Raw genomic sequence first — 57,671 nt, forward strand, 5'->3', positions numbered from 1 at the left:
GGAGCCAGCCGCCGAAGGTGGGATAGATGATTGGGGTGAAGTCGTAACAAGGTAGCCGTATCGGAAGGTGCGGCTGGATCACCTCCTTTCTATGGAGAATCGTTTCCCGTAGCGGAAACATTCAAATAAGCAGTTTAGCTGCAAACTTACTCACTCGTTGCTCAGTTTTGAGAGCTCAAACTCTCAAACGTTTGGTGGCGATAGCGAAGGGGTTCCACACGTTCCCATCCCGAACACGACCGTTAAGCCCTTCAGCGTCGATGGTACTTGGACCGCAGGGTCCTGGGAGAGTAGAACGCCGCCAAGCGTAAACCCTATTGGGTTTCAATATTAATATACGGGCCCTTAGCTCAGTTGGTTAGAGCGCACCTCTGATAAGGGTGAGGTCGGTGGTTCGAGTCCACCAGGGCCCACCATTTACACTTTCATAATTTGATATGGGGCCATAGCTCAGCTGGGAGAGCGCCTGCCTTGCAAGCAGGAGGTCAGCGGTTCGATCCCGCTTGGCTCCACCAACAAGATTTCAAACTTGTTCTTTGAAAACTAGATATCGAAACGAAAATTGCGAATTAGAACATTCCTTTTAGCTGAACTTGTGTTAAAACAAGTTTCAAATATTAGTGATACTGTATGAGCGAGTGATCGAATGGAACGACTTTTGGATTTGCGCAAGCAAACCAAGGGAAGAGACAGCTCGAACACGAGCGAATTGGTTAAGCTACTAAGAGCACACGGAGGATGCCTAGGCGCTAGGAGCCGATGAAGGACGTGGCGAACAACGATACTGCCTCGGGGAGCTGTAAGCAAGCTTTGATCCGGGGATGTCCGAATGGGGAAACCCAGCTGGGGTAATATCCAGTTACTCATAACTGAATACATAGGTTATGTAGAGGCATACCAGGGGAACTGAAACATCTAAGTACCTTGAGGAAGAGAAAACAATAGTGATTCCGTCAGTAGCGGCGAGCGAACGCGGAACAGCCCAAACCAGAGAGCTTGCTCTCTGGGGTTGTGGGACGTCTCACATGGAGTTACAAAGGAACCGGTTAAATGAAGAGGTCTGGAAAGGCCCGCCAAAGAAGGTAAAAGCCCTGTAATTGAAAGCCTGTTCCCTCCGAGACGGATCCCGAGTAGTGCGGGGCACGTGAAACCCCGTATGAATCCGGCAGGACCATCTGCCAAGGCTAAATACTTCCTAGCGACCGATAGTGAAGCAGTACCGTGAGGGAAAGGTGAAAAGCACCCCGGAAGGGGAGTGAAATAGAACCTGAAACCGTGTGCTTACAAGAAGTCAGAGCCCATTTTAGGGGTGATGGCGTGCCTTTTGTAGAATGAACCGGCGAGTTACGTTCCCGTGCAAGGTTAAGGTGAAGAGCCGGAGCCGCAGCGAAAGCGAGTCTGAATAGGGCGACATAGTACGTGGACGTAGACCCGAAACCGGGTGATCTACCCCTGTCCAGGGTGAAGGTGCGGTAACACGCACTGGAGGCCCGAACCCACCGCACGTTGAAAAGTGCGGGGATGAGGTGGGGGTAGCGGAGAAATTCCAATCGAACTCGGAGATAGCTGGTTCTCCCCGAAATAGCTTTAGGGCTAGCCTCGGAAAACAGAGTCGTGGAGGTAGAGCACTGATTGGGTGCGGGGCCCGCAAGGGTTACCAAGCTCAGTCAAACTCCGAATGCCATAGACTTACTTCCGGGAGTCAGACAGTGAGTGCTAAGATCCATTGTCAAAAGGGAAACAGCCCAGACCATCAGCTAAGGTCCCCAAGTGTGTGTTAAGTGGGAAAGGATGTGGAGTTGCACAGACAACCAGGATGTTGGCTTAGAAGCAGCCACCATTGAAAGAGTGCGTAATAGCTCACTGGTCGAGTGACTCTGCGCCGAAAATGTAACGGGGCTAAACACACCACCGAAGCTATGGCTTGATGCTTTGCATCAGGGGTAGGGGAGCGTTGTATAAGGGTTGAAGGTGTACCGTAAGGAGCGCTGGACATTATACAAGTGAGAATGCCGGTATGAGTAACGAAAAGATCAGTGAGAATCTGATCCGCCGAAAGCCTAAGGGTTCCTGAGGAAGGCTCGTCCGCTCAGGGTAAGTCGGGACCTAAGGCGAGGCCGAAAGGCGTAGTCGAAGGACAACAGGTCGAAATTCCTGTACCACCGTAAATCGTTACGAGCGATGGGGGGACGCAGTAGGGTAGTGACGCAGGCTGATGGATGCCTGTCCAAGCAGTAAGGCTGGTTAGTAGGCAAATCCGCTAACCGTAAGGCTGAGCTGTGATGGGGAGTGAAAATTACAGTAGCGAAGGTCATGATCTCACACTGCCAAGAAAAGCCTCTAGCCAGATGAAGGTGCCCGTACCGCAAACCGACACAGGTAGGCGAGAAGAGAATTCTAAGGCGCGCGGAAGAACTCTCGTTAAGGAACTCGGCAAAATGACCCCGTAACTTCGGGAGAAGGGGTGCCCCGGTAGTGTGAATAGCACGAGGGGGCCGCAGTGAAAAGGCCCAAGCGACTGTTTAGCAAAAACACAGGTCTGTGCGAAGCCGTAAGGCGAAGTATACGGGCTGACGCCTGCCCGGTGCTGGAAGGTTAAGGGGAGCGGTTAGGAGCAATCCGAAGCTGTGAACCGAAGCCCCAGTAAACGGCGGCCGTAACTATAACGGTCCTAAGGTAGCGAAATTCCTTGTCAGGTAAATTCTGACCCGCACGAATGGCGTAACGACTTGGGCGCTGTCTCAACGAGAGATCCGGTGAAATTTTAATACCTGTGAAGATGCAGGTTACCCGCGACAAGACGGAAAGACCCCATGGAGCTTTACTGCAGCTTGATATTGAATTTGGGTACGATCTGTACAGGATAGGTGGGAGCCTTTGAAGCATGAGCGCCAGCTTGTGTGGAGGCACCGTTGGGATACCACCCTGATCGTATCTAGGTTCTAACCTGGTGCCCTTAGCGGGTACGGGGACAGTGTCAGGTGGGCAGTTTGACTGGGGCGGTCGCCTCCTAAAGAGTAACGGAGGCGCCCAAAGGTTCCCTCAGAATGGTTGGAAATCATTCGAAGAGTGCAAAGGCATAAGGGAGCTTGACTGCGAGACCTACAAGTCGAGCAGGGACGAAAGTCGGGCTTAGTGATCCGGTGGTACCGCATGGAAGGGCCATCGCTCAACGGATAAAAGCTACCCTGGGGATAACAGGCTTATCTCCCCCAAGAGTCCACATCGACGGGGAGGTTTGGCACCTCGATGTCGGCTCATCGCATCCTGGGGCTGAAGTAGGTCCCAAGGGTTGGGCTGTTCGCCCATTAAAGCGGTACGCGAGCTGGGTTCAGAACGTCGTGAGACAGTTCGGTCCCTATCTGTCGTGGGCGTAGGAAATTTGAGAGGAGCTGTCCTTAGTACGAGAGGACCGGGATGGACGTACCGCTGGTGTACCAGTTGTTCCGCCAGGAGCACCGCTGGGTAGCTATGTACGGACGGGATAAGCGCTGAAAGCATCTAAGCGTGAAGCCCCCCTCAAGATGAGATTTCCCAGTATGTAAGACCCCTTGAAGACGACGAGGTAGATAGGCTGGGGGTGGAAGTGCAGTAATGCATGGAGCTGACCAGTACTAATCGGTCGAGGGCTTATCCAAATTGCAGGTTTTGATCGCACGTTTCGTTTCGGATCTAGTTTTCAGAGAATGATCTCTGAAATGAAAATCGGTACAACACTCCAATGTGTGTATAATTTTCAGTTCCACTTTTGATTTTAAGAAGCACATGCTTCGACAAATCACGTTTGGTGGCGATGGCGGAGGGGTTCCACACGTACCCATCCCGAACACGACCGTTAAGCCCTCTAGCGCCGATGGTACTTGGACCGAAGGGTCCTGGGAGAGTAGGACGCTGCCAAGCGAACTCTTTCATCTTACATAGAAAACAGGCTCTGCATGTTAGCGTTGTACGATGAATTGCATTTGCCCTGCAAATGCATATTATTCCCTGATAGCTCAGTTGGTAGAGCACTCGACTGTTAATCGAGTTGTCACAGGTTCGAGTCCTGTTCGGGGAGCCATTTGCTCTCATAGCTCAGTAGGTAGAGTGCATCCATGGTAAGGATGAGGTCACCGGTTCGATCCCGGTTGAGAGCTTTGGAAATGAGGCCCGTTGGTCAAGGGGTTAAGACACCTCCCTTTCACGGAGGTAACAGGGGTTCGAATCCCCTACGGGTCATAGGATGGAGGCTTAGCTCAGCTGGGAGAGCATCTGCCTTACAAGCAGAGGGTCGGGGGTTCGAGCCCCTCAGCCTCCACCATCTTGATTATTGGGGATTAGCCAAGCGGTAAGGCAACGGACTTTGACTCCGTCATGCATAGGTTCAAATCCTATATCCCCAGCCATTTATTAAGAGCCATTAGCTCAGTTGGTAGAGCACCTGACTTTTAATCAGGGTGTCGAAGGTTCGAGCCCTTCATGGCTCACTTGTTATATGCGCGTGTGGCGGAATTGGCAGACGCACTAGACTTAGGATCTAGCGTCTTTGACGTGGGGGTTCAAGTCCCTCCACGCGCATCCTTTATAAGCGGACGTGGCTCAGCGGTAGAGCATCGCCTTGCCAAGGCGAGGGTCGCGGGTTCGATTCCCGTCGTCCGCTCCAATTATTTTGCGCCCTTAGCTCAGCTGGATAGAGCGTTTGACTACGAATCAAAAGGCCGGGAGTTCGAATCTCTCAGGGCGCGCCATTATTATTTCATCAATATCGGGATGTAGCTCAGCTTGGTAGAGCACCTGGTTTGGGACCAGGGGGTCGCATGTTCAAATCGTGTCATCCCGATTTTATGATTACGCGGGTGTAGTTCAATGGTAGAACTTTAGCCTTCCAAGCTAATAGCGTGGGTTCGATTCCCATCACCCGCTTATATGATTTTAAGAGCAGTCTCTACATGATGTAGAGGCTGTTTTTTTCTATACAGCAACGTTTAGGGAAATATATAAAAAAACGTAAAAAGAAGCCAAGGCCTCCATGTGTAGAAGGTCTTGACTTCTTGTGCTATGCTCTGTGCATCACTTAATACATCCAACGAGACAGCCTTAAAGGGCTTCTAAACACTTTAGTTGCGTTTAGGGACCTTCGGATAGCTATTAACGTTCGTGACGGTCAGAAACTTTTCTACGCATACCTGCTAAGCCAAGAAGTCCGAGCAAACCGAGCCAGCCCCAGTCCATATCATTGTCTCGGTCAGTTGCAGCATTTGCACGAACATTGTTCGTACGGTAGTCACCCGTGTTGTAGTTTGTGCTGTTCATTTGTGTACCACGGTTTTGATCCATACCTTGGGTTGCAGAACCATTCGCCGCGGCAGGACCAGCCAATGCTGCCACTAGAAGTGTAGAAGCAATAAGTGTAGATACCTTTTTCTTCATCAGATGTCGCCTCCTTTTTGTTTGAACTATATCTAATCTGCCTTTTACTAAATGAAATTATGTAATTGTTCTTACGTTAAAATATCCCTCTGGCATAAGAGTCATGCTACATAAAAAAGCCACTAATATTAGTTAGCCAAGAATTCGATTTACCCTCAAACCTTTGGAAACCTGAATGAACTTTAATGAAGAATCATTTAAAACAGCTTAAAGAAACTATTTTGATCATTGAAACGCATTGAAGCACATAATCTGGCATCAATTCTGGCTTGGTTACATCACAAATCATCTTCGCTTATAGCCTCTAACTTGTCGTTTCCATAAGGGGAGGTAGCAAATGATAATAATTTTTAAATTGATACTTTAATTTATTACATCACTGTGGTAAAGTATACAAAAGCTTGCTTTGCCGGTCATGTTTTTGCCTGGAGATTGAACTGCTAAAATCATGGAAATGATATTGTACTCTTCTGTTTGAGTAAATTTAACGCTGCTGTATATTTATAAATTACAACGAATATGTATAAGGCATTTGTTTATATATAGCATGTGAAAAAGGTATCATGCGACAAGCTTTTGCTCATTAAATGAAGCAAATTAAGAAAATGAATAATAAAGTGCGTTTTTGTGCGGAAAATCGGGGATAATCCCCTTTTTTACTAATAGAAAAATAAAGATTTTCGTACCATTTTATTGTATGATGTTATGAAGGTGTCAAATTTACGTGTACGAATGTGAACGATCAGATGGGAGGATAAGCATGACTGAAACTATGGTAACCGCCAGCAAAAGCCAATCTAACAACCTGCTCCGGCGAGACGTGCGGTTCCTGGGCAATATACTCGGAGAAGTTCTTGTCCATCAAGGGGGCACGGAGCTTCTCGATATCGTTGAGAAAATTCGGGAAACGAGCAAATCGTTGCGTGCAGAATTTTTGCCTGAACTGTATACAGAGTTCAAAACGATGATCCAGGAATTAGATTCTGAAAATCGTCACCAGGTCATTCGAGCTTTTGCAATTTATTTTCAATTAGTTAATATTGCTGAACAAAACCATCGGATCCGGCGTAAACGGGATTATGAACGATCTGCAGGGGATGCAGTACAGCCTGGTTCGATCGAGAAGGCCGTACAGGATCTGAAGGAACGCGGATTGTCTCATACCGAAGTAGAGCAGATTCTGGACGAATTGTCGCTGGAACTGGTTATGACAGCTCACCCAACCGAGGCTATGCGCCGGGTTATTCTGGATATCCACAAACGGATATCTGAAGATGTCATGCTGCTTGATAATCCTACGCTGACGTTGCGTGAACGTGAACAATTGCGGGAAAAGCTGCTGAACGAAGTTATTACACTCTGGCAAACAGATGAACTTCGCGACCGCAAACCGACTGTACTCGATGAAGTACGGAACGGGATGTATTATTTTCACGAAACGTTGTTCCACGTACTTCCGGATGTATATCAGGAGCTTGAACGCTGTCTGAATAAATTTTATCCTGACCACGACTGGCATGTGCCGACGTATTTGCGCTTCGGTTCCTGGATCGGTGGAGACCGGGACGGAAATCCTTCGGTAACTTCAGATGTAACGTGGCAGACGCTGTTAATGCAGCGAAAGCTCGCTTTGCGTGAATATCAGCGGATTATGATTGAGCTCATGGGGCATCTCAGCTTCAGTACGAACATCATCCACGTGTCGGATGAACTGGCTCAATCCATTGAGCAAGACCGCAGCTGTGTCACTTTGAAAAAAGTAGACATTTGGCGCAATGAGAAAGAACCTTATCGGATCAAACTGGCATACATGATTGCCAAAATGAATAATGTACTTGATGAAAATAAAGTCGGACAGCCGGACCGTTATGACAGTGCTCAGGAATTGATCGATGATCTGATGGTTATTGACCGCAGCCTGCGCCATCATTTTGCAGATTATGTAGCGGATACGACGGTTCGCAAAATGATTCGCCAAGTGGAGCTTTTCGGATTCCACACCGCTGCGCTGGATGTACGTCAGCATAGTCAGGAACATGAGAATGCGATGGCCGAAATTTTGGCCAAGATGAACATTGTTGAAGATTATGCGCGTCTGACGGAGGACGGTAAAATTGATTTGCTGGCTCGCCTGCTCGAGGATCCACGTCCATTGACTTCTCCATATCACCAGTACAGTGAGGGAACGAAAGAATGTCTTGATGTATTCCGTACAATCAAACGTGCACAGAGCGAGTTTGGTACAGGATGTATTACAAGTTACCTGATCAGTATGACGCAGGGAGCAAGTGATCTGCTGGAAGTCATGGTATTTGCCAAGGAAGTAGGATTGTTCCGTAAAGGGCAGGGTGGAGAGATTATTTCGACACTTCAGGCTGTGCCGCTGTTTGAAACTATCGATGACCTTCATGCAGCTTCTGACATCATGCAAAAGCTCTTCAATCTTCCGGTATATCGCGCAAGTGTAGCTGCCCGGAATGAACTGCATGAAATCATGCTTGGTTATTCAGACAGCAACAAGGATGGCGGAGTGGTAACGGCTAACTGGGAGCTTCGGGTAGCCATGAACGCCATTACCGCTGTAGGTAATAAGCATGGCGTCAAGCTGAAGTTCTTCCATGGTCGTGGCGGTGCATTGGGACGTGGAGGCATGCCGCTTAACCGCAGTATTCTTGCACAACCACCTCATACCATTGGTGGGGGAATCAAGATTACCGAGCAGGGCGAAGTCATCTCATCCCGCTATTCCCTTCAAGGTATTGCTTACCGCAGTCTTGAACAAGCGACATCGGCATTGCTCACGGCTGCACTGAACGGAATGGAGCCGCAAGAATCAGTCTCTGAACAACACTGGGATAGCATCATTAAGGACATTTCCGAGGTATCCCTCACGAAGTATCAAGACTTGATCTTCCGTGATCCGGATTTCTTCAACTTCTTCAAGGAATCAACACCGCTGCCTGAGGTCGGAGAGCTCAACATTGGTTCAAGACCATCCAAACGGAAAAACAGTGATAAATTTGAAGACCTGAGAGCAATCCCATGGGTATTTGCCTGGACTCAGAGCCGCTATCTTCTCCCTGCATGGTATGCAGCTGGAACAGGATTGCAAAGCTATTATCAGAACAAAGAGGAAAATTTGGCTGTTCTCAAAAACATGTATGCCAACTTCCCATTCTTCCGTACACTTATTGATACGGTACAGATGGCTATTGCCAAGGCAGATCTTGTAATTGCCAAAGAATATTCTGCGATGGCCTCCAACAAGGAAGCGCGTGATCGTATCTATGGTCAGATTGAGTCTGAATTCAAGCTGACAAAAGAGCTGATTCTGAAAATTACCGGAGAAGCAGAAATTTTGGATGATGTACCGGTAATTCAGGAATCTATTCGTTTGCGTAATCCTTACGTTGATCCATTGTCCTATATGCAGGTGCAGCTGCTTAGCGAGCTGAGAGACATGCGTGAGCGTGGGGAAGATGATACCGAGTTGCTGCGTGAAGTGCTGCTGACCATTAACGGTATTGCTGCAGGACTCCGCAATACAGGCTGATGCAAAAGCTGATCTAAATGATTAATGTAGTAAACATTTAATGAAGTTAGATAATAAAATGAACGGCTCTCTCCTCGGTCTTGAGTGAGGGATGAAACGGGACTCCTGTAGGAGTTCCCGTTTTTACTGTTTTTGGTGGATATTTTCCGGCACAGTCTTGATTTTTGACCAAAGTTGATTTACGATTTGATTGGTGAATTACAAGTGTGGACGGGTATCAGAAGGCGGAAGACCCATCAGCATGTCTGGGGGAATAAAGGTGGACAATTTGGAGAACAGGCTGGTTAAGCTGGTCCTAAAGGGTGATCAGCGGGCCTTTGCAGAAATCGTAGAACTATACAAGGACAAGTTATTTCATTTGGCATACCGGATGCTGAACAATCGTCATGAAGCTGAAGACGTTGTACAGGAGACGTTTTTGCGTGTGTTTCGCAACATGGAGAAATATGATCCGAACCAGAAGTTTTCAACCTGGATTTACCGGATTGCAACCAACTTGTGTATCGACCGTTTACGGAGGAAGAAACCATCTTACTCTTTGGATGCCGAGTTGAACGATCAGGAAGGATCCGATGGTTATGCCATGCTTCCGAGTGATGATCGTACACCAGAGAGCGAAGCGCTATTGTCAGAAACACAGACCCTCATTCGTGAGGCTATTGACAGTCTGCCGGCCAAGTATAAGTCCGTCATGATTTTGAGATATTTACAGGACTTGTCGCTGCAGGAAATCAGTGATGTCACAGGCATGCCCGTAACAACGATCAAAACACGTGTGCACAGGGGCCGTGACTTTTTGCGTAAAAAACTGGAATATAAGCTGTAAATCGATTTCAATTTTTTTAGGCGAAATTATTTGAAACATATCTGAAACGGATGCGTATGTAATGTATGCAAGTCTTATGCGTGGTATTTGAAGATGCATGGACTAAGTGATCTAAGAAAGGATTGGCTCTCATATGGATTGCAACTCGGCCGTCTCTTTAATGCATGAATGTTTGGATGAGTCGTTGTCCCCGGCCCAGAAGGTAGAACTGAAAGGTCACCTTGTTACCTGTCCGGAGTGTCGCATGCGCTTTAAAGAGTTGGAACAGACGGAAATGCTGCTCTTTGCCATGAAACATTATTCACCGTCTGCCTCGGATGAGCTGACCAATCGTATTATGAATGCTCTGCCCCAGCCCAAGAGACAACAGGTATGGCTCAAATGGGTCAAAGGACATCCCGCGCTGACGGCGGCAGCCTTCTTTTTGGTCGTGATGCTCTTTAGCGCTTGGAGCTTCTGGGATCAGAATAACGAAATGGTCGTTAAGGGGAATAATCTGGACCAGATCGTCATTGAAGGAAACACGGTAATTGTTCCTCAAGGCAAGTCAATTGCGGGCGATCTTACGATAGAGAATGGTACCGCCCAGGTATATGGTGATGTAGATGGCAATCTGACGGTGATCGACGGACAACTGTATCAAGCTTCGACGGCGCATATTTCCGGTCAGGTGAAAAGCATTGATCAGGCGCTGGACTGGTTCTGGTACAAAGATAACCAATATGGTGAATGAAGTGGCTTACCGCTAGCACAGGGTGAATTCTTCAATGGTATATACCAAGCAGGGTACCTCCAGTTTGCATGGGGTACTCTTTTTTTATTGGCGACATTGTAATTTATGGTATTTGTGTTGTTTCTGCGCAGTTTGTGACTGCCGTAACTTGCAACCTGAACGTTATCGTTATAACCTAGATACTAAAGAGAACATACTACTACATATAGATAAGCATTTTGCATCTATCCAAAGACCGTCTTCCAAGCGGCAAGATATAGAATGAAATGGTTATATTCGTCTATACATTGTTGTACGGGGGAACACTCTTCCCCTCCAACTTATACGGCCGGAAGCTTGTCTGTGTCGGATGTGCAAAAGCTAAGACCAGGGATTATATAAAATCCTAATGGGTTAATATGAGATCAGGGTTTACTCATCAATGGGGATAGCGGGGGCTAGCTTATGAACTATTTTGCTGACTTAACGTGGAAAGAGTCCATTAAGGACGTTATCGATATATTGATTGTTACCTATATTATGTACAAACTGATTTTGCTTGTACGGGGTACACGTGCTGTGCAGCTGCTTAAGGGTATTCTGTTCCTTGTGGTGATCTGGGCACTAAGCACGTGGCTAAACCTGTATACGCTCAAATGGCTCATGAACCAGATGTTTACATTTGGTGTGGTAGCCGTCTTTATTATATTTCAACCGGAACTGCGCCGTGGTTTGGAGCAACTGGGACGTGGTAAATTGTTCGGACGCTCCACAGCAGCCAGCGATGAAGAATTAACGGTGTTAATTGGCGAGATTATTAAGTCTGTGAATTATTTGTCTCGTCGTAAAATTGGTGCGCTTGTTGTCTTCGAACGGGAAACGGGCCTGAACGATTACACGGAATCCGGGATTCAGATGCAATCGTTGGTTAGCTCGGAGCTGATGATCAATATCTTTATTCCAAATACACCGCTCCATGACGGGGCTGTTATTATCCAAGGCAAACAGATCTCTGCAGCGGCATGTTATTTGCCTTTATCCGAGAATCCGTTTATTAGCAAGGAACTTGGAACACGCCACCGTGCCGCAATTGGTATTACGGAGGTAGCCGATGCGATCTGTCTGGTTGTCTCGGAGGAGACTGGACAAGTATCGCTGGCGATGAATGGACAGGTCGTTCGTGACATTAAGGAAGAGTCGCTGATTGCCAAGTTATATGAAGAGCTTCGTCCAACATCCAATCTAAACAAAATGAATAACTGGACTTCTTTCTGGAAACGGAAGGGGGGAACGAAGTAATGGATAAATGGTTCAACAATAATAACTTTGCCAAGGTCCTTGCGCTTGCAGTCAGTTTGCTGCTCTGGTTTATGATTCATCTGGATGAAGTTCCTACCACTCCAACGATTGCTACTGGAACAACCAATAAGGTGGTAGAGCGTACCGTACCTGTCCAGCCTTATGGCCTTGACAGCAACTCGTATGTGCTCACTTCATTAAGTACGGATGAGGTGCGACTGGAGATCAAAGGACAGCGTTCCATGTTAACCTCCATATTTACAAATGATGATTATAAGGTACTCGTTGACCTGAGCCAGGTCAAAGATGGCTCCAATACGCTGCCGCTCGTTCCAGATCTGCCTTCTGGCGTCGAGGTGGTCAGCATGGAGCCTTCCATGGTTACAGTCAATGTTGAAAAATTGGGCACCAAATCCTTCAATGTGAATATTGTACCCGAAGGAGATCCATCCGCTGGTTACAGCCTTGGAACGCCTGTCGTTGAGCCAACAGGCCCGGTTAAGGTGACTCTGCCGGAAGGGCAGTTGGACGCTGTAGCGAAGGTACAGGGCAGTGTGAGTGTGAAGGATGCAAAGGATGATGTAACGCAGAAAAGGGTGAAACTGCAGGCATATGATGCAGAAGGCAAAGTACTTGAGAATGCAGTCATTACGCCACAGACCGTTGAAGTTCGCATTCCGGTTAATCAGCCCTATAAATCAGTACCCTTAAGAATCAAATATTCAGGACAGCTGCCGGAGGGATTGGTACTGTCCAGTGTGGAACCAAACGTGAAAGAAGTCTCGGTTTACGGTACGGATGAGGCGCTTGCGGGTATACAGGCCTACGACCAAGTTACCTTGGATCTGACACAATTTGAAGAGGCAGGTACATCGACAGTTAACGTGGACTTGACGCCGCCTCCGGGTTTTGAGAAAATCGAGCCTAGTTCGATTCAGATCAAGATTACTGTGTCACCTTATGATGAGACAGAGGAGACAACAAAGGTCTTTCCCAATGTCCCCATAACCATTACGGGTGTGGGGAACGGTTTGGAAGCTGCACTGGTCACGCCAAAGAGCGGCGGTGTAAATCTTACACTGAAGGGTTCTCTGAGTATGCTTGAAGGTCTGAGCGGCGAGGATATCAAGCTGACGGCAGATCTTCAGGGACTTGCCGCCGGGACACATGAAGTGAAGCTGGATGCTGAATTGCCCCGATTTGCTGAGCTGGATGGTACCTCTACTCCATTGAGCGCTACAGTCAAGATCAGTGAAAAAGCAGAGGATACGACAGTTCCCCCAAGTGAAGAGCCCACGGATGAAGGCAATGCCGGACCGGAGCCCTCGCCTGCAGAAGTGGAGAACGGAGAAACGGATCCTGCGCCTGATAAAGGGGAAACGACAGAATCGAATACGGATAATCAGGAGCAGCAAACCCAGCAAGGTAATGCAACGAATAAAGGGAACTCGGGTAACAGCAGTGGTAGCGGCGGCACCAATGGCTCAAATCCGTAATGGTTCAGATTGATTTGATAAAATAAATATTTGATGCTCTTATATGATGCGAATAAAAGGAGTTAGATCATGGGGAAATATTTTGGTACAGACGGTGTAAGAGGTGTTGCCAATAAAGAATTAACGGCGGAGCTGGCTTACAGCATCGGTCGATGTGGCGGTTACGTGCTTGCTGGCGGCGTAGAGAGACCCAAAGTGGTTATCGGGATGGATACCCGGATCTCGGGACTGATGCTGGAATCTGCGCTGGTTGCAGGTCTATTGTCCATCGGTGCAGATGTCATCCGTCTGGGCGTTGTATCCACTCCGGGAGTGGCCTATATTACTCGTTTGCTTAAAGCCGACGCAGGAGTCATGATTTCGGCTTCCCATAATCCGGTAGAAGATAATGGAATTAAGTTTTTTGGCGGGGACGGTTTCAAATTATCTGATGAGACGGAGAACCGGATCGAAGAACTGATGGATGCTGAAACGGATCAATTGCCACGTCCTGTTGGAGGCGCATTGGGAACTGTAACAGTGGATGAGCAATCGCGCTACAGTTATCTCGAATACCTGAAAACAACCGTAACCGAGTCGTTCTCTGGACTTAAAATTGTACTCGATTGTGCAAATGGAGCAGCTTATGAGCTGGCACCTAAACTGTTTACAGAGCTTGGGGCGGAAGTCATTGCGATTGGTGCTGAGCCCAACGGCCTGAATATCAATGAGCAATGTGGTTCCACACACCCGGAGCATCTGAAACAAGAAGTGCTTAAACATAAAGCGGATCTGGGTCTTGCTTTTGATGGAGATGCGGATCGTCTGATTGCCATTGATGAAACGGGCGCAGAGGTCGATGGAGACTTCATTCTGTGCATCTGTGGTGATGCGATGAATCGTGCGGGCAAGCTAAAAGACAGTACAGTGGTATCCACCGTCATGAGTAATATCGGATTTTATAAAGCGACGGAAAAGCTTGCACTGAAAACAGCTAAAACGGCTGTGGGCGACCGCTATGTGATGGAGGAGATGCGCCGCGGTGGGTATAATCTGGGTGGTGAGCAGTCCGGCCATGTTATTTTCCTGGATTACAATACAACCGGAGATGGCATGCTGACAGCTATTCAACTCGTGGATACCCTCAAGGCATCGGGCAAGAAGCTGAGTGATCTGAAATCACTAATGACTCAGTACCCACAGGTTCTGGTCAACGTCCGTGTGGAAGACAAGAGCAAATACGAAGGTAATGCTGCAATCGAGCAGGCTATTGCTACTGTAGAACAACAGCTTGGTGATAATGGACGTGTTCTTGTTCGTGCGTCTGGTACAGAATCTCTGATTCGTGTTATGGCGGAAGGACCAGATAAAGGTGAACTGGAGCAGTTTGTATCCCAGATCGCAGACGTGGTGCAAAAGGAACTAGTTTAACACCTTAGATATACATTTTGTGTACACATTCCCACTGTGGGATTGCCATCATAGAATGGTATAATAAAGGGTATATGCTTGAAGTAAGAACAAAAATCCCGCGTCCCGACTGGCAAGGCCTAAGGTCTGATAATCCGGTCGGGATTGTGGGTATATATGCTGATTTGGTCACAGGTACTTTGCTCCATTGCAAAATGAACCTGACGTGCATATAATGAGTGGAGTCGTCATTCAGACACAGAAAGTGAGGATCGTAAGGTATTAGTTACACAAGCGCCAGAGCTTGAAGTTGCGCGGGAAGGATTCTGAAGCGGTATGGATCTTGGAACTCGAGATTCACTGATCAGGATCGACGGCAATCAAGCTGACGAGGTGGAGGTGTTCGGATTGTTCGGCGGGGACCTCCCGGTGATGCACCATAGCCGTAAACCGGATTGCGGAAAATGGATGGGTGACTGTCCACACAACGCGCCGGTAGGTGCAATAGTAAACTAAAATTCAAATGAATGTGCGCGAAGAGCAAAATAGGTGTGCGGACGAAAAAATGATGTACATTCATGATTGCATTCATAACATCTTATGATGACAGAAGAGCGGCAAGAGGCCGGTCTGATCATTGATAATTGAATAGGTAACAGGTATTCATGATACATTTAGGCAATCATTCATTTTTTCGATATGCCGCGACAGCCTGTTTCTCTTCGTGACACAGTATTCATATACAAACGGAGGAACTAAACTATGTGCGGTATTGTTGGATATATTGGTAATAAGAACACTCAATCGGTATTGGTCGAAGGATTGAAAAAGCTCGAGTATCGTGGTTATGATTCTGCAGGTATCGCGGTATTCACACCGGAAGGTCTGCAAATCACGAAAGCTCTCGGTCGTCTTGCGAACCTTGAAGCCAAGCTGGATGGTGCACCACTGGTAGGTAATGCCGGAATCGGACACACACGTTGGGCAACTCATGGTAAACCATCGGATGAGAACTCCCATCCACATACTGATGGAAGCCAGAAATTCTCTGTGGTTCACAACGGTATCATCGAGAACTATCTCGAACTGAAGGATGAACTGATCGCTCAAGGTCATACGTTCACTTCCGAGACAGATACTGAAGTTATCTCTCACCTGATTGCACGTGAATACAATGGTGATATCGTTAAAACAGTGCAAAAAGTGATCACGTTGTTGCGTGGTGCATTCGCACTGGGTGTATTGACAGAGCATGAGCCGGAGAAACTCGTAGCTGTGCGTCAAGCAAGTCCATTGATTATTGGTATTGGTGAAGGCGAGAACTTCATTGGTTCCGACATCCCGGCAATTCTGGAACATACACGTAACGTGTACATTTTGAATGATGGTGAAATGGCTGTATTAACACATGATGCTGTCGAATTGATGACGATTGAAGGCAACTTTATTTCTCGGGAAATGATTCGTGTCGATTGGGATGCTGTAACTGCAGAAAAAGGCGGATTCGAGCACTTCATGTTGAAAGAAATCCATGAGCAACCAAAAGCATACCGTGATACCATGCTGGGTCGCATCGATAATGAAAGCAAAAAGGTTCAGCTTCCTGAGTTGAAAATGACGGAAGAACAAATCAAAAATATTCGTAACGTTCAAATCATTGCATGTGGTACTGCGTACCATGCAGGTCTCGTTGGACGTACAGTAATTGAGCAATTGGTACGTATTCCGGTTGAAACGGATGTTGCTTCCGAGTACCGCTATCGTTCCCCAATCGTGGGCAAAGATACACTCGTTATCGTTGTAAGCCAATCTGGTGAAACTGCGGATACGCTTGCTGCACTGCGCGAAGCACAATCCAATGGTGCACATGTACTGGCCATTACTAACGTAGTGGGCAGCTCCATTGCACGTGATGCAGACGATGTGATTGCAACACTGGCAGGACCGGAAATCGCGGTTGCTTCCACCAAAGCATATACATCACAGTTGATCGCTTTTAACTTGCTTGGTCTGTACCTTGCACAAGTGCGCGGTACACAAACAGCCGAAGAGATTGCACATACCCTGGCAGCAATGCAGGCATTGCCAGAGCAAGTGGAGTCCATGCTGGAGCAAGCGGATGCGATCAAAGGATACGCAGAGCAAATCTCCAAACATCAACATCTCTTCTTCATTGGCCGTGGTCTCGATTATGCGGTAGCTCAAGAAGGATCGTTGAAACTGAAAGAGATCTCTTACATCCACTCTGAGGCATACGCTGCAGGTGAGTTGAAACACGGTACACTGGCATTGATCGAAGACGGTATTCCTGTTATTGCCTTGGCAACACAAGAGAACGTACTCGAGAAAACAGTGAGTAACATCAAGGAAGTAAAAGCACGTGGCGCGGATGTACTGGCAATTACGTACGAAGAGCACGTAGCAAGCTTGCTGAAATCCGTAGACCAAGCGTTTGCGATTCCTAAGACACTGCCACTGCTCAGCCCGGCGTTGTCCGTAGTTGCATTGCAACTGCTGGCATACTACGCTTCCCTGGCACTGGGTCACGATGTGGATAAACCACGTAACCTGGCGAAAAGCGTAACGGTTGAGTAAGAGGTAAATCGTTCGTTTCGATAATGGATAAGAGTAGTGAATGGTATTCATGAAATCCTAAACTAATGTAATAGTTAGTAAAAAAGATGATATGACTTGGTCATATCATCTTTTTTTGTTATCCAGTATACTGAACATAAGTTTTTTCATCATCCGATCAATTTAAATAAACATATTCCAAGATGAAAGAGGTAAAATGATGGCGACTTGTGCAGATGTGTTGATTGTGATCGATCTACAAAATGGCGTATGTTACAGTGGTGAGAATTATTTATATGAGTTGCCGAATTTACTCGATAGAGTCAATCGGAGAATTGCTATTTATAGAGAATTAGATAAACCTATCATTTTTGTTCAGCACGGTGATGAAGAATTAGTGCCTGGAGAGGAACCATGGGCTATTCATTCCGATCTGGATGTTCAAGAGCAAGACGTTTTTGTGCGGAAAATACATGCGAATTCATTTTATAACACAAACCTGAAAAGCCTTCTTGACCAATTCACTGTAAACCGTATCGAGTTTTGCGGAGCGCAAACCGAATATTGTATGGATGCAACGATTAAATTCGCTCATGGGCTGGGATACGAAAACTACATGATACGTAATGCAACCTCTACTTTAGATAATCGATGGATGTCTGCAAAAGAGACCATTTCCTTTTATGAACACATATGGGGAGATAGATTTTTGAATTGGATAGATGATGAATTGTAGATGTCAATTTGAGAATCATAGAAAAACGCCCCATATATAATCACTACGTGAGCATTGATCAGCCGAGTTTAAAAGATCTGTATTCGTTAATGACATTAATCTAAGTAATTGTAATGTAGTAAAGGGTCCTGATGGCAATCAATACTGTCATAGGACCCTTTTTGTTATCCAACAATAAGCCGTTTTTCTCTGTTTGAATATCAGTGCATGCTGTTTAAGTCTTTAAGGTTTGGCAGGTCAGTTAAAGCTCCTAATATAGCTTTGAGACAAACGTACTATCTTACGGAGGCCATCCTCCTGTCACTCTTGTGAACAGCTTTTGATTATGCCCAAGTGGTAATCGTATCAACCGGGAGGCGATAGGAAGGATGTCCATCTTTGACAGCTTTGCCTATGGAAATCAGCATCACGGGTTGGAAACGCTCTTTGTTCAGGCCAAAGACTTCGGCAATTCGGTCTTTATCATAACCGGCCATGGGATTGGTATCATACCCGTGGGCACGGGCAACGAGCATGAGCTGCATACTAATAAGGCCAGAGTCAATGAGATTCATGTCACGCAGCTCGGATGGGCTCATGCCTGCATAATAAGGTTTTGCCTGCTGCATCTGCATTTCCTTGATGTCCTGCGGCATGTATCCCAATTCGACTGATTTACTGAAAATCTCGTCCATATATGCTATGTTCTCGACATCGTAAAATACAGCAATAACTGCTGATGAGGTAAGAGCCTGTGTTTGGTTGAAAGAGGCCAGTGGGGCAAGGTTCTCTTTTCCTTCAGCACTGTCAATAACAAGGAAACGCCAGGGTTGCATGTTAATGGCAGAGGGGGCCCGGGAAGCCTTCGCCAATATCTCACTCAATTCCTCACGGCTGATTTTCACCTCGGGGTTGTAGACTTTAACGGAACGACGTTCCAGGACGATGCTATCAAAATCATTTGTTCTGTTAGATTGGCCAGTGGTTGTATCCATGTCGTTATCTCTCCTCGATCATATTTGCGTGATTGGATTCAGGCTTTCATCCGACTCACTATGAGGAGTGTAAACTATGAAGTATACTTTATAGCAAGAGCACGAAGAGGGGGATCCATATTGAAAATTAGTGAAGTAGCAAAACAAGTAAACCTTCCTATATCAACGATCCGTTACTATGAAAAGATAGGCATTATCACGGATGAGCATGTTCTGAGAGACCAGAATAACTACCGGGTATATGATTCAGGCATCGTACAGCATCTGGATGTGGTTAAGCAAAGCTTGGCTGTTGGCTTTACGATTCAGGATATTCAATCCATGATCTCCAAAGCTGGATTTTCACGAAATGAACAGAGAAGCATTCTTCAGGATAAGATATCCGAAATTGAAGAAGTACAGATGAAGCTGGAACACGCTAAACAAAATCTGTACGATATCCTTGAGACGGATATTACTTGTGAGGATGGATTCGGAAAGCATTAGATCACTTCAAATCAAACATGCTCCAGTAAATCCAGATAATATTGTCTCAGCGCTTCCTTCAAGCTGGCTGGCTTCATGATCTGAATGGATTTGCCATAGTGCGAAAGATAACGAATGATAAATTCAAGCTCATGAGGTTCATACGAACCAACAAGATAGGTCTGTTCCGCATACACTTCGAGTTTCATGGATGGGAAGTGTTCCTGGTGAAATAGCTCCATTCCCGCTTCATTGATGCGGCATTGAAAGGGGATGGCTTGTTCGGATGGCTTCCAGAGCGAATGGGCATCCTGGAGATTCAATTCCTTGATATGATCAAAGGGCTCGATATCCGTTAGTTGGGGTGATGATATTCGGTCACATCGGAATACGCGGTAGGCTTGCTTGTGCAGGTCATATGCCTGGCAATACCAATAGCCTCTCATCGCATAGAGGGCAATGGGCTGGATGGTGCGGACATTGGAGCTGGTTACGTTTGAAGATGAGCCCTCGGTATGTCTGTTCGTGCGAACATTTTGATAAACAATCTGTATCACTGTATTCTGTACGGCGGACATCAATAGAAACTCCAGGTTCTCACTATCCTTAATTTGCTCCGTATGTTTGAACGAAACCCGATGCTGTATGTTCTGGATTTCCAGACGCTGCTTATCGGATAACGCGCTTATGAATTTCTCATGAATCGAACGGAAGGTAGCCTGAAAGGGCAGGTTAGAGAAACTCCGAAGGGCCTGTATGGCAAAATAAAGGGCATGAAGCTCTCCCGTGTTAAACGATATGGGGGGCAGCTGCATCTGTTGAAGCAGACGATACCCGCCGTACCTCCCGTACTCGGCATAGATGGGTGCACCGAGTTCTTCCAATGAGGCGATATCTCTTATCGCGGTTCGTTTGGAGATCTGAAACTCCTGCATGAGATCCTGCAGGGTAAACTGCTGTTTTTGATTGATAAAGCGCAGCATCTGGTTCATGCGTTCTGATTTTTTCATCATAAAGAAACCTTTCAATGGTGCCATGTATTGGCACCTTTTATTGTTATGATGATAAGTGTAATCCAATCGAACCAAGGAGGCAAACGATAATGAATTTTGAAGTGATCCCATTTTTGTCGATGAACGGGGATGCGGCAGCAGCCATAGCATTTTATGAGAAGGTTTTGGGGGCCAAAGTGCTTTTTAAGAAAAGTTATAAAGAGATGAAGGAAATGAACCCGGGCTTCGAATACCCTGCTGGCCAAGATGAGTATATTACACATTCGGTGCTGGAGATTGGGGTAAACAAGATCATGATTGCAGAGGAGGCAATGGATCCGGAGAGACCTTGGCAGCTCGGAAACAGTACATCGCTATGTATTCAATCCAAGGATAAAAGTACGATGGATCAACTGTATACCTCTCTTGTACAACATGAGGACGTGAAAGTGCTCGTGCCTTACGAACAAAATGAATTTAGCCCAGGTTATGGGATTGTGCGTGATCCGTTCGGCATTGCGATTCAGCTCTGTGTGACCGTACACGATTTCTAACATAAAATCAAGGACGGGGCTACTCGCCCGGTTCGATAGAATATCATCAAAAGCAACAAAAAAAGAAGAACCATTGGCAACCATACCAGTGTGCTCTTCTTTCTTTGTTTTCCCTAAGAGGAATGTTCCCGCAATCTAAAGATGGCCTGATCATCGCGAAATACAAGAGCCTATCCTTCTTTTTACTCATTTACTTTGTAACTGTGACGCCCTGAGCTTCATCATTTTTTTCACTGAAAATCAAAGCTAGTGCAGCGAGCATCAAAACGAGAGAGACAGCCCGCTGCCAGGAAAACTCAATGAGCTCACTGCCGAACAGCCCCGTTGCATCGATAATAAAACCAGCAACAATCTGACCTACGATTGCCGTAAGGTTGGCAGGTGTTACCCCGAGTTTATTCACAGCAAAAGTTGATAGGAACAGATATCCAAAGCCCATGAACACAGCAGAGAGCTGCAATTTGGGTGCATGAAGCAAGTCGAGCAGGTGCCCACTGCCAAAAAAGTTAATCAGCACGGCGAGAATCAGTGTACCTGATGCAAAAGTGAAAAACACGGTCTCCAGCAGGCCGATATTACGGCTAATGGTGCCATTAATGGAGGACTGTGCACTAAGCACTGCTCCACCGATCAAAGTAACGATAACAATTAATAAACCTATGCCCATGGTGATCCTCCTTAGAATAAAGTTAGCGCCAGCGCGCCCAGCATCAATACCAAGGCGGCAATTCGTTTGCTCCCAACCGGTTTGCGGTTGCTCCCCAGCCATCCGTAATGATCAATCAGAATGCTGGTCACCATCTGTCCGACAACAATGGCAATCATGGAGATCCCTACGCCCACAATTGGAACACCAATGACCAAGGTCAGCAGGTAGATCACCCCGAGCAAACCACCAAGGAGGTTCCATTTTGGAAACTTGGTGATGGCAGAGAGATTTCCTTTGCCGAAAAAAATCAACAAAATCAGTGAGATGATCGCACCCATGAAGAAATTATAAAAATCAGCTTCCAGTGTGCCGACTTGTTCCCCAAGTTTGCCGTACAGTGCTCCCTCAAAACTTAGAAGAGCTCCTGTCGCAATGGCGATAATATAAAAAATCAGCTTTTTCAATTGATTTCGACTCCTTGAAATGTGATTAATTTGCAGTTGCATGACCCATCATAAGAAATTGGAGAGGCGAAGACAATGAAAGATCTTGCTTTGTTTTTCTGAAAAATTATAGATCTTGCTGTGGCAAACAGGGTATAGTATTACAGCTAGAGAGTGATTAAGTATGGATACAGGAGGGACAGCAATGAACGAGACAAGAAAAGAAACATCCTCCCGATTGCTGTACATAGGCAGAGTCAACGGTAATCCCAATTGGAATTTCCCAAGTCACATGCATGAGGATATCAGTGAAATCGTCTATGTGTCGGATGGGGAAGGCATTATTAAAATTAACGAACATCCCTATGCCGTGCAAAAAGGCGATCTGTTAATCTATAACCAGGGTGTCATTCATGAGCAATGTACCTCCCCGGTCTGTCCACTCAGCCTTTATTATTGTGGAATAGCCAATATCTATTCAGACGGGTCAAGGGGAGAACATATCATTTCCGATAACGCCTCTCCGTTTATCAAAACGGAAGCGTACGCTGGCAGAATCGGCGAGCTGCTTGACTTCATGTATGAGGAATCGTCCAATCAACAGGCAGGTTATGAGAAAATCTGTGAAGGATTGCTGGGTGCGCTGCTTGGCTTAGTACAGCGGTTGGTTCAACCGAATGTTTCACGGAAGCAGGATTCGGATCATCTGGCTGTGCGGATCAAGGAATATCTTGATGAGAACTACCTGCAGCACTTGAAACTGAAGGATATCGCTGCCCATTTTCATATGAATCCGTACTACTTATCCCATGTATTTAAGCACAAGTATGATGATTCCCCAATCCGTTACATTGTCTATAGAAGAATGGGAGAAGCGAAGTGCCTGCTGACCACGACAGACATGAAGGTGAGTGAGATCGCACATGTTTTGGGCTATCAAAATGCAAATTATTTCACCATTCTGTTCACCAAGACTATGGGCGAATCTCCTACCCAATACAAGAAAAATGAGCGTTCAGAACGTGTCGATCTAACAGAAACGTAACTTAACGCTGTAAGCATAGGGAGAGTGAATACCTTGCTCTACTTCATTAACTCATCATGGTGATGTTATGTATAATTAGAGGAAGGCCTAACGTCAGAGGCAGGCAAGTGTAAATAGTGAGGGGGCAGAGGACTGGATTGCGAAAACAAGGGGTTATCGGGAAAGAGAGCAGACGGCGACTACTGGAAGCTGCGACACAGGAATTCGCGTTAAATGGATTCTATCAAGCGAAAATAAGCTCCATCGTTGCGCGTGCAGGGGTAACGCAGCCTGCATTTTATCTTTATTTTGAGAGCAAGGAAGCTGCTTTTGCAGAGCTTATCGATGGTTTTCGAAATGGACTAATCCAGGTTGTTCGGGATAGTCATATCGAGGCAGGGAAGAACAGGGACGATCTCAAGGAAGCCGTCGTGGAATCATTGAGTCAGATCTACCGTTATCTCGGGGAGAATCCGGCGCTGACCCGGATCGGGCTGTATCAGTCCGCGGAGTCGGTGAGAATCAAAGCCGAAATTGCGGGTTTGATGGAGCAAAATTTGATTGCAGAACAACAAGCCGGATATTACAGGCTGGATCTGGATACGGTTTTCTTCGCCGAAGCTTTGGTTGCCATCGTGGAGCGGTTAACACTGATCAAGCTGCTGCCGGGGCACGAAACGCCATCCAAACTTGCTCGGATCACGCAGGATCTGTTTTTCTACGGAATTTTGGACACGAAGCATCGGGATTAAAATCCTATTGAATGAGATATGCAGATATCCAGGCTTTTTTGATTGGGTTATGGTTTTGCATTTGAATGCTAACCTAATACGATAACAGAAAGAGCCAGACTCCGTATTTGTCGAAGTCTGGCTCTATTCGAGTTACGGTTAGACTGCGCTCGCAGCATAAAAACCAGAGCGCACAGCAGTACCAACTTTACCAATTTTGACGCAATCGCCGATAAGGCTGGTTTTGGATTCGAACTTGGCTCGAATCTGCTCCGCTACGGTTGTATTTTTTCTCATACCAAAAGCATTAATCATCGTATCTGCCTCAATAAACACCTTGGAACCCTCCGCATTTTCCGCATATAAACCATTGGCTTCAAAGGAAAGGACTTTGTGCCCTCCGAGTATGGTCACCCCGTGACTTTCCAGCATGGGCATCAGAGCTGCCCGATTAATGTACATCACATCTTGTCCCGCTTCCGGACGCATCTCCACAATGGTCACTTTTTTACCTTCCATGGCCAGCTCAAGTCCCAGGTCACATCCTGTTAAACCGCCGCCCGTGATGACAATCTGTTCGCCGCGAACAAGCTCCTTCTGCAAATGAGCCTCGATGGCCCCAACGACATGATCATTATCAATTCCTGGGATAGGCGGGATGAGAGGAACTGCTCCTGCTCCAATGAAAATGTGATCGGCCGATTGGAGTGCTGGATCATCCGGTTTAACCTCATGATTCAGACGCAATTGCACATGAAGCTGCTTTAACTGCCGTTCATACCAGCCAATCAAGGCACGCAGCTGACCTTTGAATTCCGGCGTAGCCGCGCTGGTTACCTGTCCGCCAATCGCTGCCTCTTTCTCATACAAAGTAACCTCATGACCTTTGATTGCAGCTACACGGGCTGCTTCAAGTCCGGATGGACCGCCGCCTACAACAACAATTTTCTTCGGTGTCTCCGCAGGTTCTATGGTAAATCGCTTTTCATTCGCGGCCTGAATATTAACCGCACAGCTGATTTTGGTGTTGCGCTCAATAATGCGACCGATGCACTCCTCGTTACAACGAATACACGGACGGATATCTTCGCGCATATTATTGCGCAGCTTGTTCGGAAGCTCGGCATCGGCGATGAGCGCACGGCCGAACATGACAAAATCGGCATCGCCGGAAGCTATTAACCGTACTGCACTCTCAGGAGTATGGCTGCCCGAGTTCAGGATGGGAATGTTCACTGCTTGCCGGGCAGGTGCACACATGTAGTCCATACAGGCATCACCCAGATAGGCTGGTGGGAAAATGTAATCGATTCTCTCGTAGGAGCCTGCATCGATATCAATAGCATCCACGCCGGCACGTTCCAGAATCTGAAGCATCTCCAGACTATCCTCAACTGTACGGCCGCCTTCAAAGCGATGATCCAGCGCGATTCGGAACAAGATAGGCATGTTAGGACCTACAGCCTTGCGAATCGCCTGAACAATCTCAACCGCAAATCGCATACGCTTCTCGGTACTGCCTCCATATTCATCTTCGCGTTTGTTCCAGATGGGGGACATGAACTGGTCTATCAGATAACCGGCATGGGCATGAATCTCGATTCCATCGAATCCCGCCCGTTTCAGCCTGGCAGCTGAATCGGTAAATTGATCCATGATCGTCTGAATTTCCTCCACGGTGAGTGGATGACATAGAACCTCCGGATTATAGATGGCAGGGATGGCCGAGGCGGATACCGGGGGCTTGCCTGAACGATCTGGCAGTGCATTACGCCCAGTTCCGCAGCTTAACTGAGCGATAATCCGGGTACCGTAACGCTGCACCGCATCCACAAGATCGGTAAGCATTGGCACGACATAATCTTTTTCAACGATGCCTTCCAATACACCCTGCGCCAAATCTTCGGTCAAAAATTGTGCACCTAGGATGATCATGCCTGCGCCACCTTTGGCACGTTCTTCATAGTAATCAATCTCTTCGAGTGAGATTCGGCCATCGGGACCGGCAGAGTTGGTCCCCATGGGAGACATGACTATTCGATTTTTCACTTCCATGCTTCCGATGTGGAAGGGGGTGAACAGCTTTTCATAAGGATGACTCATGTTCATATACCTCCTGTTGTTCTGGTTGGTGGACTTGATCAATAAATGAATTCTAGAAATTTCACTGAAATAGGTTACTGGTGAGTAATATAATGGATAAGCTCATGGTAATCCTTTTGAATGATATTAAAAGTGAAAAAAATCACAAGCACGCGTACAATGTCTATGAAAGTGTACACCAGTCAGTGTTGCTTGCCGCACTAATCCTAGATGAATTAGAGGGACGAGGGCAGATGGTCTCAAGGGACGGTGGATAAAAAGGTCTGCAGGAATGTTTCCTGCAGGCCCAATCTTAATCCATGCGATTAAACCCCCTGCAAGCTGGCGGCTTCGAGCTTGGCAAGACGTTTCATGACTTTCTTCAGCATTACCGAGGCTTTGACGCGAAGAGGAAGATCGGGAGAGATTTCAATGGTGTAGTGCCCGGCAGCGATCAGCTCTTTCATTTCGGCAACAGAGGCACAAGGACGGTCCAATACATTAAATACACTGCCGTATTGCAGACATTGGTGCGTATCACTTCCGGCTGTTACGGGTTTGCCCAGGGACTGGGCGAACGTTTCAACCTGACTGCGGCAGGTCTGGATACCGGTTTTGTACATATCTTTGGCATTCAAGTCGAAGGCATCCAGACGTCCAAGCAGACCTGGGTCCAGCTCATACAGAGGGGTCGATTCCCGGAAAGGATGTGCACCAATTTTGAACAGGGGCCAGGCTTCGGCCAGACCCAGCAGGTCGGCAAAGGGAATAAATGACCCCTTGGCAGTATAATTTTCCAGCCCGGCACGAACGGCAAGGATATGCTTTTTTTGACCAATGAGCAAAATATGTCCGGTCTCTTGAATGTCTACTTCCATCCCTGGGAAAATGCGCAGTCCGTCCGCGTCATAATATTCTCCGTTGTAGGGGTAGAGGCGATCCAGCGTCTCATAAACATCGTAGAAGTGGCGAGTGTTGAAATGTTCGGTAAGCGCGAGGGCATCCAGTCCGCTGGCCTTGGCTTCGGCGACCATTTCAGTGAAGTAGTCGACAGAGAAATCAGAGTTTTTGGATAATTTGCCGTGAGTATGAAGATCAATACGCATGTAAAGACACTCCTTTTATTCCATGAATGGTTAAGTATATGAATTACAAAATTTCGTAATGTGCGCCGAGCCAGAACAGGAGGACAACATAGATGGCTGACCCGACAAGAAAACCGATATCGCGTGGGGTAAGCTTCAGATGGGCCAGCTTCAGCCGTTTCGAATCCGGATTCTTCATTCCGTAAGAGAAACCACGGGTTTCGAGTGCTTCCACAGTGGTACGGGAACGTTTGGCGGTTGCGAGCATTAACGGGAAAAAGGATACAACAAACAGTTTCATGTAGTAGACAACAAGCCGCCAGTAGAACCAGCCATGGCTGGAAGGGACCTGACCCCGCAATCTGTACGACAGCATAATGTTGCGGAATTCACCAAACAACACGGGCAAAATGCGGTACGCATACGATAGGCTGAACGAGAATGCTGCGGGCATTCCGAGTGCCAGCAAGCCATCCCCGATTCGTTCCGGGTCCATACCCGAAAAGACAGTGATGCTTGCCAGGGATACGATCGACAGCTTCAGGGTTAGGAGTAATAACGGAAATGCGGATTCCAGGTTCCCCCCGAAGAACAGTGAGATAATAAACATCCAGCCCACCTGACCGATCAGCCCCAGACATAGAATAATGATGATGAAGGGAGCGGCGCGGGACAGAATGGTCGTGGTGACCATGAGCATAAACATGCCGAGCAGCACCGTGCCGTTATGAACGAACCAGGGAACGATGGCAAAGAAGAGATACCAGATGAGCATGACACGCGGATCAATTCGGGACAGACTCGCATGACCGCTGCCATATACGGTATTCATCAACTCCAGCTGAATGCGTTCAATGGATATTTTGTCAAACCAGTTGCGGACAAGCTGCATCAATGTCTTCCTCCTTGGTAAACGAATGATTCGAATGATTCAAAAGGTTCTCCACAAATGTCTCGGGAGTCGGACAGAGTGCGGATAGACCCAACCGATGAGATAGTTCCATCATTTGAGTTAGGGCAAGTCCAGAGCGGCGCAGAAGCGGCTCATCGGCAAACACCTCGGCAGGTGTCCCATCTGCTTTAACACGTCCATCGTGCAGCACGATGACACGACTGGCCCATTGGGTAACCAGCTGCATATCATGAGTTGCAATCACCGTTGTCCGCACATGCTGATCTAGTTCATCCAATACGCCGATCAGTTCTTCTCGCGTAGCCAGATCCAGGTTGGCGGTAGGCTCATCAAGCAGCATAAGAGAAGGTTTCATGGCCGCGCCGATCGCAAGGGTAACGCGTCGCTGTTGTCCACCGCTAAGGAGACGGGCATCCCGTTCCTGTAACGGGGTAAGCCGAAAACGATTGAGTACATGTGCGATTTGTTCATCGGCTCCCTGGATGCGGCGGGTTCTCAAGAAATATGAAACCTCTTTGCGCACACTGTCTTCAATAAACATCTCGGCAGATTGTTGGAAAATATAAGCGACTCGGCCAGCCAGCTGTTCCAAAGATGAACGATGGGTGATATCCCCAAGCACGCGGACACTGCCTTCCTGAGGCAGACTGATGCCGGCCATGAGCCGGAGTAGTGAAGACTTGCCTGCCCCGTTATTGCCCACGAGGGCAATCCGTTCTCCTTCATGGAGTGAAAAGTTAACACCACGAATAATCTCATGTTCTTTTTTGCCAAGCCCTCTATATCGCAGACGTGTATCCTTGAATTGAACAATCGGCAGAGAAGCAGCATGTGCATGTTCTTCAGAACAGGACTGTACCTTGCTCTCCGCAGGATGGGGCTGTCTGCCCTGATTGGCCAGTAGTGCGGATATCGCAGCAGTGTGCTTTTTATGAAAATAAACCGCGGCTTCCTCCACCGTGATTGGAAAGAGCTGATGATGCAGCTGCTCGGGTTGGGTTGCCTGATTTTGTTTCAATAATGGAACAGCCTGAATGGCTGCACGGGTCACTTCAGGAGGCTGAATACCAAGCCGCTCCAGATCTGCAATCCGATTCAATCCTTCCTTAACGGGCAAATTCCACAGAACGCGACCTTTGTCCATCAGGACCACATCCGCACAGAAGTCAGCGATAAATTCGGTATGATGCTCGATGACAATAATGGTCTTCCCGTGCTCCTTATTCAAACGGGACAAGCATTCGTAGATCAGTCTGGCATGTTGGGGATCCAGCTGTGAGACGGGTTCGTCCACGATAAGTATGTCAGGGTCCATCGACAGTGCCCCGGCAAGTGCAAGAAGATGCTTTTGTCCGCCGCTCAGTTCCCAGATGTACCGATTATGGATCAAGTCCAGCCCGCACATCGCCAGCGCACGTTCGCCCAGCTCCTTATAGTTGGCCAGCCCGTAATTCAGCGGGGCAAAACATGCTTCATCCAGCACGGTTGGACGCACCAGCTGATTATCAAAATCCTGATAGACATATCCAATTTGTCTGGACAGATCTGCAACACTTTGCCCAGCCGCTGAGACTCCCAGTACATGGACTTCACCCGCAAAGTCACCCGTATAGAACTGGGGGATCAGGCCGTTAAACAATTTGCACATCGTTGACTTGCCACATCCGTTGCCTCCGATAATCGCAGTGAAGCTTCCGCGGAAGAGCTCAAGTGAGGCTCCATTCAGAACAGGTTCTTCCGAACCGGGATAGGTAAACGTAACATCATGAATGGCAATAGCGGTATCGGGTGAAGAAGCAGGGTGGGAAGAATGTATATTAGGCATAAGGGCGATTCTCCGTACCTGAAATGCCTTTGCTTTTGCTTCGTTTCACTCGCATGATCCAAAGTGTTACGACCGCGATGAATGCAGCAGCACTGATACTGATCCAAATCGAGGCTGAGCCGTATTGATCGGCATAGTCCGTTTCCCACACGGCGAAGTTGATGTCCATCTCGGACAGGGATTCCGCGCCAAAAGCCAGTGCAAGCAGCAGCAGACCGATCAGGAACAGCTTCGGACGGAAGAAGCCGACACCTTCATATTTCATGCCAGGATTACGAGGTTTAATACCGAGCAGTGGTTCGATTTTGCCATAGAGAAGGGGAACAAGGTACAACGTAGGCAGCAGAGCGAACAGGATACCCGAGAATAATACGTCGTTCAGGAATCCAACGCCTTCAATCAGCACAACACTCTCGGCAAGTCCGGGAACGGCTTCGAGTTCTTCCACGCCAATCCATACTTTGCCGATATCGACTAATGAACTGAGAAATTGATGAATGATGACTCCAGTCATAGCTGCGACGCCGACTTGCCTGCGATTGCGGGGATCACTGACCATACGGCCTGCGACATACATCGCGAAGGAAAAGGTAATGAATTTCTCCAGTTCACCGAGTCCGCCAAATTGGCCCAGCATCAGTTCACCGAAGATGACTTCACCAAGAGCAGCACCGAGAGCCGCAATCATGGGATGGAACAGGATGCAGAGCGTCAGTGGAATAAAAGCAAAATATTCAACCGACAATTCAATCGGTCCAAGCTGCAGCTTGGGAATGAGCTCTGTAAACATGTTGGATAAGCCGTACAGAGACATGGAAAGCACAAACACCATCATTTTCTGTGAAGACGTCAGCGTATAACGCTCAGTCATCTTCTTCATCGATACATACCTCCCTGAATGTGGTTGATCATAGCCACAGTCTAGGGGCAGAGTATTAACGCAAAAGGAGAGATTTGTAAATCGATTGTAATATTTATTACAGATATAAAAAATAAATGAAAAATTTATTACATAGATAAACCACTTGATCACAGGCCAGCTGGTATACTGATGGCAGAGCGAGAAAAGGAGTGATCCGGAATGAATTTATTTGCCCAAAAAGAACAGCTGTCACCTGGTCATCTGAAAATTGCCGATTTTGTTGAACGTAACCCCGAAGAGATCTTATTCATGACGGAGCAGGAAATTGCCGACAAGCTCGGAGTCAGTATAGCCACCGTTTCCCGCTTCTGGCGTGCCGTTGGGTATGACAATGCCAAAGCGTTCAAAATCCGGCTGCGCACCTCCGAGGACACGACACCTGCACTCAAATTAAATAAAACAATTTCCCGCATGGATACAAGCAGCTTGCCAGTGCAATTGTTGGAAGCCTCCGTGTCCCATCTGCAGGAGACGTTATCCCATATGAAGCAGGGAGATCTGGAGCATGCCGCTTCCATTCTTGCTGAAGCCAGAAGAGTATATATCTATGCGCCTGGGCCCTCAGCCGGTTTGGCAGAGCTGCTGTCATTCCGGTTATCGAGATTTGGATTAACGGTCATTCAACTGGCCGGAAGCGGACATGAATTGCTGGAATCCCTGATGCACATGCAGCAGGAGGACATGGTCTTACTGATGAGCTTTACCCGTCTGCTGCCTGAAGCAGAAGTTATTCTGGATTATGCCAAGGAAGTAAACAGCAAGTCCGTACTCGTGACAGACCGGGAGGATTTGTTATACGGACTGGCAACGGAATTGTCTTTCTATGTGAGCCGCGGTGAGCTCGGGGAGTTCCATTCCATGGTTACTCCGCTTCTGCTTATGGAGCAGTTGGTGCTCGCTGTTGGGTTATTGCAGAAGGAGCTGGCGTTATCCAAGCTGGAGAGGCTTGCTGAACTGCGCAGTAAGTATGCGGATAAGCTGCCTCGCGGATAATTACGGATATTGCGAATCATCTGGCATGGTTATGCTTCTCCTCATTTGGTGTAAAAACATAGATAAGAGCAATTGCTGTTGCTCACGAGCATGTTGAATTACATATGGAATGAGGAGATCGTATGACAACAAGAGGAATAGACCATATAGGGATTACTGTGCCGGATGTGGAACAAGCGACTGTTTTTCTTCAGCAGGCATTCGGCGCCAGACTTGTATATGACAACATTACGCCTCAGGATCCCCCGCAGGAAGGTCCCGAAGCAGAACGGAAGCTGGGGCTTCGACCTGGAGCCAAGGCCAATCATATTCGAATGTTATCTGTCGGGGAAAGCGCCAGTATTGAACTATTTCAGTTTGCAAATACCGAGCAGAATGATCCTGCCAGGGCATCAGACTTCGGTGTACAGCATGTAGCCTTATATGTGGATCAGATGGAGAACGCGGTGAAACGATTCACAGAGGCAGGAGGAGAGCTTCTCTCCGAGCCCAGTGCATTGTCCGGCCCAATCGAAGGCGGGGAAGGAAATCAATTTGTATATGGACGTGCACCGTGGGGCATGTTGATTGAACTGATCTCCTACCCGGCCGGCATAGATTATCCCCAGGATAGTGAGGATCAACGGTGGACACCTAAGGCAGGAAGGACTGATTAGAGACAGGGAAGGCCAATTCATGTTGATGTGCTGGGCGTGCTCCTTGTGAGGACTGTTTCGGATGAAACGGTCCTTTTTTTGTGCGTATTTGTCCATTTACGTGTTGATACGTTGATAATAAAATGAGGTTTAGTCTATTAAGTTTACCAAAATAAGATTATGCAAAATTTTTTTGGGTAAATCAAAGATAAGTGATCCAAATGTCCTCAATTGGGGTATCAATAGTAGAAGCGTTCAGAACGATCACGTGAATACATAAAAATTGGAGAAGACTGATTTCCATTTTTGAATTCTGCACAGGGATAATCTACGAAAAAATAAGCGATAAGCATAAGATTATGGGGGAAATGAAGTGCCTATAGTAGAGTTGGACAAGAAAAAAGACGTTGTCACAGATGCGCTGGTCATTAAGGCCATGGAAAAAAGTCTGGCGATCATTCGTTTTGACCTGGATCGGCGGGTGACTTATGTCAATGAGACATTTGCTCGTACGATGGGATATCAGGTAGATGAAATGTACGGGATGCATCATCGGCAATTATGCTTTGCTGATTTCGCAAACAGCCTGGATTATGAGTTGTTCTGGAACAGTATCTTTAACGGCGTAAGCTTTCAGGACAAGATCGAGCGTAAGGATGCTAGTGGCAACTCCGTATGGCTTGAAGCAACATATATGCCCGTCTACGATGAGAATAATGAGAGAATTCTGGGCGTCTCCAAAATTGCCACTAACATTACAAACCGTCAGAAAAACATCTCGGCCGTAGTCCATGAATTGAAAACGATGTCACATGAGATGAACGAGCATGCGGATATTGGGATTGAACGCAGTCGTGAGCTGCAGTCCAGCATCACAGAAATTTCAGAGGTTTCGGCTCATAACCGTGCTACTTTGGCTGATTTGCAGGAGCAAGCAGGCTCAATCCAAGGTGTTGTCAAAACCATTCAGCAGATTGCATCGCAGACACAGCTGCTCGCACTGAATGCTGCCATCGAAGCTGCACATGCAGGTGAGTACGGACGCGGCTTCGATGTTGTGGCGAAGGAAGTCAGAAAGTTGTCTGCCATGGTGACCGATTCCATTAATGAAATCCGCGATAGTGTGAAGGGCATAACAAAGGAGATTAAGAACATATCCAGCGGTGCACAAAAAGTCGAAGGGTATGCGCAGCAAAGTCAGCAGCAGATTGAAGTGGCTTTGAAAGATTTCACAACGATTGCGGAGTCAGCTCAGTTACTTGATGCCAAGGCGCAGCAAGTTACCAAGATCGTTTAAGATGTAACTCTCTTCTATAAATTAACTTAAACAATGAAATAACGAAGCAGGTTCCCGAAACAAGGGGCCTGCTTTTTATGATGCCAAAAAAACGGGAATTATTGTGAGCCTTCAGGGAAAGAATACTCAGAAATACATGTAGGTTCAGGTTTGCAGCATAGAGAAATGTTGGGGTGAGGGCGATGTGGTCTACAATTTTATCGTTTGTCCCCGGTTGGGGAATATGGCTGCAGGCTTTTTTGGTCGTGGCTATTCCGCTTGTCATATTAAAAGCAGCCCGATGGCTGAGTTCTTCCATCAGAAAGGGAGCATTCACCAAAGCCGATTCACAGCAAAAGCAAGACTCTGGTGATTCCTCATCGAATGGTGCTGACCAGGCACAGGGAAGTGAAACCGGCGCGTATGCGAACATCAAGCTTACGGGACACTACGCCACAGATTTGATCAGTTCAAGAGAAACGTTTGGCCAGAATGCCGACGTACATATTCGGGAATTTTTCATCTATGGTACAGATACGCCTGCAGCTGTCATGTATGTTGATGGTTTGGTTGACCAGAATATGGTCGACGAACACTTGATTACTCCTCTTATGTTGAGAGGCGTACCTGAGCTGAAACAGGATGCTTTCTTACATCCGGATAATGCTCATCTACTTAAGGGTTATCTGAAAAATCATTTGCTGCCTGTCAGTCAGGTAGAGGAAACCGAATCACTTCAGGAACTTGCTCTGGCTGTGCTCTCCGGGAAAAATGCTCTGATTATGGAAGGGATGCCTGGAGCTCTTCTGATTGGGTCAGCGAAAGGAAAAACACGCAGCGTTGAGGAGCCGTTGTCTGAAGCCCTGCTCCGTGGTCCGCGAATTGGTTTTACGGAAAGTCTCAGTGATAATACGGGGGTACTCCGGCGATATGGCAGTAACCAGAGCCTGTTCATACAGAAATATGAAGTAGGTACACGGATCAAAAAGGATTTGGTAATTGCGTATATTGAGGACATTGCGAACGCGGATATTGTAGCTGAAGTAAAAAAGCGCATCGAGAAGCTGGACGTGGACGCCATGCTGGAATCCGGTTATATAGAGCAGCTTATTGAGGATGATCAACTGAGTCCTTTTCAACAAGTGCAAAATACCGAGAGACCGGACCGGGTGATCAGTGCCTTGCTTGAAGGACGTGTTGCCATATTGCTGGATGGTACACCCTTCGCATTGATTGTGCCGACAACATTCAGCATGCTGCTGCAATCCCCTGAAGACTACTATGAGCGATGGATTCCAGGTACATTTCTCCGCATGCTTCGTTTTCTGGCAGCGATGATTGCACTTCTTGCGCCTGCCTTATATATTTCGTTTATTTCTTTTCATCCCGGTCTGATTCCGACCAAACTGGCTTTGACCATTATTGAGACGCGAAAGGGAGTACCGTTTCCCTCCATTATTGAAGCCCTCATTATGGAGACGGCCATTGAGATATTGCGTGAAGCCGGCATACGTCTGCCGAAACCGATTGGACCTGCCATGGGAATCGTCGGTGGTCTCATTATTGGGGATGCGGCTGTACAGGCAGGGATTGTCAGTCCGTTTCTCGTTATTGTCGTCGCCGTTACGGCAATATCGTCCTTCTCCATTCCAACCTACAGTGCAGGGATTACGCTGCGGATTCTGCGTTTCATCGGCATGTTTAGTGCGGCTATACTTGGCTTGTACGGCGTCGTTTTGTTTATCCTGCTACTCTGCAGTCATCTTGCACGATTACAGAGCTTTGGCGTTCCATATGTCAGCCCGAGTGTTCCTTATAGATTATCGGACTGGAAAGACTTTCTGATCAGGGCACCGCTCAGCATGATGAGGAAACGCCCATACATGATGAAACCCGAAGATCAGGATCGCAAGAAATGAGGATAAGGCTATGATACTGATGAGGAAGAGGTGAAACCAATGAAGCCTTCCTACACTCCCATAACAACAACCCAGGCTGCAATAATGATCATTAACTATATGCTGGGAGCAGGCATCCTGACCTTGCCGCGGACAACGGTGGAAGCCGTGGATACACCTGATGTCTGGATTTCCATTATCATCTCGGGTGTAATCATTATGCTCATTGGTTTCATCATGATCATGCTGTGCCGAAGATTTCCAGGGAAAACCGTGTTTCAGTTTGTTCCGGAGATTACCGGCAAGTGGATAGCCATGCTAATCAGTATGGCTATTATCCTATATTTCATCATTATCTCTGCATTTGAAGTCAGGGTTTTGGCGGAAGTGACCAATTTATATCTGCTTGAGCGTACGCCAACTTGGGCGATTGTGATGGGCTTTATGTGGATCGGGATCTACCTGATATCGGGAGGACTGAATGCGATTGTTCGGTTGTTCGAGATTATTTTGCCGATCACAATTGTTATCTTTGTCATAGCGATCCTTCTCAGCAGCAAAGTATTTGAGATTAACAATCTGAGACCTGTGCTCGGTGAAGGATTTATGCCGGTTATCAAAGGGTTGAAGCCTTCCCTTTTGTCATATACAGGCTATGAGATCATGTTTGTCGTCATGGCTTATATGAAGAACCCTGAAAAGGGAAATAAGGCAATTGTCTGGGGAACGGCAATTCCTACATTAATCTATCTGGTAACGGTTGTTATGGTGGTGGGCAGCTTGTCCATTAATGGCATGAAGACCCGAACCTGGCCTACACTCGATTTGATGAGAAGTTTTGAGATTCAGGGATTGATATTTGAACGGTTTGAATCGTTACTGCTGGTCATCTGGATTATGCAAATTTTTTCGACATTTACCGTCACCTTGTATGCAGCATCCATAGGATGCGCTCAATTGTTCAAACGAAAGGAAATATTGGGAGCCATGTTTATATTAGTTTCCATTATTTATTTTGTTGGCTCTCTTCCGAACGACGTCAACCAGACATTTGCATTAGGGGATTTTGTGGGAGAAGCATCTGTCTATCTATTTGCAATCCTACCATCCCTTTTGCTGCTGTTGAGCTTTATCCGCAAGAAAGGAGGCAGACAGAAATGATTTTTCCCTGGAAGAAAATAATAGGGTTTTCTGCAGCCTTATGTCTGTTGTTTACCCAAACCGGATGTTGGAGCAGCAAAGAGATCGAGGATCTGGGCGTCTACGTGGCTCTGGGGATTGATGCCCCCGAGCAAACTGAATTCGAAAAGGATGTAAACGCCCACGGTGGTCATTATCCAAAAGAGAATAACCTAACTGCTACAGTGCAGATTGTCCCCAAGGATTCTTCGAAACCCAATAGCCAGCAAGGCTCTCCCGCAGCGGGTAAATCCTACTTTAATGAACAATTAACGGGGGATTCGCTATTAGAAATTTTCCGTCAGTTTGCACTTAGAAGAGATCGTCCCCTTATCGGGCATCATTTGAAAGTTATCGTCGTTTCGCAAGAAATTTCACGGAAGTACAGCTTGGAACAATTACTTGACTTTGTATTGCGAGATAACGATATCCGGCCAAGCTGCCTGGTCGTGGTGAGTGATGAAAAAGCCATTGATGCTCTATACTCCAATGATCCTAGTGAAATTCCGGCATTTTATCTGACTGGCCTTGTTGACAATTCATACTTGTCGAACAAAATTATGCCCGCCGTGTCACTAGCTAAGTTGGACGCAACCATGCAGTCTGGCAGAAGCTTTCTCCTCCAAAATGTCATCTCCTATAAAGGCGAACATAAATTTTCAGGCGCAGGGATCTATCACTCGAAGACAAAACGCCTTATTGGGACTTTAAGCCAAGTCGATCTCGAAGGATTGTCGTGGATTCAGGAAAGACCAAAGGGAGGTGTATTAAAAACCTATGAGGCCCGAACCGGGAGTACGATCGTATATGAGATTAAGCACACTAAAGGCAAAATTATTCCTACCGTCCATGGAGACGATATCTCATTTCATATCAAGGTGGAATCGGAAGGATGGTTCATGGAAGATTGGACAGTTCCTGAAGCATCGGGAGACGAAGGTTACATTCATAAACTGGAGGAGGACTTCAAAAAAATCGCTGAGCAGCAGGTAAAACAGGTTCTGGACAAAATGCAGCATACGTACAAAGTGGATGTTGGCGGGTTTGGCGAGAAACTGCGCATCAAATATCCAAAAGTATGGAAAAAGGTTAAACCGGATTGGGACAACACATTCAGTCAAATCCCGATTACCTACGATATTAAAATCAAAATCAAAAATCAGGGGTCTTCGACGGAGTAAGATCTGAAGGAGTAATCAGAACAAGCCATACAGCCTTTTCAAACCCGTGAAGGATCTGAGAAGGCTGTTTCACATGCCCAAGTCAAAGTTATTCAATAGCCAGCATACGTGGCGATGTGTCCTGAATGACACGGGAGGAGAACCAGGAGCCGAGAGCTGCTGCAATTATGCCGATGCAAGCGAATAGAACAATTCCAACCCCATTCAGAATAAGAGGAAGCTGTACTATGCCATAGTCAGCAAGGATCATCTCAAGGAGAACAGGCAGCACATACACGCCAACCAGGATTCCCAGCAGGGCGCCCATAGCAGATAGGAGCGATATTCCCATGGCAATAGACAGCCGAATGCGACGCGAGGTTAATCCAAGCGATTTGTAGATCCCGTACGTTCTGCTTTCTTTGCGGATACTAATCCGGCAGGTGCTGAAAATAATAATAAATGTGACCAGGATGAACAGCAGCCCAATCAGGCTCACGGGATAAATTAAAATGTCAGCCGCTTCAGCATAGACTGAATCAAGTAAAGTCTTTTGGGTGACAACAGAAGCCGAATCTTTAAATTCATTGTTTAGTTCCTCTGCTACCTGTTCTGCTTCCAGCGGATCCATCAAATTAATGAAGATGGCATCGAAATCGCTGTAATTCGGACGTATGGAACTCATGGCCTCCATCGTAATTCGTCCCGAGATGGACATATTGGCAATCGCTTGATAAATTCCTGTGATGAGGAATGTGCGCTTTTCCCCTTCAATATAAAGTTCCAGGAAGTCACCCGGCTTTTTGTTTAATGAATTAGCTACACCCACGCCGATGGCAATTTCATTCTCCTGCTGCGGGTTATTTCCCTCTAATGTCTCAAATCCAAGATCCTGGTAACTTCCTTCCAGTACACTCAGAGCCAGACTGGTGGATTGCCCCTCTGCATCTGCTGAATAGTCTCCGCTGATTACGCCAGTCATATTTCCTTGCCAGCCTGCATTTTTGATTCTCGGATCGTCTTGTAACCATTGCTTGAATTCTTCTTCGGGAAATGTACTTTTATTAACAACGACAGCGGCGATGTTTGCATTGTCATAACCCCACTGGGCAGCAGTTTGAGCAATTCCGGTGATACTGGTTAACAGAACAAAACCCAAAACCAGTACGGAAGAGGCTGTTGTTGTCAGCAAGAGCATTAGAATAGAACTTTTGATGTTTTTGGTGACATGGCGGACTCCGATAACTGCAGCTACTGGAAGGCGAGCGAACCCGAAGAGACTGGTTAGCGGGGAGTTCATTCTCCGTGCCATCCGGCTATTGTCCAGCTCCGACATTCCATAACGGATGGCCTGAACTGGCTGAATACTCCGTGCTTTTTTGGCATACATCACAACGAACAAAAGGATCATAGCGAACAGGAATACGCCCACAAGCATGGCTGAGCCTATCCCCTCGACCGAGATGTCACGATTTCCCACGCGAAGAGAAGACACGGAAATATTGATGATGAATTTGGATATCCATATACTGAGCCCAAGTCCCGGAAGGATGGCTATACAGGAAAGCATGAAATACTGCATGACATAAGTGCCGATGGTTTTTGCCGAGGTCAGACCGAGTGATTTCAGAATGCCAATCGTTTTATAGTTGGCCAGGATGGCATCCGAAATCGTAAATCCTATCGTAATCAGAGCGATGGCAAGCATGACAACTCCTAGGAAAATCATGATGAATCCAATGATTTGATTAATGATCAGATAGAAAGAAGAGATGCCCTCAAACTCCATCTTGGTTTCCAGAAACGGACTGCCTGCCTCAAGTGAGTACCGTTCCCAATAGCTTGAATTGGCACTATAATCGTCGAAATGGATACCCAGCATATAATTATCGTTTCCCGGAAGAGACTGAACATGCTTCGAATAATCGGAAGGGTTCATCCAGACTCGTGCTGTATTGGTGAAGGGTGCCCCATAGGGGACATCGACTACACTGCCGGATACGTTCAATTTGATGGTAGTGCTCCCCGTTTTGAAGCCGATAGTATCTCCGGCCGAGACACCGTACGCATTGGCCATGGAAGTGGGAATCCAGACCGAACCTGGCTCGGGAACCGCTTCTGGTGTTCCACTAGAAAAAATAAGCTTATCCACAACCCGCGGAGTTGACGGGGTATTCATCATGTAAAGGTAAATATTAGGGATATCCGTGCCATGAAACGAGATGCCCGATAACGTTCGGTACGTTAGCAGTTCAGACACTTCAACGCCTTCCTGGGAAGCCCACCAAGAGTGAACAGCCTTTGGATCATTCAGGCCTTTATCAAAAGTCAAAATCTGATGAGATCCATTGGTGTGGGTATGCATTTCTCTAAACTGATTACCTGTGTTGGCCAGAATCATGACAGCTGTAGACAACAGCAGCGTGGATAGAAGAATGAGCAGAGCGATAAACGAGTTTTGTATTTTGCTTCTGCCTAGATAGGAGAGGCTAAGTTTCAACATGACAGCCATCGTTATTCCTTCCCCGATACAAAGGCAAAAATCATGTCCTCACGGTCATGAACCTGATGCTCGTTATAGGGTTCGAATTCGAGAATGCCACCAACCTTACCGTCCCGGATTAATATGAGACGATCGGCACGGCAGGCTGCCTTGATATCGTGAGTGACCATGACAACGGATTGCCCTTTTTGATGAATGTCTGTCAGGATGTCGAGAACAGCTTTACCATGCTCCACATTCAGACTTCCAGTCGGTTCATCGGCGAAAAGGACGTCAGGAGTATTGATCAAAGCCCGTGCAATGGCGGCTCGCTGCTGCTGGCCTCCTGAAGTCTGGGAGGGAAGACGGCTGCTCAGACTGTCAATATCCAAGGATTTCATCAATTGGGCTGCCCGCAGCTGAATTTCATTCTTTTTGGTTCCGGCGATGTAACCCGGCAATGCAATATTCTCTCGAATAGAGAGATCCGGTACGAGATTAATACTTTGATAGATATAACCAATCCGGCGAGTGCGAAAATCAGACATTTCCCGCTCGCTGTAATCATCGATGCGTTGTTCCTGAAAATAGACTTCACCAGCAGTTACATGATCCAGACCACTCAGCAAATAGAGCAGGGTGGATTTGCCCGAACCCGAGTTGCCCATGATGACGGTAAAATCCCCTTGATATATATCCAGATCAACATTGCGTATGGCATGGTATTGTTCCGGGCCTGCGCTGTATGTTTTGCATAGGTTATGTGCACGAATAATCGGTGTTTTGCTCAAGAAAATCACTCCCCAAGGCAGTATACGTTTTATTTTAGAGGGGGGATGTTGAGGAAGTCTTATCAAATTATGAATAAAGTCTTACAGGCTGAATGCCAGCCTGAATGGATTGGGACGAGTCAGCAGACCGGCAGGCTAAATTGAAAGCTGGTTCCTTGCCCCTCTTTGCTTGAAAAGGATATGCGTCCCCCGTGTGCTTCAACGATATTTTTGCAAATGGACAAGCCAAGGCCTGTACCTTCATGCACGTGTCTGGATACAGGAGACGCTTGCCCCCGGAAATAACGTTCAAATACAAAAGGCATATCTTGTGCCCGTATTCCCGGACCCGTGTCAGTGATTGTCACAATGAACTGATCGGCTCTCAGCTCTGTATGAATACGAATGGCATCCCCGCGATGGGTGTGCTTCAGTGCATTGGATATGAGATTGGCCAGCACTTGTTCGATCCTTGTGGTGTCCATGCGGATTAACACATTCGGAACGGATTCGGGCGTTTCATATGTTAGACCTTTCATGCGCACAGCATGTCCGAATGATCCAAGTATGGCTTCAAAAGTGGGACCACTATAAACTTCACGCGGCTCTACGGATATCTGACCCAGTTCCTGCAGCGCATGAAGTAGCAGATCTTCAACCAATTGGGCTGTTTTGTCCGTGTGGGTCTGCATGATTCGCATATACTCCATCAGGGTTTCCTCATCTGCGCACATTCCTTCCATAATGGCCTCAATATACGCTTTAACCGTGGTAATGGGTGTTTTGATATCATGCGAAATATTGGTAATGAGTTCCTTTTGCGCCTGTTCTTGCTTCGTGCGTTGTTCACTCAAATACTTGATTTCGGTGCGCATCAGATCGAACATGGCATATAATTCGCCTACTTCGTCTGCATGTTTATAATGAATTGGCTTATCGTACTGTCCCTTGAGAATAGATTCAGCATGATGCTGAAGCATATGTACCGGTGACAGTAATCGTTTATGTATTTTGCGATGCATGGTTAACAGAAGAATGCCGAGAATAAGTGCGATTATGATGGATATGCCTGCAACCAGATAAGGCAGGATGGATGAAGGCTGGACAGTAACCATGGCTTTAGGGATGGTAAAGATGGCATTTCCGATCTGAATTCCATCCGCAGCATGGAGGACAGGGAAAGCTATGTCCACTACATCCTCTCCATGGTTGGCATGTCCGGCATGGTTCACATCATAATGCAAGGCGGATGCCAGATGGATATGTTCTCCTTGAGAGGATGGATCGGAAGAGAATAGGATCGTACCGTCCAGGCCGACATAGGATAACTGGATGCCTTGCTCTTTGGCGAGGGCACGAACGTTTTCCTGAACCTCCGGGCTGGTGAGTTGATGATGATTCTGCTCCAAAGCAAGCATCACCGGATTGATGATGAGCCGGACCAGATGAATGGACAAGTTGGACTCCTCTGTATGATGACCTGACCGATCCACGGCAAGTGTCAGGCTGCATCCAAGGAGAGAAATAAGCAGAATGAGTACGGCGATCAGCCAGCGTTTGGACCATTGGAGTAACAACATCGAGATTGTGGTCTCCCATCTATCTTAGTGGTTGAATTTGTAGCCGACTCCCCAGACTGTCTTCAGAACAACAGGCTCGGAGGGGGTAGCTTCAATTTTCTCTCTCAATCTTCGAATATATACAGTGACCGTATTTTCATCCCCGTAAGCATCGTATCCCCAAACAGCGTCCAGCAGTTGTGACTTGGAGAACACCTGATTCTTGTGGCTCGCCAGGTAGTACAGCAGTTCGAATTCCTTCGCAGAAAGTGAAACTTCATCTCCACTTACCGTGACCTTGTACGCTTTCTTGTCGATTACCAGGTTGGACAGACGAAGAAGATGTTCCTCCTCACGCTCGGATGCAAGACTGTCATACCGCCTGAAATGGGCATTGATTCGCGCAAGCAGCTCACTCAGGGAGAAGGGTTTGGTCATATAATCATCTGCCCCAAAGCCCAAACCAAGCACCTTGTCAGTATCACTTCCTCTTGCACTTAGAATGAGGATTGGAATATTGTTTCTTCGTCTTATTTCACGGCATACCTCAATACCATCCATATCCGGAAGCATGATATCCAGGATAATATAGTCCGGCTGCAGCATGTCCATCAGTTGCAATCCATCTTGTCCAGTGGCTGCGACTGCCGCGTCATATTGGTTTTTGTTCAGATAGTCTCTTACAATACGTGAAATGTCTTGCTCGTCTTCAATAATGAGTATTCTACGTGAATGAGGCATAGGTATCGCTCCAATAAAGGGTAATGGAAATTTCGTTAATGATGGTTGAATCTGTAAATGACTATGATTTTAACTATACAGGGTTATGTGAGAGGAGTCATGAATAAATTTGGAGCAGTAAAAAGTTCAAAGAACCCATAAACATAACCTGTTTACAGGTCGTCATGGGTTCGAGATTCCAGGTGATGTTACACATGCTCCATATCAAAAGACGGGTGGGACTGGGATTTCAGATATTCCAGAGGGGACATTCCGAAGTGAGCGCGGAACACCCGGTGGAAGTAGGAATAGCTGGCGAATCCACACGTCTCGGCGATATGCTCCAGTGTCATCTCACTGTACTTCATGCGTTCCAGTGCGACATTCAGACGAATTTCAATAGCGTACTGGATCATGGTTTTGCCGTAGTGTTCCTTGAACAGCCGTACTGCGCGTGACAGACTAAGACCAGCGTAACGGGCAGCCTCCTCAAGTTTGAACGTAACGGTAGCATGTTCCTCAATGAAGCGCTTTAGCTTCAGAGTGGAGGACACGCTTCGATCCGTCTGGAGACTTTCGCTAATCGCACGGTCGATGTACAGACAGAGTCCGCGTAATAGGGCATCTTTTAACTCCTCATTTTCTTCAAGAGGTCCCCGGCGCTGCTCCAGCAAAATATTGCGCCACAGGCTGACCAGCTTGTCATCCAGTCCAATTCGGTTTACGGTAGGGCGCTGAATTCGCTTCCACCACTGATCAATCCAGGAACCTTCACAGAACAAATAATAATCCCCGCTGGACAATCGTCCTTCCTTATGCGGTTCTGCGACCACGAGATGATAGTCATCTCCTGGTTTCAACAGCAGCAAATCCCCGCTCGTCATCGTAAATTCTTCATCCTGCACATATACCTTGCAGGAGCCTTCGGTTTGCAGACGGAACAGGTAGGTCTGAAGCTCGCCCTTCATGTTGTGGTTAAATGCCTTGTAGTGATAAGAGTAGTCACAGATCAGTACTGAAGTCTTCAACGGTTCCAAAGATGCAATCCTCCAATATAGGTATCCTGCATGCACTTTTATAGGTGAAATCATCGTGATGCAAAATACTGGAATAAAAAATCAGTCAAATAGTTCATGTTCTGACGATATTGTATATGTTCATTCTAGCCTGTTTTGCGGTAGGATGATACCAGATAGAGCAATGAAAGCAAATTTGAGAGCAGAGGTGTATCATTCATGAAAAAACTTAATATTGGTTTGCAATTGTTCACCCTCCGTGATGAAACTGCAGCAGATTTTCGTGGCACATTGCGCAAGGTAGCAGAGCTTGGTTATGAAGGTGTGGAATTCGCTGGTTATGGTGACATTCCTGCCGAAGAGATGAAAGCATTGCTGGATGAACTGGGCCTCAAAGGATTCAGCAGCCACGTTTCCCTGCACGCGATGCGCGAAGATTTGCAAAAACAAATTGATTACCTCAAAACGATTGGGGCTCAATATATGATCTGTCCTTACCTCATGCCTGAAGATCGCCCTGACAATGCTGAAGGCTGGACCAAGCTGTTCGCTGAACTGCAGCAATATGGTGCGGAAGCAGCGAAACAAGGTTTGATCTTTGGTTATCACAACCATGACTTCGAATTCCATGGCCAAGTTGGCGACAAAAATGCCTTTGATGCCATGTTCGCTGAAACGACGCCTGAGGCTGTACAAGTGGAAATGGACGTCTGTTGGGTCCAATTTGCGGGACAAAATCCGATCGAGTATATTAATCAATATGCAGGCCGTCTGCCGCTTCTCCATCTGAAGGACTTCAGCAAAGACGAACAGGGTCAGATGAAAACACTGGAACTGGGACAAGGTTCGGTTGACCTGCCAGCAGTTATTGAAGCATCAACGAGCGCAGGCGTGGAATGGCTGATCGTGGAACAGGATGTATGTCAGAATCCTCCACTTGAAAGCGTAGCCAACAGTTATAACTGGCTCAAACAGAACTATCTGAACCAATTTTAATCTAGCAATTCAATCATTAAATGAAGCAAATGCTGAATCTACTTGTCAAAGGGGACATTAATCCATGAGTAAAATTAAAGTTGCTGTATTCGGCTGTGGAGCCATTGCTGAACGCAGACATATTCCAGAATACGCTGCTAATGAAAACGTAGAGCTTGTCGCTTTTGCCGATCCAATTGTGGAGCGTGCAGAGAAAATGGCCGAAACTTACGGCGGCAAAGCATACTCCAGCTACGAAGAGCTGCTTGCAAATGAAACAGTTGATGCAGTTAGCGTATGCACACCTAACTATCTGCATGCCTCCATGGCCATTGCTGCTGCGAATGCAGGCAAGCACGTGCTGGTTGAGAAGCCGATGGCTGTTACTACCGAAGAAGGCGAGCAAATGATTGAAGCTGCCAAGAAAAACGGTGTGTATCTGATGGTTGGACACAACCAACGCCTGATGCCTCCACACGTCAAAGCAAAAGAAATTCTGGATTCCGGCAAACTGGGTAAAGTGCTGAACTTCCGTACTTCCTTTGGTCATCCAGGACCGGAGGCATGGAGTGTGGACGGAGCAGAGAGCTGGTTCTTCCGTAAGGAAGAAGCAATTATGGGCGCCATGGGTGATCTCGGCGTGCACAAGTCTGACTTCATCCGCTATTTGCTGAACGATGAAGTGTCCGAAGTGGCTGGGTTCATCAGTACCCTGCACAAAGAAGGCACGGAAGTGGATGACAATGCGACATGCTTGCTTCGCATGAAGAGCGGTGCCATTGGTACACTCGTTGCCAGCTGGACTCAATACAGAGCAGGAGATAACAGTACGGTTCTGTGGTGCGAGAATGGCGTTATGAAAATCGGTACGGTCGAAGGCGACGAAGTCATCGTCGAGCTGACGAACGGTACGGTTGAAACGTACAAAGTTGGTGCGATGGCAACAAATGAGAAGCAGGTACCAAGCGGCGTTATTGACGCATTTGTGGAATCCATTGTGACTCAAACGCCTCCAAGCATCTCCGGTGAAGAAGGTCTTCGTTCCCTGCAGGTCATTCTGGCAGCCTTCGAATCCGAGAAGACAGGTCAGATCGTTAAACTGTAAGACGGATCCGTTCAAGGTCATTATATATGTTCATGTGAGGGTACCTCCAGCGTTTCTCTGGTTGGTGCCCTCTTTTCATTTACTCTAGTAAGGAAAAGAGACGGCCCTCCAGCATCGAATGTGGGGAGGGCCGTCTCTTAAACCGTACTGCGTATGAAGCGTTCCCGCTCGTTCAGTTCTTGCGGTTACACAACTGGTTTGACGTCGCTCGCAAGATCAAGCCAGGCAATCTCGTCACCAGTCAGAGTCAGGCGTGAGCCTTCGTCACAGGATAACAGCTCATCGCGATTCTGCGCGCCGATCAATGCGCAGGTTGGGAAGGACTGATTCAATACATAAGCTAATGCAATCTGAATGGCCGTCGTATTCTTCGTTTCGGCCAATTCCCCGGCACGGCGCAGTCTTTCCCAATTGCCGTCACTGTAGAAGACACGAACCAGATCAGCATTGTCACGTACCTCAGGTGTGAAACGACCGGTGAAGAAGCCGCGTGCCTGCGAGGACCAGGACAGCAGCGGAAGCTGTGTCCGTTCATGCCATGCCAGCGTCTCTGCATCTGCTGATACACAGCCAGCCCAGAACGGCTCGTTCGCCTTGGCCAGGCTGAGATTCGGGCTGCTGAATGTGAAGCCCTTCAGACCATGTGCAGCCGCATACGTGTTGGCTTCCTCCAAACGCTGCCAAGTCCAGTTGGAGGCACCGATCGCACCAATTTTACCAGACTCAATGTGCTCATTCAGTGCTTCAAGAATGATGCCAACAGGAATGTTTGGATCGTCCCGGTGTAATGCATACAATTCGACATGATCAGTCTGCAGACGTTCCAGGCTGGTGAGCAGATCGCTGCGAATGGCGTCGGCATTGACACGGGGACCGTTCATATCATGGTGGGCACCCTTTGTCAGAATGACGACCTGATCGCGATTACCGCGCTCTTGCATGTAGCGTCCGAGCACTTCTTCACTCTGTCCGCCGCAATAGATGTGAGCCGTATCCACGGTATTTCCGCCAATCGCTAGAAAAGCATCCATATTCGTTGCAGCTTTTTCGTAAGCATCATGCACAAAATAATCCGTACCTTTGATCAACCGGGAAATCGGTTTTCCTGCACCATTAATTGTAATGAATTCCATTGTACACACCATCCTCGCTTATAGTGTAATTCGTGTACGTTCCTCTGCAGAACGAAGGCAAGCTTCAAGTACTTTCATATTGGCCACCGCATCGGATGAAGCAAAACGCATATTTTTACCTTGAAGCACGGCACGTGCCATATCATCCCCCTGCAGGGAATAGTGGTTGACTTGAGGGACCTCAACTTCCCTGCGTTCACCGCCCGCTGTAACGTAGAAGTTCGAGCTGCGGTCCGGATTGCTGATAAATGCGGATGGAACCTCAATTATGCCATCCGATCCAAGCACCTCCAGCGTATTGCGGAATGCTGCCCACATGCTGCTGTCAAACGTGACGCCGACGTGATCATTGAATTCAAGTAATCCCGAGGCCATCATGTCGACATGGTCGTGTTCAGGGGAGAACATGCCAATGACCGTTACCGCTGATGGTTCCTGGCCGAGCAGCAGCCGTGCTGCACTGATGGAATAACAGCCAATGTCATAAAGAGCACCGCCGCCCCATTCACGTTTGAACCGGACATTGCCTGCGGAACCGGAATTGTTGAACGAAAATGTACTATGAATACCGCGAATTTCCCCAATTTCACCGCTGGCAATGACATCTCTGATCTGGTCGTAACGGGGATGATGCCGATACATAAACGCTTCGGCGAGCAGTACTCCGGCATCATCACAGGCTTGCGCCATTTCGCGTGCCTCCTGCTCGGTTAATGCGAGTGGTTTCTCGCACAGAATATGTTTGCCCGCCTCAGCTGCGCGGATCGTCCACTCCCGGTGAAGATGGTTGGGAAGGGGAATATATACAGCGTCAATGGAGTCGTCCTCCAGCAGTGCTTCATAGCTGCCGTAAGCCTGGGGGATTCCAAGCTGATCAGCGGTTTGTTTCGCCTTTTCCTCGTCCCGGCTTGCGATCGCCGCCACTTCATTCAACTCCGATTGCTGCAAACCAGGAATGACAGAACCTTTGGCAATGCTAGCGCTACCAAGAATGCCCCAGCGTAATTTTCGATCTGAATTCATGAGTTGTTTCCTCCTGTGGATGAATGTATATTGTGATTATAAGGAATAGATTGATGAATGAAAATGATAATATATTGAGATCTATTAACACAATATTGCTTGCCAAGGAGAAATATTCATGATGAGACAGACTGTATTGCTAACCCTTCAGGATATTCCATATTTTTGTTATCCCGAGTCCGTTGGCCATTATGTGGATCACCCCGAGCATTCCGTATTGCGGGAGGCCGGTGCACTTAATAACTTCAATATTCACTATGTAGCTTCAGGTAAGGGGTATGTGGAAGTGGACGGGATTATCCATGAGCTTCGGGCGGGTCAAGCGGTACTCTATTTCCCGCAGCAGCGTCAGCATTATTACAGCAGTGAGGATGATCCGTGGGATGTGCGCTGGGTCCATTTTTATGGCGAACGTCTCCATGACTACATGATCGAACGGGGGCTGCACCGCAATCTGCTGTGGACCCTGCGGCAGCAGGCCCCTTGGGAAGAAGCGCATCTGGCCTTGCTCGACGAAGCCGAGCAGAACCGGATGCTGCGCCCGGCTCAGTTATCCACTCTGACGTATGCGGTCCTGGCCGAGTTCGTACAGCATGCAGTGCCACTAAAAAATACACGTACAAGCCAAGCAGAGAACCGCATTCTCGGATTGCTCCCGCAGATGCAGCAGGAGGCATGTCAGCCGTTTTTGCTTCAGGATTGGGCGGATCTGGCGGGTGTCAGCTCGTATTACTTTTGCAAATTGTTCAAGAGTGCCGTCGAGATGACACCGATGGAATTCGTAACCCGTTCCCGGCTGCAGATGGCGAAGCAGTGGCTGCTCGAACGTCCAACGGCCAACATTGGACAGATTGCCGAGGAGGCGGGATACCCGAACGCCAGTTATTTCAACCGCCAGTTCATGGCGCACGAAGGCATGACACCTACGGAGTACCGCGGACTTTATCATAATTAATAACTACTATATATATAGGTTCCAAGTAACCGCGAAATCGCAGATCCCCTGGGGTTTGACAGCGAGCTCAATCAAGTCTATTATGGATAAATTAAATCCGCATACAATGAGGTGCCCTCATGAAATATTCAAAAGCAACCAACTATGCCTTGCATACCATGCTTCACCTTGTGATTACAGAACCGGAGCAGCTGGTTAGTGTTCATCAACTGGCTGATTTGCAGAAAGTATCCCCAACCTATCTGTCCAAAATATTGACCAAGCTTGTTAAGGCGGGCATGATTGAATCCACTTCCGGAGCCAATGGCGGCTATCGTCTGAGTCGCAAAAATCCGGACCCTTCGTTTCTGGAGATTATTCACGCCATTGAAGGGCAGGCTTCCCTGTTCGAATGCTCTCAGAACCATAACGAGGGCTGTCTAATTCAGCAGGTCATGATTCATGCCGAGGAACAGATGGAGAACTATCTAAGCAATAAGAAAATGTCCGAGCTGGCTGCCGAAATGAAGGCGCATCAGAGGTAACGTTTGGGGGAAGAGCGAAGCAGCTTCTAGCTGAGTGCGGCTTACCACTTTACTTTTGTATATAGGTACGAATAGATCCAAAAGTCCGAGGAGAGGCATGAAGCAACATGCCTAGCTTTCGGACTTTTTTCGTAGTGATAGCCAAGCATACAATATGCCGTTGTGCCTAATACAAGCGCAATGGTACAATAAGGAAGATTAATAGATACATATCTTTTAAACCTATTACATCTCTGGAGGGACAACAGATGAGCCAATCAACCATCACAGGACTGGAACAATTGCTTGCACTCGAAAATATCCGTAACACGAAGGCACGCTATTGCCGCTTTATTGATACGAAGCAGTGGGACGCACTGGGCGATGTGTTTGCTCCGGATGCAGTAGCTGATTTCAGTACGGAAGGTAACCCCATTCCGGTATTAACGGGCCGTGACACCATCGTGCAGGTATTCCGTGACCTGGTGGATGTTGCTGTAACCGTGCATCACGTACACAGCGCCGAGGTTGAATTTGTATCCGAGAACGAAGCCAAGGTTATTTCTCCGATGGAGGATTGGGTGACATTCCCCGAAGGCAATGAGAACAAATCCTTCCACGGATTTGGACACTACCATGAGACGTTTGTTCAGATCGACGGTCAATGGTATATCAAGCATACAAGCCTGAAGCGTCTGCGTTTGGATCTGTTTGAATAGTATTCATGAGAGATATAAAGTAAATCAGAATAGCAAAAGCCCCAAGAACATCTTCCATGTCCTTGGGGCTTATTTTATATTGAGAATCCTAGCTTAACCTAGTCTGTCACTCCTTAAGAGCTTGGCTTAGGACGAAGCGGAAGAAGCTTTTTTGCGGGACTGCATGGACAGGTATACCCAAGAGAACATCACGGATGCCAGAGCAACCACGGTCATGCCCCAGAAAATATTCGTGTAGGCTGACGACAAGGACAGCTGCTGCATCGCAGTGAGAGCCACGCCGGTTACGGCAACACTGAATGCACCGCTGAAGAACTGGCTAAGTTGGAACAGGCCCATGCCTGCACCCACCTGATCCATGGTCAGGTTATTGGACAGTTCGTTGGAAACGCTCGTTGTGAGAGCGGAGAAACCTACACTCAGCAGGATATAAATGACCATAATGGCATAGATGCTGTTATCTGCAAACAGAGCGAACAATCCCGCGGCAGCGAGCAGCAGCCATGGTGCAAACCTAAGCAGCTGTGTATTGCCATGTCTGTCAATCATTCGGCCAATCCGGTTGGACAGCAGCATGGAGACAACTGCACCAGGGAAGATAACCAGTCCGGATTGGGCTGGTGTCAGGGCGTACAGATGGGCCAGAATTTGCGGCAAAAGAAACAGGGTCGCAAAGTTGTTAATGTAGGATACGATCCCTAGCGAGCTGAGCATCATATATTTTTTGTTTTTGAACAGGGCTGGCTGAACAAATGGATCGGCCGCACGGCGAATCCGTAACCAGAACAATAGAAGTGCTACGACACCCACGACAAGAGTGACCCACTCACGCGAAGTGAGGAACAGAAGAACGCCAGTTGTTCCGATCGCGAGAAGCAATGCACCCAGCAAGTCGAACGTACCCTTTTGCGGCATTTCACTTGGAAGCAGTTTGAAGAACACAGGGATCAGGAACAACGTTAACCCCGTAACGATAAAGAGATCATGCCATCCAAGAAATTGAGTAATGCTGCCGCCGATGACAGGACCAAGTCCAAGACCAAGGGAACTGGCAGACATAATCACAGCCATGGATTTACCCCGGCGGTCACTCGGAACGTAACGCGTGATGAGCACGATGGCAAGTCCCGGCACGGATGCGGCGCCTGCTGCCTGAATCAGGCGTGCACAGAGCAGGATAATGAAGTGATTGCTGAAGAATCCCAGAACCGATGCTGCACCAAGTAAAGTGAGACCGGTTGTAAACAGCGTCCGAATTGGTACAAAGTCCGACAGGCGTGAAAAGGTAATCGACGATATGGCAAAAACGATGGAATAACCTGTTACAATCCACGAAGAAGCAACAGATGAGAGCTGGAATTCGGCTGCAATTTTGGGCAGGGCCAGGTTGAACATCATCGTATTCATGACGACGAGAACGACCGTGAAACCGAGCAAACTTACAATTAACCCTTCCTGTAATCCGGTCGTTCGTTCCCCGGATGATGCGGTAGCGGTGTTATTCATGAAAACCTCCTTGATCTAATGTGTAATTTCGCAACATTTCAGAAACGGTATGTAACATTTGCAAAATGAGATATACAGCGAATCCCGTACCTGACAGCAGGGGAACCATTGACGAAATTAAAATTAAAGTTCGATTGGTATCGAACATTAGAAATATATCATGGAATTGTGCTAAAATACAATGGATAGTCTGAAAAAAGGAGACTACATTATGAAAATTTTACATCATCCTCAATTGGAGGATATTGAACTTTCTTCCGTGTTGTATGCCTTAAGTGATCCGATCCGTCTTGGTATTGTTGCGGAAGCAGCCAAGAGTGGAGAGCAGCCCTGCAGTCATTTTAATGCACCTGTTGTGAAGTCCACGATGTCCCATCATATTCGCACGCTGCGGGAAGCTGGCGTCATTCGGGTGAGGGTGCAGGGTACCCAGCACTTTCTTACATTGAGGTTGGAAGATCTGGAAACACGATTCCCTGGCCTTATGCAGCCTTTGTTGCAGGCCGCTGCTCAGGCGTCCACCCGTCAGTCCTAAAACTTGTCCTTTCTTCAAGCTGAAGAGGGGGCATTTTTTTATGCCTACTTGGGGGAAGCTCCTTTAATACACCTACTTATTTCAGCCTGTACAAGAAAAAATATACAAATTTTAATTTTGGGGTAATCCGCAGCCCTCCATGTTCCGAATATTATAATAGATGGTCTTTTTTGGGTGATGGATATTGAAGGACAACAGGGGGCGGGAGTATGGTGCATAATCCGGAAACCATTCAGGAATGTATCGAAAAGGCACGGCAAAGACTCTACCAGATCGCAAATTCACATGCGGAATTAATGCATCCGGAGGTTATTCGTCAATCGATGATTCTGGATGAGTTAATTAATGAATATAACAAATCCATTCGTCTAAACAGAAAAACACCCCGAGACAAAAGCCCCGGGATGTGATGATGCGACAATAATTCGCGTTCGTTCTATTCTTTTACCGCCCCAAGCACAATCCCCTTGACGAAGAAACGCTGCAGGAACGGATACACGAGCAGGATCGGCAGCGCGCCAATGAAGATCTGAGCAGCATTGACCGTACGTTGAGACATGTTCTGAAGCTGCGTGGCATCCACATTCATGTTGGAGAAATCCTGCTGTACGATAATGGTCTGCATCAACGTAGCCAGCGGATATTTGGAAGCATCATTCATATAGATGAGCCCGTCAAACCAGGAGTTCCATTGGCCCACCATGGTAAATAGCGAGATCGTCGCAATCGCGGGCATGGACACCGGTAGATAGATCCGGAACAAGGTTGTAATATGGTTAGCTCCATCAATAAAAGCCGCCTCTTCCAGCTCTTTCGGAACATTACGGAAGAAGTTCATCATCAGAATCAGGTTCCAGACCGCAACTGCTCCTGGCAAAATCAGTGCCCACAGCGTGTTGATTAGCCCCAGCTTTTGAATCAAAATGTAAGACGGGATCAGCCCGCCGCTGAACAGCATCGTGAAGATGAAAAACCAAGCATACATAGAGCGCCCTTTGAAATGAAGACTTTCTTTTGATAATGGATATGCCGTCAGAATGACCAGCACCATACTGAGCAGTGTGCCAAGAACGGTACGCTGAACCGAGATCCAGAGCGCACTGAGAAAGTTGCTGTTACCAAACGTTTTGGTATAGGCGTCTACGGTAAAATCAATCGGCCAGAGTGTGACCAGATTGGCGGAGGCTGCCGCCTTGCCGCTGAAAGAGACCGCCAGAATATGAACGAGCGGCAGCACACACAGCAGTGAAACGGCCGCAATGAAGAACAGGTTGAAGCCATTGAATATCCGGTATCCGGTCGTTTTGTGATACAACTTGATTCCCCCTTAAAGCAGTATGCTAAACCCCTTAGAAAATGCGGTAATTGGCGATTTTGTAAGCCATCCGGTAGGCAGTAATGACCAGGAACATCGCGACAAAAGACTTGAATAGTCCGACCGCTGTTGCGAAGCTCATTTTGCCATTCAGGATACCCATCCGGTACACAAACGTGTCGATAATATCACCTTTCTCATACACGAGCGGGTTGTACAGATTGAAAATCTGGTCAAATCCTGCATTCAGAATATTGCCAAGGGACAGCGTTCCCACCACGATAATCATCGGCACCAGGGCAGGCAGCGTAATGTGCAGTGTCTGTTTGAGCCGTGTTGCCCCGTCCACCTCGGAAGCCTCATAGAGAGCCGGATTAATCCCCGCAAGCGCAGCCAGAAATACGATCGTGCCAAATCCGAATTCCTTCCATACATCACTGATGACAACCGTTACCCGAAACCAGTCACCATCTCCGAGAAAGAAAATTGGTTCAATCCCTGCAGCTGCCAGCACCTGATTCACCAGTCCGCCTTCTGGGGACAGCATGTCGAGCAGAATGCCGCCTAGTACTACCCAGGACAGGAAGTGGGGCAGGTACACGAGTGTCTGTGAGAACCGTTTGAAGGTGGAGTTTCGTACCTCATTCAGCAAAATGGCGAATACCACCGGGGCAACCAGGCCGGCCACAATTTTCATGGAAGCAATCAGCACGGTATTCCAGATCACCTGCACACTGTCCGGATACTCGAACATGAACCGGAAGTTATCCCATCCCACCCATTTGGAGCCCGTGAATCCCAGCCACGGTTTGAAATCCTGAAAAGCAATAATAATGCCGCCCATGGGTACATAGGCGAACAGCAATGTGAGCAGTACAGCAGGCAGCAGCATCAGGTGCAGCGGCCATGTGCGTTTGAAGTTCCAGCGGGTACGTTTGCGTGGATTGCGTATCGCCTGCCGTACCGGTGTGTTGGTTGTTAATGGTTGTTCCATAGCCATCAGTGTCCCTCCTTATGTATCGTCCAGCCTCCGCATGGTGAGGCATTTCGGCCTCTTGCAAAAAGTGGAGCAACTGAATTATAGCAATGGAAAAGGGTGCGCTATAGACCAACATTTCAAGGCGAATGTTGATTTGTTAACCTGTTGAGGCCATCCACACTTTCAAAATCAATATAGATATGAAAGGGTTTTCAATATAAAATAGGACTTCGAACACGTTCGATTATATCTCGAGACAGGGTGAAACGATGAAATTCACAGTATTTGCAAAAACGGTCATTCTGCTGATCTGCCTGCTGGTGCCCATCTTGCTGCTCTATACCTATGCCAACCAGGCGAACGTGGACATGGTCGTGGACGAGAAACAGCAATCGAGCTTGAACCAATTCAATTATTTCAGCTCCCAGGTAGATAAAAATATTGAGCAGCTCTCGCTCTATGGGCTTACCCTTCTGAGGGACCCCAGCATACTGCATTACCGTTACATGACGGAAACGACCAGCCAGTATGAGAAGAACAGCATCTATCTCGACATTCTCGACAAATTATCGTTGTACCAGTCCACCAGCCGCTGGAAAAACGACATAACAATCCTGCTTCCACAGGCAGAACTGGTGTTATCCACCAAGGCAAGCCGAACCGTCTTCAATGAGAACATGCTGAAGTATCCCCAGCCTGGCCAGTGGCAATTGGATGAGGGAGGATTCACGTTTTTTTTCACGGACAATTACGAGTGGAATGCCAAGCCAGCGACGACAGGGGTTCGGACCGTGATGGAGATTAATTTTGATCCGATGAATATTGTCGCCATGCTGGACGACTTCAAGGAGGCACAGGGAGGAGACCCTTTTCTGTACGTGCCAGGCAATGATCCCTTATTAAATCGCAGTGCTGACCCTGATCTGGTTCAGGCCATTATGGAAAATATGCCGTTGAACGGGCTCGACAGCGAGGGGAATCACCAGCTGGAGGCCGGTGGCAAGCAGTATCTGGTGAGTTATGTTCCTTCCAAACAGCTTCATGGCGTCTATGTGAATCCCGTTGTACTGGATGATCTGCTCACCCCGATGGATAAGAGCCGGAACATGTTTGTTACATCCATACTCCTGCTGCTGGCCTTGAGCATCGGGGCGGCATTATTGCTCTACCGCAAGGTACAAATTCCCATCTATCGCCTGATGCAGGGGCTGCAGCAGATTCGCAAAGGCCAGCTGTCGACCCGAATTCCGGTGGATCATTCACGTGATGAATTTGCTTACCTGACCCAGAGCTTCAATCATATGGCGGAACAAATTCAGGAATTGATCGAAAAGGTGTACGAGGAACGCATTCGTTCAAGGGAAGCTACACTCAAGCATTTGCAGTCACAGATTAATCCGCACTTCCTGTACAACTGCCTGTTCTATATTAAAAATATGACCCAGCTCGGTCATTCGGAAGCCGTTATTGCGATGTCGCTGAGTTTGGGAGATTACTACCGGTATATCACCCGGGATGAGAATGACATGACAACGGTGGAGGAGGAAATTCGGCTGCTCGACAATTATTTGTCCATACAGCAGATGCGGACCAATCGTTTATCCTACGAAATTGCTGTACCGCAGGAGCTGATGCAGCAGCAGATTCCAAGGCTGCTCATTCAGCCGATTGTGGAGAATGCTGTCATTCATGGCATTGAACCAAGCGAAGGCAGTGGCCATATCGTGGTGACCGGAATGTCGGCCAAAGAGCAAATCCAAGGGAAATCCTTCAACCGCTACAGTTTGTTCGTGGATAACGATGGGGTTACGTTGACATCCGAAGAGATTGAAGAGTTGGAACGGGAAGTGAACGAGCCGATGGGTGAGGAGATCGGTACCGGCACCTGGAACGTGCACCAGCGTCTGGTTACACGATATGGGCATTCATCCGGGCTTCATTTTGCAGCGATTCCTTACGGGGGACTTAGTGTGGAAATACGATGGTTTGAGGAGGAGGAACAATCTCATGATGAATCTAATGGTCGTGGATGACGAACACTCAGCGGTGGAATCCATCGCTTCCTCTATCGCATGGAGGGAATATGGCATCGGTCAGGTATATAAGGCATATTCGGTCAAGGAAGCGTTGCAGCAGATGGCTGCCCATCAAGTTCATATTATCATTACAGATATCCGTATGCCGGGCCTGTCGGGACTGGATCTCGTTAGTCATATTCGGCAAAAGTGGGAGCAGACCAAATGCATTATTTTATCAGGACATGCGTCTTTTGATTATGCAAAACAGGCCCTTAAACATGGAACGGTAAGTTATCTGCTTAAGCCGGTGCGCGATGAAGAATTGATCGAAGCTGTGCAGCAGGCCTCCGTGCAGATCCGGTTGGAAGGAGAGAAGCAGCAGCTGCATCAGCGTGCCATGTATTCAGTAAGGGAGCATTTGCCGGAGAAAAGGGCCGAGTTAATGAAGGATGTGCTGCTCGGGCGCAAGTTTGCCGAAGATGAGCTCGTGAGCAAGCTGGAACAATTGGAGATCGGCTTTCGGCCCCAGGATAAAATGCAGCTGCTGCTGATCCGTTATGATGA

General features: G+C 47.4%; 47 protein-coding genes, 13 tRNA genes and 4 rRNA genes (2 of these 64 cut by a window edge). 44 read left to right on the plus strand and 20 right to left on the minus strand.

The features are described 5' to 3' along the window. The 17 genes from ABIC22_RS13195 to ABIC22_RS13275 all read left to right on the plus strand — a co-directional run. Nucleotides 1–89 (plus strand): 16S ribosomal RNA (locus tag ABIC22_RS13195); it begins 1,463 nt to the left of the window's first position. Nucleotides 90–190: 101 nt separating this feature from the next. Next, nucleotides 191–307 (plus strand): 5S ribosomal RNA (rrf, locus tag ABIC22_RS13200). A gap of 32 nt (nt 308–339) precedes the next feature. Next, nucleotides 340–416 (plus strand) — tRNA-Ile (locus ABIC22_RS13205). A 23-nt stretch (nt 417–439) separates the two neighbouring features. Continuing rightward, nucleotides 440–515 (plus strand) — tRNA-Ala (locus ABIC22_RS13210). A gap of 196 nt (nt 516–711) precedes the next feature. Beyond that, nucleotides 712–3,638: ribosomal RNA gene (locus ABIC22_RS13215) — 23S ribosomal RNA — on the plus strand. A 145-nt stretch (nt 3,639–3,783) separates the two neighbouring features. Beyond that, a 5S ribosomal RNA gene (gene rrf / locus ABIC22_RS13220) occupies nt 3,784–3,900 on the plus strand. Together the 16S, 23S and 5S rRNA genes with 13 tRNA genes alongside form the textbook arrangement of a ribosomal RNA operon. A gap of 84 nt (nt 3,901–3,984) precedes the next feature. After that, nucleotides 3,985–4,060: transfer RNA gene (locus tag ABIC22_RS13225), tRNA-Asn, on the plus strand. Nucleotides 4,061–4,063: 3 nt separating this feature from the next. Then, nucleotides 4,064–4,136, plus strand: a tRNA-Thr gene (locus ABIC22_RS13230). A 10-nt stretch (nt 4,137–4,146) separates the two neighbouring features. Further along, nucleotides 4,147–4,218 (plus strand) — tRNA-Glu (locus ABIC22_RS13235). A gap of 6 nt (nt 4,219–4,224) precedes the next feature. Further along, a tRNA-Val gene (locus tag ABIC22_RS13240) sits at nt 4,225–4,300 on the plus strand. Between the two features lie 10 nt (nt 4,301–4,310). After that, a tRNA-Gln gene (locus ABIC22_RS13245) sits at nt 4,311–4,385 on the plus strand. Nucleotides 4,386–4,393: 8 nt separating this feature from the next. After that, nucleotides 4,394–4,466: transfer RNA gene (locus ABIC22_RS13250), tRNA-Lys, on the plus strand. A gap of 10 nt (nt 4,467–4,476) precedes the next feature. Further along, nucleotides 4,477–4,557: transfer RNA gene (locus ABIC22_RS13255), tRNA-Leu, on the plus strand. Nucleotides 4,558–4,567: 10 nt separating this feature from the next. Beyond that, nucleotides 4,568–4,642, plus strand: a tRNA-Gly gene (locus ABIC22_RS13260). Nucleotides 4,643–4,650: 8 nt separating this feature from the next. Next, a tRNA-Arg gene (locus tag ABIC22_RS13265) sits at nt 4,651–4,727 on the plus strand. Between the two features lie 18 nt (nt 4,728–4,745). Then, nucleotides 4,746–4,819 (plus strand) — tRNA-Pro (locus ABIC22_RS13270). A 12-nt stretch (nt 4,820–4,831) separates the two neighbouring features. Beyond that, nucleotides 4,832–4,902 (plus strand) — tRNA-Gly (locus ABIC22_RS13275). A gap of 225 nt (nt 4,903–5,127) precedes the next feature. Here ABIC22_RS13275 and ABIC22_RS13280 read toward each other — a convergent pair. Further along, the gene (locus tag ABIC22_RS13280) at nt 5,128–5,409 is read right to left on the minus strand and encodes a WGxxGxxG family protein (RefSeq protein WP_095361674.1); all 282 of its coding nucleotides are present in this window, start codon (nt 5,407–5,409) and stop codon (nt 5,128–5,130) included. A 760-nt stretch (nt 5,410–6,169) separates the two neighbouring features. Here ABIC22_RS13280 and ppc point away from each other — a divergent pair. The 8 genes from ppc to ABIC22_RS13320 all read left to right on the plus strand — a co-directional run bounded on the left by ppc (nt 6,170) and on the right by ABIC22_RS13320 (nt 17,994). After that, nucleotides 6,170–8,962, plus strand: a complete 2,793-nt coding sequence (gene ppc / locus ABIC22_RS13285) for a phosphoenolpyruvate carboxylase (RefSeq protein WP_354481325.1) — start codon at nt 6,170–6,172, stop codon at nt 8,960–8,962. A gap of 259 nt (nt 8,963–9,221) precedes the next feature. Further along, nucleotides 9,222–9,788, plus strand: coding sequence for an RNA polymerase sigma factor SigW (sigW, locus tag ABIC22_RS13290; RefSeq protein ID WP_017692117.1), 567 nt, complete (start codon nt 9,222–9,224; stop codon nt 9,786–9,788). A 133-nt stretch (nt 9,789–9,921) separates the two neighbouring features. Further along, on the plus strand, nt 9,922–10,521 hold the full coding sequence (locus tag ABIC22_RS13295) for a zf-HC2 domain-containing protein (RefSeq protein WP_354481328.1): 600 nt from the start codon (nt 9,922–9,924) through the stop codon (nt 10,519–10,521). A 444-nt stretch (nt 10,522–10,965) separates the two neighbouring features. Beyond that, entirely contained in the window at nt 10,966–11,799 is an 834-nt protein-coding gene (gene cdaA / locus ABIC22_RS13300) for a diadenylate cyclase CdaA (protein ID WP_354481331.1), read from the plus strand. Further along, nucleotides 11,799–13,295: a CdaR family protein gene (locus tag ABIC22_RS13305; protein ID WP_354481333.1), complete on the plus strand. Its 1,497-nt coding sequence runs from the start codon at nt 11,799–11,801 to the stop codon at nt 13,293–13,295. Before cdaA ends, ABIC22_RS13305 begins: the two co-directional genes overlap by 1 nt. A gap of 69 nt (nt 13,296–13,364) precedes the next feature. Beyond that, nucleotides 13,365–14,705, plus strand: coding sequence for a phosphoglucosamine mutase (glmM, locus tag ABIC22_RS13310; RefSeq protein WP_336783898.1), 1,341 nt, complete (start codon nt 13,365–13,367; stop codon nt 14,703–14,705). 741 nt (nt 14,706–15,446) lie between these two features. Continuing rightward, complete coding sequence (gene glmS, locus ABIC22_RS13315; protein ID WP_127539701.1) at nt 15,447–17,279, plus strand: glutamine--fructose-6-phosphate transaminase (isomerizing); 1,833 nt, start codon at nt 15,447–15,449, stop codon at nt 17,277–17,279. A 199-nt stretch (nt 17,280–17,478) separates the two neighbouring features. After that, nucleotides 17,479–17,994: a cysteine hydrolase family protein gene (locus tag ABIC22_RS13320; protein WP_127539702.1), complete on the plus strand. Its 516-nt coding sequence runs from the start codon at nt 17,479–17,481 to the stop codon at nt 17,992–17,994. A gap of 323 nt (nt 17,995–18,317) precedes the next feature. On the opposite strand, the gene ABIC22_RS13325 is transcribed toward ABIC22_RS13320, so the two are convergent. Beyond that, nucleotides 18,318–18,968, minus strand: coding sequence for a nitroreductase family protein (locus ABIC22_RS13325; protein WP_354481337.1), 651 nt, complete (start codon nt 18,966–18,968; stop codon nt 18,318–18,320). A 120-nt stretch (nt 18,969–19,088) separates the two neighbouring features. Between ABIC22_RS13325 and ABIC22_RS13330 the strand changes: the two genes are divergently transcribed. Then, nucleotides 19,089–19,454 carry a MerR family transcriptional regulator gene (locus tag ABIC22_RS13330; protein ID WP_246058538.1) on the plus strand — a complete coding sequence of 122 codons (366 nt, stop codon included), beginning with the start codon at nt 19,089–19,091 and terminating at the stop codon, nt 19,452–19,454. An 11-nt stretch (nt 19,455–19,465) separates the two neighbouring features. On the opposite strand, the gene ABIC22_RS13335 is transcribed toward ABIC22_RS13330, so the two are convergent. Further along, entirely contained in the window at nt 19,466–20,443 is a 978-nt protein-coding gene (locus tag ABIC22_RS13335; protein ID WP_354485957.1) for a helix-turn-helix transcriptional regulator, read from the minus strand. A 92-nt stretch (nt 20,444–20,535) separates the two neighbouring features. Between ABIC22_RS13335 and ABIC22_RS13340 the strand changes: the two genes are divergently transcribed. Then, complete coding sequence (locus ABIC22_RS13340) at nt 20,536–20,979, plus strand: VOC family protein (RefSeq protein ID WP_354481340.1); 444 nt, start codon at nt 20,536–20,538, stop codon at nt 20,977–20,979. A gap of 190 nt (nt 20,980–21,169) precedes the next feature. Here the strand turns inward: ABIC22_RS13340 and ABIC22_RS13345 are convergent, their stop codons facing one another. Together ABIC22_RS13345 and ABIC22_RS13350 are read right to left on the minus strand one after the other, a co-directional pair. Then, entirely contained in the window at nt 21,170–21,646 is a 477-nt protein-coding gene (locus ABIC22_RS13345; RefSeq protein ID WP_354481343.1) for a DMT family transporter, read from the minus strand. 11 nt (nt 21,647–21,657) lie between these two features. After that, entirely contained in the window at nt 21,658–22,092 is a 435-nt protein-coding gene (locus tag ABIC22_RS13350; RefSeq protein WP_227779964.1) for a DMT family transporter, read from the minus strand. 184 nt (nt 22,093–22,276) lie between these two features. On the opposite strand from ABIC22_RS13350, the gene ABIC22_RS13355 reads away from it, so the two are divergent. Both ABIC22_RS13355 and ABIC22_RS13360 read left to right on the plus strand, forming a co-directional pair. After that, nucleotides 22,277–23,116 carry an AraC family transcriptional regulator gene (locus tag ABIC22_RS13355; protein WP_354481346.1) on the plus strand — a complete coding sequence of 280 codons (840 nt, stop codon included), beginning with the start codon at nt 22,277–22,279 and terminating at the stop codon, nt 23,114–23,116. A 137-nt stretch (nt 23,117–23,253) separates the two neighbouring features. Beyond that, a complete protein-coding gene (locus tag ABIC22_RS13360; RefSeq protein WP_354481348.1) occupies nt 23,254–23,847 on the plus strand; it encodes a TetR/AcrR family transcriptional regulator in 594 nt (197 codons plus the stop codon). Nucleotides 23,848–23,985: 138 nt separating this feature from the next. Here the strand turns inward: ABIC22_RS13360 and ABIC22_RS13365 are convergent, their stop codons facing one another. The 5 genes from ABIC22_RS13365 to ABIC22_RS13385 form a co-directional block, all read right to left on the minus strand. Then, nucleotides 23,986–25,929, minus strand: a complete 1,944-nt coding sequence (locus ABIC22_RS13365; RefSeq protein ID WP_354481351.1) for an NAD(P)/FAD-dependent oxidoreductase — start codon at nt 25,927–25,929, stop codon at nt 23,986–23,988. 305 nt (nt 25,930–26,234) lie between these two features. After that, nucleotides 26,235–27,014 carry a PHP domain-containing protein gene (locus tag ABIC22_RS13370; RefSeq protein ID WP_354481353.1) on the minus strand — a complete coding sequence of 260 codons (780 nt, stop codon included), beginning with the start codon at nt 27,012–27,014 and terminating at the stop codon, nt 26,235–26,237. A 43-nt stretch (nt 27,015–27,057) separates the two neighbouring features. Beyond that, nucleotides 27,058–27,885, minus strand: a complete 828-nt coding sequence (locus tag ABIC22_RS13375; RefSeq protein WP_127539711.1) for an energy-coupling factor transporter transmembrane component T family protein — start codon at nt 27,883–27,885, stop codon at nt 27,058–27,060. Then, on the minus strand, nt 27,860–29,731 hold the full coding sequence (locus ABIC22_RS13380) for an ABC transporter ATP-binding protein (protein ID WP_354481356.1): 1,872 nt from the start codon (nt 29,729–29,731) through the stop codon (nt 27,860–27,862). Before ABIC22_RS13380 ends, ABIC22_RS13375 begins: the two co-directional genes overlap by 26 nt. Next, nucleotides 29,724–30,611, minus strand: coding sequence for a DUF8171 family membrane protein (locus ABIC22_RS13385; RefSeq protein ID WP_354481359.1), 888 nt, complete (start codon nt 30,609–30,611; stop codon nt 29,724–29,726). The genes ABIC22_RS13380 and ABIC22_RS13385 overlap by 8 nt, the downstream gene beginning before the upstream one ends. Nucleotides 30,612–30,812: 201 nt before the next feature. Between ABIC22_RS13385 and ABIC22_RS13390 the strand changes: the two genes are divergently transcribed. The 6 genes from ABIC22_RS13390 to ABIC22_RS13415 all read left to right on the plus strand — a co-directional run bounded on the left by ABIC22_RS13390 (nt 30,813) and on the right by ABIC22_RS13415 (nt 37,815). Further along, nucleotides 30,813–31,646 (plus strand): MurR/RpiR family transcriptional regulator, encoded by an 834-nt coding sequence (locus ABIC22_RS13390; protein WP_354481362.1) that lies wholly within the window; start codon nt 30,813–30,815, stop codon nt 31,644–31,646. A gap of 122 nt (nt 31,647–31,768) precedes the next feature. Beyond that, entirely contained in the window at nt 31,769–32,302 is a 534-nt protein-coding gene (locus ABIC22_RS13395) for a VOC family protein (RefSeq protein ID WP_354481365.1), read from the plus strand. 415 nt (nt 32,303–32,717) lie between these two features. Then, complete coding sequence (locus tag ABIC22_RS13400) at nt 32,718–33,578, plus strand: methyl-accepting chemotaxis protein (RefSeq protein WP_483312587.1); 861 nt, start codon at nt 32,718–32,720, stop codon at nt 33,576–33,578. Between the two features lie 182 nt (nt 33,579–33,760). Further along, entirely contained in the window at nt 33,761–35,476 is a 1,716-nt protein-coding gene (locus ABIC22_RS13405; protein ID WP_354481370.1) for a spore germination protein, read from the plus strand. Nucleotides 35,477–35,515: 39 nt separating this feature from the next. Then, complete coding sequence (locus ABIC22_RS13410; RefSeq protein WP_127539716.1) at nt 35,516–36,616, plus strand: GerAB/ArcD/ProY family transporter; 1,101 nt, start codon at nt 35,516–35,518, stop codon at nt 36,614–36,616. Further along, entirely contained in the window at nt 36,613–37,815 is a 1,203-nt protein-coding gene (locus ABIC22_RS13415) for a Ger(x)C family spore germination protein (protein ID WP_354481374.1), read from the plus strand. The genes ABIC22_RS13410 and ABIC22_RS13415 overlap by 4 nt, the downstream gene beginning before the upstream one ends. 88 nt (nt 37,816–37,903) lie before the next feature. Here the strand turns inward: ABIC22_RS13415 and ABIC22_RS13420 are convergent, their stop codons facing one another. From ABIC22_RS13420 to ABIC22_RS13440, 5 genes are all read right to left on the minus strand, one after another. Beyond that, nucleotides 37,904–40,306: an ABC transporter permease gene (locus tag ABIC22_RS13420; RefSeq protein ID WP_354481377.1), complete on the minus strand. Its 2,403-nt coding sequence runs from the start codon at nt 40,304–40,306 to the stop codon at nt 37,904–37,906. A 2-nt stretch (nt 40,307–40,308) separates the two neighbouring features. Next, complete coding sequence (locus tag ABIC22_RS13425) at nt 40,309–41,067, minus strand: ABC transporter ATP-binding protein (protein ID WP_186812144.1); 759 nt, start codon at nt 41,065–41,067, stop codon at nt 40,309–40,311. 119 nt (nt 41,068–41,186) lie between these two features. Further along, nucleotides 41,187–42,626 carry a sensor histidine kinase gene (locus tag ABIC22_RS13430; RefSeq protein ID WP_354481380.1) on the minus strand — a complete coding sequence of 480 codons (1,440 nt, stop codon included), beginning with the start codon at nt 42,624–42,626 and terminating at the stop codon, nt 41,187–41,189. Nucleotides 42,627–42,650: 24 nt separating this feature from the next. Next, a complete protein-coding gene (locus ABIC22_RS13435; RefSeq protein ID WP_127539720.1) occupies nt 42,651–43,346 on the minus strand; it encodes a response regulator transcription factor in 696 nt (231 codons plus the stop codon). Between the two features lie 188 nt (nt 43,347–43,534). Next, nucleotides 43,535–44,353, minus strand: coding sequence for an AraC family transcriptional regulator (locus ABIC22_RS13440; RefSeq protein WP_095361747.1), 819 nt, complete (start codon nt 44,351–44,353; stop codon nt 43,535–43,537). Between the two features lie 207 nt (nt 44,354–44,560). On the opposite strand from ABIC22_RS13440, the gene ABIC22_RS13445 reads away from it, so the two are divergent. Together ABIC22_RS13445 and ABIC22_RS13450 are read left to right on the plus strand one after the other, a co-directional pair. Continuing rightward, entirely contained in the window at nt 44,561–45,337 is a 777-nt protein-coding gene (locus tag ABIC22_RS13445; RefSeq protein WP_095292272.1) for a sugar phosphate isomerase/epimerase family protein, read from the plus strand. Between the two features lie 64 nt (nt 45,338–45,401). Continuing rightward, on the plus strand, nt 45,402–46,421 hold the full coding sequence (locus tag ABIC22_RS13450) for a Gfo/Idh/MocA family protein (protein ID WP_127539721.1): 1,020 nt from the start codon (nt 45,402–45,404) through the stop codon (nt 46,419–46,421). Between the two features lie 185 nt (nt 46,422–46,606). Here the strand turns inward: ABIC22_RS13450 and ABIC22_RS13455 are convergent, their stop codons facing one another. Both ABIC22_RS13455 and ABIC22_RS13460 read right to left on the minus strand, forming a co-directional pair. Continuing rightward, nucleotides 46,607–47,554: an aldo/keto reductase gene (locus ABIC22_RS13455; RefSeq protein ID WP_095361701.1), complete on the minus strand. Its 948-nt coding sequence runs from the start codon at nt 47,552–47,554 to the stop codon at nt 46,607–46,609. A gap of 18 nt (nt 47,555–47,572) precedes the next feature. Beyond that, nucleotides 47,573–48,577, minus strand: a complete 1,005-nt coding sequence (locus ABIC22_RS13460; protein WP_354481385.1) for a Gfo/Idh/MocA family protein — start codon at nt 48,575–48,577, stop codon at nt 47,573–47,575. 118 nt (nt 48,578–48,695) lie between these two features. Here ABIC22_RS13460 and ABIC22_RS13465 point away from each other — a divergent pair, with 118 nt between their 5' ends. The 3 genes from ABIC22_RS13465 to ABIC22_RS13475 all read left to right on the plus strand — a co-directional run bounded on the left by ABIC22_RS13465 (nt 48,696) and on the right by ABIC22_RS13475 (nt 50,754). Then, the gene (locus ABIC22_RS13465; RefSeq protein WP_127539723.1) at nt 48,696–49,532 is read left to right on the plus strand and encodes an AraC family transcriptional regulator; all 837 of its coding nucleotides are present in this window, start codon (nt 48,696–48,698) and stop codon (nt 49,530–49,532) included. A 119-nt stretch (nt 49,533–49,651) separates the two neighbouring features. Next, complete coding sequence (locus ABIC22_RS13470; RefSeq protein ID WP_127539726.1) at nt 49,652–50,056, plus strand: Rrf2 family transcriptional regulator; 405 nt, start codon at nt 49,652–49,654, stop codon at nt 50,054–50,056. A gap of 248 nt (nt 50,057–50,304) precedes the next feature. Beyond that, nucleotides 50,305–50,754, plus strand: a complete 450-nt coding sequence (locus ABIC22_RS13475; RefSeq protein ID WP_127539728.1) for a nuclear transport factor 2 family protein — start codon at nt 50,305–50,307, stop codon at nt 50,752–50,754. Between the two features lie 126 nt (nt 50,755–50,880). Here the strand turns inward: ABIC22_RS13475 and ABIC22_RS13480 are convergent, their stop codons facing one another. After that, entirely contained in the window at nt 50,881–52,260 is a 1,380-nt protein-coding gene (locus ABIC22_RS13480; protein ID WP_354481389.1) for an MFS transporter, read from the minus strand. A 211-nt stretch (nt 52,261–52,471) separates the two neighbouring features. On the opposite strand from ABIC22_RS13480, the gene ABIC22_RS13485 reads away from it, so the two are divergent. Both ABIC22_RS13485 and ABIC22_RS13490 read left to right on the plus strand, forming a co-directional pair. Then, nucleotides 52,472–52,795, plus strand: coding sequence for an ArsR/SmtB family transcription factor (locus ABIC22_RS13485; RefSeq protein WP_127539732.1), 324 nt, complete (start codon nt 52,472–52,474; stop codon nt 52,793–52,795). Nucleotides 52,796–53,004: 209 nt separating this feature from the next. After that, entirely contained in the window at nt 53,005–53,205 is a 201-nt protein-coding gene (locus ABIC22_RS13490) for a Spo0E family sporulation regulatory protein-aspartic acid phosphatase (protein WP_354481392.1), read from the plus strand. A gap of 26 nt (nt 53,206–53,231) precedes the next feature. Here ABIC22_RS13490 and ABIC22_RS13495 read toward each other — a convergent pair whose 3' ends face one another. Next, nucleotides 53,232–54,110 carry a carbohydrate ABC transporter permease gene (locus ABIC22_RS13495; protein WP_095292286.1) on the minus strand — a complete coding sequence of 293 codons (879 nt, stop codon included), beginning with the start codon at nt 54,108–54,110 and terminating at the stop codon, nt 53,232–53,234. A gap of 34 nt (nt 54,111–54,144) precedes the next feature. Then, nucleotides 54,145–55,110 (minus strand): ABC transporter permease, encoded by a 966-nt coding sequence (locus ABIC22_RS13500; protein ID WP_095361708.1) that lies wholly within the window; start codon nt 55,108–55,110, stop codon nt 54,145–54,147. Nucleotides 55,111–55,358: 248 nt separating this feature from the next. Here ABIC22_RS13500 and ABIC22_RS13505 point away from each other — a divergent pair, with 248 nt between their 5' ends. Both ABIC22_RS13505 and ABIC22_RS13510 read left to right on the plus strand, forming a co-directional pair. Beyond that, nucleotides 55,359–57,122: a sensor histidine kinase gene (locus ABIC22_RS13505; RefSeq protein WP_154896664.1), complete on the plus strand. Its 1,764-nt coding sequence runs from the start codon at nt 55,359–55,361 to the stop codon at nt 57,120–57,122. Continuing rightward, nucleotides 57,097–57,671 carry the start of a response regulator transcription factor gene (locus tag ABIC22_RS13510; protein WP_354481396.1) on the plus strand. It continues 1,018 nt past the right edge of the window, so only the first 575 of its 1,593 coding nucleotides appear in the window; its start codon is at nt 57,097–57,099; its stop codon lies beyond the right edge, outside the window. Before ABIC22_RS13505 ends, ABIC22_RS13510 begins: the two co-directional genes overlap by 26 nt.

The sequence above is a fragment of the Paenibacillus sp. PvP094 genome, assembly GCF_040546835.1.
In the GTDB taxonomy this organism is placed as follows: Bacteria; Bacillota; Bacilli; order Paenibacillales; family Paenibacillaceae; genus Paenibacillus; species Paenibacillus illinoisensis.

Bases quoted from the DNA above. Each gene is read 5' to 3' on its own strand.
- ABIC22_RS13280 (WP_095361674.1), bottom strand. From the start codon at position 5,409: ATGAAGAAAAAGGTATCTACACTTATTGCTTCTACACTTCTAGTGGCA.
- ppc (WP_354481325.1), top strand. From the start codon at position 6,170: ATGACTGAAACTATGGTAACCGCCAGCAAAAGCCAATCTAACAACCTG.
- ABIC22_RS13295 (WP_354481328.1), top strand. From the start codon at position 9,922: ATGGATTGCAACTCGGCCGTCTCTTTAATGCATGAATGTTTGGATGAG.
- cdaA (WP_354481331.1), top strand. From the start codon at position 10,966: ATGAACTATTTTGCTGACTTAACGTGGAAAGAGTCCATTAAGGACGTT.
- ABIC22_RS13305 (WP_354481333.1), top strand. From the start codon at position 11,799: ATGGATAAATGGTTCAACAATAATAACTTTGCCAAGGTCCTTGCGCTT.
- glmM (WP_336783898.1), top strand. From the start codon at position 13,365: ATGGGGAAATATTTTGGTACAGACGGTGTAAGAGGTGTTGCCAATAAA.
- glmS (WP_127539701.1), top strand. From the start codon at position 15,447: ATGTGCGGTATTGTTGGATATATTGGTAATAAGAACACTCAATCGGTA.
- ABIC22_RS13320 (WP_127539702.1), top strand. From the start codon at position 17,479: ATGGCGACTTGTGCAGATGTGTTGATTGTGATCGATCTACAAAATGGC.
- ABIC22_RS13325 (WP_354481337.1), bottom strand. From the start codon at position 18,968: ATGGATACAACCACTGGCCAATCTAACAGAACAAATGATTTTGATAGC.
- ABIC22_RS13335 (WP_354485957.1), bottom strand. From the start codon at position 20,443: ATGAAAAAATCAGAACGCATGAACCAGATGCTGCGCTTTATCAATCAA.
- ABIC22_RS13340 (WP_354481340.1), top strand. From the start codon at position 20,536: ATGAATTTTGAAGTGATCCCATTTTTGTCGATGAACGGGGATGCGGCA.
- ABIC22_RS13345 (WP_354481343.1), bottom strand. From the start codon at position 21,646: ATGGGCATAGGTTTATTAATTGTTATCGTTACTTTGATCGGTGGAGCA.
- ABIC22_RS13355 (WP_354481346.1), top strand. From the start codon at position 22,277: ATGAACGAGACAAGAAAAGAAACATCCTCCCGATTGCTGTACATAGGC.
- ABIC22_RS13365 (WP_354481351.1), bottom strand. From the start codon at position 25,929: ATGAGTCATCCTTATGAAAAGCTGTTCACCCCCTTCCACATCGGAAGC.
- ABIC22_RS13370 (WP_354481353.1), bottom strand. From the start codon at position 27,014: ATGCGTATTGATCTTCATACTCACGGCAAATTATCCAAAAACTCTGAT.
- ABIC22_RS13375 (WP_127539711.1), bottom strand. From the start codon at position 27,885: ATGCAGCTTGTCCGCAACTGGTTTGACAAAATATCCATTGAACGCATT.
- ABIC22_RS13380 (WP_354481356.1), bottom strand. From the start codon at position 29,731: ATGCCTAATATACATTCTTCCCACCCTGCTTCTTCACCCGATACCGCT.
- ABIC22_RS13385 (WP_354481359.1), bottom strand. From the start codon at position 30,611: ATGAAGAAGATGACTGAGCGTTATACGCTGACGTCTTCACAGAAAATG.
- ABIC22_RS13390 (WP_354481362.1), top strand. From the start codon at position 30,813: ATGAATTTATTTGCCCAAAAAGAACAGCTGTCACCTGGTCATCTGAAA.
- ABIC22_RS13395 (WP_354481365.1), top strand. From the start codon at position 31,769: ATGACAACAAGAGGAATAGACCATATAGGGATTACTGTGCCGGATGTG.
- ABIC22_RS13400 (WP_483312587.1), top strand. From the start codon at position 32,718: ATGGAAAAAAGTCTGGCGATCATTCGTTTTGACCTGGATCGGCGGGTG.
- ABIC22_RS13405 (WP_354481370.1), top strand. From the start codon at position 33,761: ATGTGGTCTACAATTTTATCGTTTGTCCCCGGTTGGGGAATATGGCTG.
- ABIC22_RS13410 (WP_127539716.1), top strand. From the start codon at position 35,516: ATGAAGCCTTCCTACACTCCCATAACAACAACCCAGGCTGCAATAATG.
- ABIC22_RS13415 (WP_354481374.1), top strand. From the start codon at position 36,613: ATGATTTTTCCCTGGAAGAAAATAATAGGGTTTTCTGCAGCCTTATGT.
- ABIC22_RS13420 (WP_354481377.1), bottom strand. From the start codon at position 40,306: ATGGCTGTCATGTTGAAACTTAGCCTCTCCTATCTAGGCAGAAGCAAA.
- ABIC22_RS13430 (WP_354481380.1), bottom strand. From the start codon at position 42,626: ATGTTGTTACTCCAATGGTCCAAACGCTGGCTGATCGCCGTACTCATT.
- ABIC22_RS13435 (WP_127539720.1), bottom strand. From the start codon at position 43,346: ATGCCTCATTCACGTAGAATACTCATTATTGAAGACGAGCAAGACATT.
- ABIC22_RS13445 (WP_095292272.1), top strand. From the start codon at position 44,561: ATGAAAAAACTTAATATTGGTTTGCAATTGTTCACCCTCCGTGATGAA.
- ABIC22_RS13450 (WP_127539721.1), top strand. From the start codon at position 45,402: ATGAGTAAAATTAAAGTTGCTGTATTCGGCTGTGGAGCCATTGCTGAA.
- ABIC22_RS13455 (WP_095361701.1), bottom strand. From the start codon at position 47,554: ATGGAATTCATTACAATTAATGGTGCAGGAAAACCGATTTCCCGGTTG.
- ABIC22_RS13460 (WP_354481385.1), bottom strand. From the start codon at position 48,577: ATGAATTCAGATCGAAAATTACGCTGGGGCATTCTTGGTAGCGCTAGC.
- ABIC22_RS13465 (WP_127539723.1), top strand. From the start codon at position 48,696: ATGATGAGACAGACTGTATTGCTAACCCTTCAGGATATTCCATATTTT.
- ABIC22_RS13470 (WP_127539726.1), top strand. From the start codon at position 49,652: ATGAAATATTCAAAAGCAACCAACTATGCCTTGCATACCATGCTTCAC.
- ABIC22_RS13475 (WP_127539728.1), top strand. From the start codon at position 50,305: ATGAGCCAATCAACCATCACAGGACTGGAACAATTGCTTGCACTCGAA.
- ABIC22_RS13480 (WP_354481389.1), bottom strand. From the start codon at position 52,260: ATGAATAACACCGCTACCGCATCATCCGGGGAACGAACGACCGGATTA.
- ABIC22_RS13485 (WP_127539732.1), top strand. From the start codon at position 52,472: ATGAAAATTTTACATCATCCTCAATTGGAGGATATTGAACTTTCTTCC.
- ABIC22_RS13490 (WP_354481392.1), top strand. From the start codon at position 53,005: ATGGTGCATAATCCGGAAACCATTCAGGAATGTATCGAAAAGGCACGG.
- ABIC22_RS13500 (WP_095361708.1), bottom strand. From the start codon at position 55,110: ATGGCTATGGAACAACCATTAACAACCAACACACCGGTACGGCAGGCG.
- ABIC22_RS13505 (WP_154896664.1), top strand. From the start codon at position 55,359: ATGAAATTCACAGTATTTGCAAAAACGGTCATTCTGCTGATCTGCCTG.